General features: G+C 51.6%; 59 protein-coding genes, 1 tRNA gene and 1 riboswitch (1 of these 61 only partly in view). Of the genes, 37 read left to right on the top strand and 23 right to left on the bottom strand.

Going from position 1 to position 56,613, the window contains the following annotated elements:
* Positions 1-60: 60 nt before the first annotated feature.
* Positions 61-696, bottom strand: a complete 636-nt coding sequence (locus tag PGX44_RS06935) for a flavodoxin family protein (RefSeq protein WP_186503814.1) — start codon at positions 694-696, stop codon at positions 61-63.
* A gap of 148 nt (positions 697-844) precedes the next feature.
* Here PGX44_RS06935 and PGX44_RS06940 point away from each other — a divergent pair, with 148 nt between their 5' ends.
* Entirely contained in the window at positions 845-1,567 is a 723-nt protein-coding gene (locus PGX44_RS06940) for a macro domain-containing protein (protein ID WP_498854788.1), read from the top strand.
* A 12-nt stretch (positions 1,568-1,579) separates the two neighbouring features.
* Complete coding sequence (locus PGX44_RS06945) at positions 1,580-2,383, top strand: CpXC domain-containing protein (RefSeq protein ID WP_498854789.1); 804 nt, start codon at positions 1,580-1,582, stop codon at positions 2,381-2,383.
* 59 nt (positions 2,384-2,442) lie between these two features.
* Here the strand turns inward: PGX44_RS06945 and PGX44_RS06950 are convergent, their stop codons facing one another.
* The 8 genes from PGX44_RS06950 to murQ form a co-directional block, all read right to left on the bottom strand.
* The gene (locus tag PGX44_RS06950) at positions 2,443-2,700 is read right to left on the bottom strand and encodes a hypothetical protein (protein ID WP_498854790.1); all 258 of its coding nucleotides are present in this window, start codon (positions 2,698-2,700) and stop codon (positions 2,443-2,445) included.
* Positions 2,669-3,547, bottom strand: coding sequence for a 3'-5' exonuclease family protein (locus PGX44_RS06955; RefSeq protein WP_498854791.1), 879 nt, complete (start codon positions 3,545-3,547; stop codon positions 2,669-2,671). Before PGX44_RS06955 ends, PGX44_RS06950 begins: the two co-directional genes overlap by 32 nt.
* Before the next feature lie 47 nt (positions 3,548-3,594).
* Positions 3,595-4,461, bottom strand: a complete 867-nt coding sequence (locus PGX44_RS06960; RefSeq protein ID WP_498854792.1) for an NYN domain-containing protein — start codon at positions 4,459-4,461, stop codon at positions 3,595-3,597.
* A gap of 176 nt (positions 4,462-4,637) precedes the next feature.
* The gene (locus tag PGX44_RS06965; protein WP_498854793.1) at positions 4,638-5,732 is read right to left on the bottom strand and encodes a M48 family metallopeptidase; all 1,095 of its coding nucleotides are present in this window, start codon (positions 5,730-5,732) and stop codon (positions 4,638-4,640) included.
* Between the two features lie 137 nt (positions 5,733-5,869).
* Positions 5,870-6,823 (bottom strand): 2-hydroxyacid dehydrogenase, encoded by a 954-nt coding sequence (locus PGX44_RS06970; protein WP_498854794.1) that lies wholly within the window; start codon positions 6,821-6,823, stop codon positions 5,870-5,872.
* 100 nt (positions 6,824-6,923) lie between these two features.
* Positions 6,924-8,006: a MupG family TIM beta-alpha barrel fold protein gene (locus PGX44_RS06975; protein ID WP_498854795.1), complete on the bottom strand. Its 1,083-nt coding sequence runs from the start codon at positions 8,004-8,006 to the stop codon at positions 6,924-6,926.
* Positions 8,003-9,388: a PTS transporter subunit EIIC gene (locus tag PGX44_RS06980; protein ID WP_498854796.1), complete on the bottom strand. Its 1,386-nt coding sequence runs from the start codon at positions 9,386-9,388 to the stop codon at positions 8,003-8,005. The genes PGX44_RS06975 and PGX44_RS06980 overlap by 4 nt, the downstream gene beginning before the upstream one ends.
* Entirely contained in the window at positions 9,378-10,301 is a 924-nt protein-coding gene (murQ, locus tag PGX44_RS06985; protein WP_498854797.1) for an N-acetylmuramic acid 6-phosphate etherase, read from the bottom strand. The genes PGX44_RS06980 and murQ overlap by 11 nt, the downstream gene beginning before the upstream one ends.
* A gap of 148 nt (positions 10,302-10,449) precedes the next feature.
* Here murQ and PGX44_RS06990 point away from each other — a divergent pair.
* The 4 genes from PGX44_RS06990 to gmhA all read left to right on the top strand — a co-directional run bounded on the left by PGX44_RS06990 (position 10,450) and on the right by gmhA (position 13,112).
* Positions 10,450-10,526 (top strand) — tRNA-Arg (locus PGX44_RS06990).
* Between the two features lie 64 nt (positions 10,527-10,590).
* A complete protein-coding gene (locus tag PGX44_RS06995; protein WP_498854798.1) occupies positions 10,591-11,952 on the top strand; it encodes an FAD-dependent oxidoreductase in 1,362 nt (453 codons plus the stop codon).
* A 25-nt stretch (positions 11,953-11,977) separates the two neighbouring features.
* The gene (locus PGX44_RS07000) at positions 11,978-12,541 is read left to right on the top strand and encodes a beta-class carbonic anhydrase (protein ID WP_289001615.1); all 564 of its coding nucleotides are present in this window, start codon (positions 11,978-11,980) and stop codon (positions 12,539-12,541) included.
* Between the two features lie 13 nt (positions 12,542-12,554).
* Positions 12,555-13,112, top strand: a complete 558-nt coding sequence (gene gmhA / locus PGX44_RS07005; RefSeq protein ID WP_186503847.1) for a D-sedoheptulose 7-phosphate isomerase — start codon at positions 12,555-12,557, stop codon at positions 13,110-13,112.
* 71 nt (positions 13,113-13,183) lie between these two features.
* Here gmhA and PGX44_RS07010 read toward each other — a convergent pair whose 3' ends face one another.
* The 3 genes from PGX44_RS07010 to PGX44_RS07020 are packed head-to-tail and all read right to left on the bottom strand — an operon-like array spanning position 13,184 to position 15,185.
* Complete coding sequence (locus tag PGX44_RS07010) at positions 13,184-13,828, bottom strand: lactate utilization protein (protein WP_498854799.1); 645 nt, start codon at positions 13,826-13,828, stop codon at positions 13,184-13,186.
* A 43-nt stretch (positions 13,829-13,871) separates the two neighbouring features.
* Positions 13,872-14,516: a lactate utilization protein gene (locus PGX44_RS07015; protein ID WP_498854800.1), complete on the bottom strand. Its 645-nt coding sequence runs from the start codon at positions 14,514-14,516 to the stop codon at positions 13,872-13,874.
* A gap of 12 nt (positions 14,517-14,528) precedes the next feature.
* A complete protein-coding gene (locus tag PGX44_RS07020; RefSeq protein ID WP_498854801.1) occupies positions 14,529-15,185 on the bottom strand; it encodes a tetratricopeptide repeat protein in 657 nt (218 codons plus the stop codon).
* Positions 15,186-15,575: 390 nt separating this feature from the next.
* On the opposite strand from PGX44_RS07020, the gene nifJ reads away from it, so the two are divergent.
* The 4 genes from nifJ (at position 15,576) to PGX44_RS07040 (ending at position 21,547) form a co-directional block, all read left to right on the top strand.
* On the top strand, positions 15,576-19,109 hold the full coding sequence (gene nifJ, locus PGX44_RS07025) for a pyruvate:ferredoxin (flavodoxin) oxidoreductase (RefSeq protein WP_498854802.1): 3,534 nt from the start codon (positions 15,576-15,578) through the stop codon (positions 19,107-19,109).
* A gap of 144 nt (positions 19,110-19,253) precedes the next feature.
* Positions 19,254-19,919, top strand: coding sequence for a 3'-5' exonuclease (locus tag PGX44_RS07030; protein WP_498854803.1), 666 nt, complete (start codon positions 19,254-19,256; stop codon positions 19,917-19,919).
* 46 nt (positions 19,920-19,965) lie between these two features.
* Positions 19,966-20,928, top strand: coding sequence for an AEC family transporter (locus PGX44_RS07035; protein WP_498854804.1), 963 nt, complete (start codon positions 19,966-19,968; stop codon positions 20,926-20,928).
* A 19-nt stretch (positions 20,929-20,947) separates the two neighbouring features.
* Entirely contained in the window at positions 20,948-21,547 is a 600-nt protein-coding gene (locus PGX44_RS07040; protein ID WP_498854805.1) for a hypothetical protein, read from the top strand.
* 30 nt (positions 21,548-21,577) lie between these two features.
* Here the strand turns inward: PGX44_RS07040 and PGX44_RS07045 are convergent, their stop codons facing one another.
* From PGX44_RS07045 to PGX44_RS07055, 3 genes are all read right to left on the bottom strand, one after another.
* The gene (locus PGX44_RS07045; protein ID WP_498854806.1) at positions 21,578-22,099 is read right to left on the bottom strand and encodes a Gx transporter family protein; all 522 of its coding nucleotides are present in this window, start codon (positions 22,097-22,099) and stop codon (positions 21,578-21,580) included.
* An 11-nt stretch (positions 22,100-22,110) separates the two neighbouring features.
* Positions 22,111-22,497, bottom strand: a complete 387-nt coding sequence (locus PGX44_RS07050; protein ID WP_498854807.1) for a NusG domain II-containing protein — start codon at positions 22,495-22,497, stop codon at positions 22,111-22,113.
* 68 nt (positions 22,498-22,565) lie between these two features.
* Positions 22,566-23,606: a PTS sugar transporter subunit IIA gene (locus PGX44_RS07055; protein ID WP_498854808.1), complete on the bottom strand. Its 1,041-nt coding sequence runs from the start codon at positions 23,604-23,606 to the stop codon at positions 22,566-22,568.
* Between the two features lie 92 nt (positions 23,607-23,698).
* On the opposite strand from PGX44_RS07055, the gene PGX44_RS07060 reads away from it, so the two are divergent.
* Positions 23,699-24,103, top strand: coding sequence for a PaaI family thioesterase (locus tag PGX44_RS07060; RefSeq protein ID WP_498854809.1), 405 nt, complete (start codon positions 23,699-23,701; stop codon positions 24,101-24,103).
* Positions 24,104-24,108: 5 nt separating this feature from the next.
* On the opposite strand, the gene PGX44_RS07065 is transcribed toward PGX44_RS07060, so the two are convergent.
* Entirely contained in the window at positions 24,109-24,480 is a 372-nt protein-coding gene (locus PGX44_RS07065) for a helix-turn-helix domain-containing protein (RefSeq protein WP_498854810.1), read from the bottom strand.
* A 103-nt stretch (positions 24,481-24,583) separates the two neighbouring features.
* Between PGX44_RS07065 and PGX44_RS07070 the strand changes: the two genes are divergently transcribed.
* Both PGX44_RS07070 and PGX44_RS07075 read left to right on the top strand, forming a co-directional pair.
* Positions 24,584-25,969, top strand: coding sequence for an aminotransferase-like domain-containing protein (locus PGX44_RS07070; RefSeq protein ID WP_498854811.1), 1,386 nt, complete (start codon positions 24,584-24,586; stop codon positions 25,967-25,969).
* 95 nt (positions 25,970-26,064) lie between these two features.
* A complete protein-coding gene (locus PGX44_RS07075) occupies positions 26,065-26,853 on the top strand; it encodes a PhzF family phenazine biosynthesis protein (protein ID WP_498854812.1) in 789 nt (262 codons plus the stop codon).
* Positions 26,854-26,939: 86 nt separating this feature from the next.
* On the opposite strand, the gene PGX44_RS07080 is transcribed toward PGX44_RS07075, so the two are convergent.
* The 4 genes from PGX44_RS07080 to PGX44_RS07095 all read right to left on the bottom strand — a co-directional run bounded on the left by PGX44_RS07080 (position 26,940) and on the right by PGX44_RS07095 (position 30,232).
* Positions 26,940-27,179, bottom strand: a complete 240-nt coding sequence (locus PGX44_RS07080; RefSeq protein WP_186504408.1) for a TIGR03905 family TSCPD domain-containing protein — start codon at positions 27,177-27,179, stop codon at positions 26,940-26,942.
* Positions 27,180-27,196: 17 nt separating this feature from the next.
* Positions 27,197-27,502, bottom strand: coding sequence for a thioredoxin (gene trxA, locus PGX44_RS07085; RefSeq protein ID WP_186504407.1), 306 nt, complete (start codon positions 27,500-27,502; stop codon positions 27,197-27,199).
* Positions 27,503-27,623: 121 nt separating this feature from the next.
* Positions 27,624-28,442: a MetQ/NlpA family ABC transporter substrate-binding protein gene (locus PGX44_RS07090; protein ID WP_186504406.1), complete on the bottom strand. Its 819-nt coding sequence runs from the start codon at positions 28,440-28,442 to the stop codon at positions 27,624-27,626.
* An 85-nt stretch (positions 28,443-28,527) separates the two neighbouring features.
* Positions 28,528-28,628, bottom strand: a riboswitch (SAM riboswitch).
* Between the two features lie 203 nt (positions 28,629-28,831).
* The gene (locus PGX44_RS07095; RefSeq protein WP_498854813.1) at positions 28,832-30,232 is read right to left on the bottom strand and encodes an FAD-binding oxidoreductase; all 1,401 of its coding nucleotides are present in this window, start codon (positions 30,230-30,232) and stop codon (positions 28,832-28,834) included.
* Positions 30,233-30,440: 208 nt separating this feature from the next.
* Here PGX44_RS07095 and PGX44_RS07100 point away from each other — a divergent pair, with 208 nt between their 5' ends.
* The 9 genes from PGX44_RS07100 to PGX44_RS07140 all read left to right on the top strand — a co-directional run bounded on the left by PGX44_RS07100 (position 30,441) and on the right by PGX44_RS07140 (position 39,263).
* Positions 30,441-31,766 carry an MFS transporter gene (locus PGX44_RS07100; RefSeq protein WP_498854814.1) on the top strand — a complete coding sequence of 442 codons (1,326 nt, stop codon included), beginning with the start codon at positions 30,441-30,443 and terminating at the stop codon, positions 31,764-31,766.
* Between the two features lie 24 nt (positions 31,767-31,790).
* Complete coding sequence (locus PGX44_RS07105) at positions 31,791-32,561, top strand: SDR family NAD(P)-dependent oxidoreductase (RefSeq protein ID WP_498854815.1); 771 nt, start codon at positions 31,791-31,793, stop codon at positions 32,559-32,561.
* Between the two features lie 425 nt (positions 32,562-32,986).
* On the top strand, positions 32,987-33,985 hold the full coding sequence (locus PGX44_RS07110) for a uroporphyrinogen decarboxylase family protein (protein WP_498854816.1): 999 nt from the start codon (positions 32,987-32,989) through the stop codon (positions 33,983-33,985).
* A gap of 29 nt (positions 33,986-34,014) precedes the next feature.
* Positions 34,015-34,875 carry a transporter substrate-binding domain-containing protein gene (locus PGX44_RS07115; protein WP_498854817.1) on the top strand — a complete coding sequence of 287 codons (861 nt, stop codon included), beginning with the start codon at positions 34,015-34,017 and terminating at the stop codon, positions 34,873-34,875.
* Between the two features lie 25 nt (positions 34,876-34,900).
* Entirely contained in the window at positions 34,901-35,686 is a 786-nt protein-coding gene (locus PGX44_RS07120; protein WP_498854818.1) for an amino acid ABC transporter permease, read from the top strand.
* A gap of 18 nt (positions 35,687-35,704) precedes the next feature.
* Positions 35,705-36,409: an amino acid ABC transporter permease gene (locus tag PGX44_RS07125; RefSeq protein WP_186504399.1), complete on the top strand. Its 705-nt coding sequence runs from the start codon at positions 35,705-35,707 to the stop codon at positions 36,407-36,409.
* Between the two features lie 20 nt (positions 36,410-36,429).
* Positions 36,430-37,179, top strand: a complete 750-nt coding sequence (locus tag PGX44_RS07130) for an amino acid ABC transporter ATP-binding protein (RefSeq protein ID WP_498854819.1) — start codon at positions 36,430-36,432, stop codon at positions 37,177-37,179.
* Between the two features lie 87 nt (positions 37,180-37,266).
* On the top strand, positions 37,267-38,598 hold the full coding sequence (locus tag PGX44_RS07135; protein ID WP_498854820.1) for a M20/M25/M40 family metallo-hydrolase: 1,332 nt from the start codon (positions 37,267-37,269) through the stop codon (positions 38,596-38,598).
* A gap of 98 nt (positions 38,599-38,696) precedes the next feature.
* On the top strand, positions 38,697-39,263 hold the full coding sequence (locus PGX44_RS07140; protein WP_498854821.1) for a flavin reductase family protein: 567 nt from the start codon (positions 38,697-38,699) through the stop codon (positions 39,261-39,263).
* Between the two features lie 38 nt (positions 39,264-39,301).
* Here PGX44_RS07140 and PGX44_RS07145 read toward each other — a convergent pair whose 3' ends face one another.
* Positions 39,302-40,219: a metal ABC transporter solute-binding protein, Zn/Mn family gene (locus PGX44_RS07145; RefSeq protein WP_498854822.1), complete on the bottom strand. Its 918-nt coding sequence runs from the start codon at positions 40,217-40,219 to the stop codon at positions 39,302-39,304.
* A gap of 156 nt (positions 40,220-40,375) precedes the next feature.
* On the opposite strand from PGX44_RS07145, the gene PGX44_RS07150 reads away from it, so the two are divergent.
* The 14 genes from PGX44_RS07150 to dnaB all read left to right on the top strand — a co-directional run bounded on the left by PGX44_RS07150 (position 40,376) and on the right by dnaB (position 54,370).
* On the top strand, positions 40,376-41,053 hold the full coding sequence (locus tag PGX44_RS07150; RefSeq protein WP_498854823.1) for a metal ABC transporter ATP-binding protein: 678 nt from the start codon (positions 40,376-40,378) through the stop codon (positions 41,051-41,053).
* Complete coding sequence (locus tag PGX44_RS07155; RefSeq protein WP_498854824.1) at positions 41,046-41,876, top strand: metal ABC transporter permease; 831 nt, start codon at positions 41,046-41,048, stop codon at positions 41,874-41,876. Before PGX44_RS07150 ends, PGX44_RS07155 begins: the two co-directional genes overlap by 8 nt.
* On the top strand, positions 41,873-42,331 hold the full coding sequence (locus tag PGX44_RS07160; protein WP_498854825.1) for a Fur family transcriptional regulator: 459 nt from the start codon (positions 41,873-41,875) through the stop codon (positions 42,329-42,331). Before PGX44_RS07155 ends, PGX44_RS07160 begins: the two co-directional genes overlap by 4 nt.
* Positions 42,324-43,094, top strand: coding sequence for a serine hydrolase (locus tag PGX44_RS07165; protein ID WP_498854826.1), 771 nt, complete (start codon positions 42,324-42,326; stop codon positions 43,092-43,094). The genes PGX44_RS07160 and PGX44_RS07165 overlap by 8 nt, the downstream gene beginning before the upstream one ends.
* A gap of 110 nt (positions 43,095-43,204) precedes the next feature.
* Positions 43,205-43,522, top strand: a complete 318-nt coding sequence (locus tag PGX44_RS07170; protein ID WP_186503209.1) for an ArsR/SmtB family transcription factor — start codon at positions 43,205-43,207, stop codon at positions 43,520-43,522.
* A 33-nt stretch (positions 43,523-43,555) separates the two neighbouring features.
* Positions 43,556-44,044 (top strand): SixA phosphatase family protein, encoded by a 489-nt coding sequence (locus tag PGX44_RS07175; RefSeq protein ID WP_498854827.1) that lies wholly within the window; start codon positions 43,556-43,558, stop codon positions 44,042-44,044.
* A 30-nt stretch (positions 44,045-44,074) separates the two neighbouring features.
* Complete coding sequence (gene thiD, locus PGX44_RS07180; RefSeq protein WP_498854828.1) at positions 44,075-44,875, top strand: bifunctional hydroxymethylpyrimidine kinase/phosphomethylpyrimidine kinase; 801 nt, start codon at positions 44,075-44,077, stop codon at positions 44,873-44,875.
* Between the two features lie 21 nt (positions 44,876-44,896).
* Entirely contained in the window at positions 44,897-45,787 is an 891-nt protein-coding gene (locus PGX44_RS07185; RefSeq protein ID WP_498854829.1) for a hypothetical protein, read from the top strand.
* 135 nt (positions 45,788-45,922) lie between these two features.
* Positions 45,923-47,584 (top strand): ribonuclease J, encoded by a 1,662-nt coding sequence (locus PGX44_RS07190; protein ID WP_186503213.1) that lies wholly within the window; start codon positions 45,923-45,925, stop codon positions 47,582-47,584.
* An 88-nt stretch (positions 47,585-47,672) separates the two neighbouring features.
* The gene (locus PGX44_RS07195) at positions 47,673-48,629 is read left to right on the top strand and encodes a YybS family protein (protein ID WP_498854830.1); all 957 of its coding nucleotides are present in this window, start codon (positions 47,673-47,675) and stop codon (positions 48,627-48,629) included.
* A 17-nt stretch (positions 48,630-48,646) separates the two neighbouring features.
* The gene (locus tag PGX44_RS07200; protein WP_498854831.1) at positions 48,647-50,656 is read left to right on the top strand and encodes a DHH family phosphoesterase; all 2,010 of its coding nucleotides are present in this window, start codon (positions 48,647-48,649) and stop codon (positions 50,654-50,656) included.
* Positions 50,653-51,099 (top strand): 50S ribosomal protein L9, encoded by a 447-nt coding sequence (gene rplI, locus PGX44_RS07205; RefSeq protein WP_186503216.1) that lies wholly within the window; start codon positions 50,653-50,655, stop codon positions 51,097-51,099. The genes PGX44_RS07200 and rplI overlap by 4 nt, the downstream gene beginning before the upstream one ends.
* A 24-nt stretch (positions 51,100-51,123) precedes the next feature.
* On the top strand, positions 51,124-53,031 hold the full coding sequence (gene lonC / locus PGX44_RS07210; RefSeq protein WP_289001083.1) for a Lon family ATP-dependent protease: 1,908 nt from the start codon (positions 51,124-51,126) through the stop codon (positions 53,029-53,031).
* A gap of 10 nt (positions 53,032-53,041) precedes the next feature.
* Positions 53,042-54,370 (top strand): replicative DNA helicase, encoded by a 1,329-nt coding sequence (gene dnaB, locus PGX44_RS07215; RefSeq protein ID WP_498854832.1) that lies wholly within the window; start codon positions 53,042-53,044, stop codon positions 54,368-54,370.
* Positions 54,371-54,406: 36 nt separating this feature from the next.
* Here the strand turns inward: dnaB and PGX44_RS07220 are convergent, their stop codons facing one another.
* Both PGX44_RS07220 and PGX44_RS07225 read right to left on the bottom strand, forming a co-directional pair.
* On the bottom strand, positions 54,407-55,270 hold the full coding sequence (locus tag PGX44_RS07220) for an epoxyqueuosine reductase (RefSeq protein ID WP_302593128.1): 864 nt from the start codon (positions 55,268-55,270) through the stop codon (positions 54,407-54,409).
* On the bottom strand, positions 55,263-55,982 hold the full coding sequence (locus PGX44_RS07225) for a GntR family transcriptional regulator (RefSeq protein WP_498854833.1): 720 nt from the start codon (positions 55,980-55,982) through the stop codon (positions 55,263-55,265). The genes PGX44_RS07220 and PGX44_RS07225 overlap by 8 nt, the downstream gene beginning before the upstream one ends.
* A 147-nt stretch (positions 55,983-56,129) precedes the next feature.
* Here PGX44_RS07225 and PGX44_RS07230 point away from each other — a divergent pair, with 147 nt between their 5' ends.
* Positions 56,130-56,613, top strand: partial view of a hypothetical protein gene (locus PGX44_RS07230; RefSeq protein WP_289001080.1) — the 5' portion only. 17 nt of this gene lie beyond the right edge of the window; the window shows 484 of its 501 coding nt (coding positions 1-484); the start codon lies at positions 56,130-56,132; its stop codon lies beyond the right edge, outside the window.

Raw genomic sequence — 56,613 nt, forward strand, 5'->3', positions numbered from 1 at the left:
GCAAATAAAAAGAGGATGTGGACAAAATGATTTCTCATTTTGTCACATCCCCTTTTTGTATTAGCGGATGAAATTGGTGAATACTTTTTTGGCGGGACCCTTTTCTTCTACGAAGGGCTTGCCTGCAGCCAATACTTTGAGGAGCCAGGCCATGTTTTGTCCGAGAACCTGCATGATCTGCATGCCTTCACCGTCAAGCGTTACTTCGCCGGCTTTGGTGCCATAAGCGACATTCCAGTAGTTCGATGTAGGAATGATCATTTCCGAGTAGGTGAGGAAATTGTTGAGCTGGTCAAAGACGGGAATACCACCGGCACGACGGTCGGCTACGACACTGGCGCCGACTTTATGGCGGAAGAGGCCGTTATTGGAGGAGGCTACGTAGAAGGCCCGGTCCAGGAACGATTTCATAGTGCCGCCAATGGCCGAGAAGTGGGTAGGCGAACCTAACAGAATGCCGTCGGCCTCCTTGATCTTTTGAATCCATTCGTTGACGGGGTCATCGTGCATGACGCAGCGTTCATCCCGATTGCGGGCACAGCCATTACAGGCCATACAGCCGCGGATCACTTTATTGCCTACTGTAATGATTTCTGTTTCAATGCCGGCTGCTTCCAGTTCTGTTGTTACCGTATGCAGGGCTTCATAGGTATTTCCTTTTTCGTGGGGACTACCATTAAATGCTACTACTTTCATTACCTTACCTCCTTAGGGATAATAGGTTTATCATACCGTTTACGAACTATTCTGTAAAGTACTTACTTTTTAGATACTATGCAGGACAGGTACTGTTTTGTGATATAATATTTCTAAAAGTTTGTTCTGCAAAAGGAAGTGTGATACTATGGAATTACGTGTAGTCTGCGGCGATATAACAACCTGGAAATGCGATGCTATTGTAAATTCTGCCAGCGAAAGCCTGCTCGGTGACAGTGCGTTGGATACGCGTATTCATCAAGCCGGGGGCCTTTCCTTCCGTTCTGCCTGTAGCAGCTTAGGCGGCTGCCAGGAGGGAAAAGCCGTTTTGACCTATGGCTATGACCTGCCGGCACGGTACGTCATTCATACGGTACCACCGTACTGGCGCGGTGGTGCGTATCAGGAAGAGGCACTCCTCTTATCGTGCTATCGCTCTTGTCTGGCCTTGGCAACGGCTAAACAGATGCAGTACGTAGCTTTTTCGCCTATCGGCATCGAAGACAAACGCATCCCGCCTAACCGGGCAGCGGCTATTGCCATTCCCGTCCTGGTAGGAGCCGGCGCAGCCCTGCAGCGGATCGATTTGGTTTGTGAAACGGCAAAGACTCTCCGTGCCTACACGAAGGCAGCTGTGTATTTTTGGCTGCAAAAGGTAAGTGATATACAGGCAGCGGGACCGGAAACGATCTGGAAAGAAGTCCTCCTGGCCTTGACAGTCCTGCGCCCGGCAGGTGACAATAGTCCGGACCGGCAGGCAGACCGCCTGGTATCCGTACGGCAGGTCCTGCAAGCCTATAAGGCACGTCCTGCGAGCATCGTTGCGCTCGAAGAAACGGCCGCTAAGATAATGGAAATATACGAGACGTGAAGGAGATATATCATGACAGAACAACGCAGTGGTACCGACCCTGTTACGTTGCAGCTGACCTGTCCTGCCTGTGCCGGACAAGGCTCATTTGCGACGTGGAATTGTATCGACGGTACAAGAACACCGGAGTTGCGGCAGCGGCTGCTGCACGATGAAAATTTATTTTTTTATACCTGTCCTCAGTGCGGAGCCCAAATTCATGTAGAAACGACGTGCCTCTATATCGACAGGGAACGTCACTTTATGGTTTGGCACGTGCCCGATCCGAAGACCGCTGTCAGCCTGGGCGACGTATACCGGTATCTCGGCGAAGCCGATTTTTCTGCCTATCGCTGCCGTTCGGCCCTGACCTGGGGTGAATGGCGGGAAAAAATCCTGGAGCTGGAAAGTGGCTTTGACGACCGTATGTATGAAATTATCAAATACAGCGCCTACCAGCTGTTGAAACCGGATCAGCAAAAGCAGCTGCCGCTGGAAATGTACCATATCGATTACGCCAAAGACGACGGCAACGCTGCAGACCTGGCCCTGGTCTTCATGGAAGAAGAGAAGAAAGGCCAAGGCTATGTGTACGCTGTGACGGAAAAGCTCCTCACGATGACGCAGGAGCTCTACTTGCCACTTCTCCAAAAGGTGACGCCTCACGCCGGTGAAGGGAAATTTGAACGCTTCAGCTACGCTTGGGCCGGCTCCTTCATGAAATATGTCCTGGCGGCTATTCAGCAGCCTAATCAGGCCGAATACCGGCGCCTGGTGACGTATTGGCTGGAAACGTTGGGACAAGAAGTATTCCATGCAGATTTGACGAAAAAGTAAAAAAAGCGCTTGACCGGTCACCTGGGCATAGAGCCTGCAGGGCCTGGTTAAGCGCTTTTCTATTGATTTGGTTTATCAATCATACTGAAGGCAATAAAGCCAGTTTTTCCCGTGTAGACGCCTTCAATGATTTTAATGGGGACAAAGCCGTTTCCCCGGGTACTGCCCGTTACCTCAATATGGGTGACCTGGGAAAACAGTATGACCCGGTGGTTCTGGATCATGGTTTGGATCTTATTGGCGTCGCGGTCTTTGGCGGCGGCAATAAACAGGCTGATGTCTTTATCATCGAGTACGACATACGTACCCTGCTGCACCTATCTTGAAATTAGGCAGTGGTTTCTTTTCCTTCTGTAAGGTTTCCGTCGTAGAGTAGGAAGAAAAATCGACATGGTTTTTCTGGGCCTGTGCATGACGGTAGCCGTAATAGGCAAAGAGGCAGAGGGTAATACAGAGAATGGGGATCAGGCTGATGCGGCTGGCATTGGCCAGTCTGGCACCTAAGGTCAGGGGTTCTGCCTCGTCCTCATCGGAATCCGGTTTCTCCGGCTCTCTGGGGACCGATAAGCGTAAGGCTCCGGCGAGAACCATAGAAAGGGGAACGCCGTAGCCGCTGGCCGGATAAAGCTGCTGCAAGCGGTCTAAGGCACACGTACAGGCGACGGCCCGGCTGGCAGCGTTGTCCAGGTCGGCCGATAAACGCAGGCGGTGAACGATAGAAAGAAAGGAAACGTTGCCTAAGTTGGGCAAGTACGTCAGGGCCAAAAAATGTAGATCGCGGATATACATTTCCGGCAGGAAAAAAGAACCTCCTGACGTTTCATAACTGCTCTTGAGAATTTCCAGCATGGCTTCCGAGTCATAAAAGGCGAGGACGTCGCCTTTTAACAAGGGCAGAATATTTTGGTCCCATACCGTCGCAAAGGGCGGACTGTCTGTCACCATGGCAGCTGTCACCTTGCGGCTCTTGCTGAAGTCCTCTGTCGGTGGTTTTACCAGATAGGAAACACTTTGGGCTTGCGTTTGGCCGATCCAGGCCAGGGCAATGCGGCAAATGCTGTTGTGATTTTCGTTGGCCAGGTCGGCAGTAATGGCAATGGCCGAATTATTACGACGCTCAATAATGGATTGCAGTGCTGCCTGGGTCTTGGTTTCTTCGTTCATAATGAAGATCCTTTCCCACGGTTCCGGCGACTACGGCAACCGGGTGCTCAAGGTTTATTTGTCCGCTTGCGGGGACGTAACGACGGCGCATGATGATGGCGGTGCACCGGTTTTAGTTTGAAATAATTATGCTTTACCGTTTTATTTTTGTCGTCTGTAATGGTATTTACTTCAAAAATATCCAGAGACTCAATAAAAGGAACGAATTTTTTGTAACCGAAGTTACGGACGTCAAAATCAGAAAACTGTTTGGTCAGCAGATTTCCTAAGGTGCCCGAGAAAATCCAGCCATTATCGTCGGAGTTTTCTTCGGTCAGTTTGATCAAGGCCTGGCGGATCGTGCGGAAATTTTTTCCTGACGTTTTTTCTGATTTGACCGGTTCTTCAATGGCCGGGCTGGGGACAACGGTTTCGCCGGCAGTGGCCGGCTTGGCTTCGCTTACTTCCGGTTCCGTATTTTCTGCTTCGTTTTCGGCTTCTTCCAATAATACGTCCAAATACAGAAACTTGTTGCAGGCTGATATGAAAGACCGGGGCGTCTTGCTTTCTCCCATGCCTAATACATATTTCTGCGATTCCCTGAGGCGGGAGGCCAAACGGGTAAAATCACTGTCGGAAGAAACAATACAGAACCCGTCCAGCGTATTTTTGTACAAGAGATCCATGGCGTCAATAATCAAGGCAGAATCGGTGGAATTTTTTCCTGTCGTATTGCTGTATTGCTGAATCGGCTGGATGGCATTGTTCAAAATCGTCGTTTTCCACGAGGCCATCTGCGGGGTCGTCCAGTTTCCATAAATGCGTTTGTATATGACATCACCCAGATTGTTGGCTTCGGACAAAATGACATCTACGTATTTTGTCGAAATGTTTTCGGCGTCGATGAGCACAGCTAATTTCATTTCTTGATTCATAATGATAGTTCCTCCTATGCAATTATTCTATCATGTAATGTAATAAACGTGAAGTTCCGGAACCGGCCAGTTTAGGCAAAATTTTTTCTTTCCCTGTGTCATAGGCAGAAACTGTGTGAACAAGAAAAGCGCCGGCAGAGCGACACGGGGCTGCTCTGCCGACGGCAGGAATACGGCTATAATAGTTTTTTCAGGTTAGTTGTCACGGCAGAAGGATTGGCTACAGGTGCCAGGTCCATAATAGGCTGCTGGCCGATGCAGAGAATGTTGCTGCTGTTGACGTAAACGCTGTTGGCACTCGATTTCTTGTTGTTATGGTAGACGGCAGCGAGGTTCCCGGCAATAAGGTAGGCCTGTTCCTTACCGCTCATGGAGGAAATGTCCTTAGGCTGATAGAAATCCTTGCCGTGGAGGGTGATCATGCCCGTGTCCGTATTGACGGCGACGACCTTGTTGCTCCATTTGGTAATGTCTTCGCTGTACGTATCGCGGCGGCTGACCGTCGTCGGATGATCGTTAAAGAGCTCCATGACGCCGCTCGTTTTGACATTGCTGCCCTGATCGAGGAAACGCTGCCACAGGGCTGCACCGCCACCGATGTTGTAGCCGGCCTGAACGGCATAGTTGAAAGCCAGCGCATCGGCTTCTTTTTCCATGGGCTTAGTGATCAGGTTGGCCGTACCGATCTGGTTCAAAATCGCCGAGCCGAGCTGGGCTGCGCCACCGCCGGAGCCGTAAATAGAGGCTAAGAGGTCGAGAGGCATGCGTTTCTTGACGCCGCTAATGGCATGATTCTTTTGGCCGTGTCCCATTTCGTGGGCCAGGACAAAGGCCACTTCATTTTCATTGTAGTTGAGCGGTGCAAAGAGGCCGATATTGACACTCATATTATGGCCGATCGTGCAGAACGCGTTAAAGCTCGTATCGTTATTGACAAAATAATTGTAGGGCTTTTTCAGGATCGATGGATCGCTCTTGGCGATGGCGGCAGAAAGGCGGTTCATGACCCGGGCCGTCATGGCATTGGCTGCAGGATCCGAATTGACGCCGTATTTTTCCTTGACCTGGTCCATATAGGCGTCACGGCCTTCGTTATCCAAATAGCTAAGCTGCTTGTTCAACTGGACGTAGTAGGCACCGGCTGACGCGATGGTACCAATGGTGCTCAGATCAATAGCCTGGACGGGCATGGTCGCAGGTACTGGCGCAAAGGCAAATCCCAGGGCTGCCAGGGCTGCCAGCGCCGCTTTTTTCGTACGTGTAATGAGCATACTATCCTCCCCCTTTACTAAACAATATATGCTTATTATACCATAATCCGGGCTATAAATGATCTGTTATAAGGGCGGAAGAGAAAAAAATAAGGCCCCGGAAGAGGTCCAGGGCCTGGTAACGGCTGCGTATGAGGTTATTGGCTGACGACATTGATAGGTGTGCCGGCAAAGAAAGAACGGATATCGTCGTGAATGATTCCTAAGAGACGCTGCCGTGTTTCCTGGCCTTTCCAGCCCATGTGCGGTGTCAGGATGACGTTGTCCAGCGTATAGAGCGGATTCGTGCCGGCTGGCGGTTCCGTTTCCTGTACATCCAGGCCGGCGCCGGCAATACGGCGGTGCTGTAAGGCATCAATCAGGGCCGCTTCATCGATGAGGGCCCCGCGGGACGTATTGATGAGGAACGCTGTCGGCTTCATGAGTGCCAGCCGCTCTTTGTTGATCATGTGACGGGTCTGATCGTTTAACGGGCAATGCAGCGTGACGTAATCACTCTGGCGCAGGACGGTTTCCAAATCTGTGTAGGTAATATGGTCTTCGTTTTGCCGTGGTGTACGCGTATAGACGAGAATTTCCATATCCAGAGCCCGGGCTACCTTCATGACTTCCTTGCCGATATGGCCGGCACCGATGACGCCCAGGGTCTTGCCGTTTACTTCGTAATGCGGCACCTGCAGGCATTTTGTGAAATTTGTACGATCACCGCGCTGCAGCATGGCCAGCTGTACCTGCAGTGTCGACGATAAGGCCAGGAGCAGCATAATTGCCGTATGAGCGACACGCTGTGTGCTATAGGCCGGAATGTTGCAGACCGTAATGCCTTTTTCCTTGGCTGCGTCGAGCGGTATATTGTTATAGCCTGTGCCGGCTTCGACGATGAGGCGGACCGATTCCGGAAATTGGCGTACCAAATCGGCCGGTAAGACCATTTCCTTCGTTACGATAGCAGCAGCGCCTGCGATGCGGGGCAGGACGTCAGCTAAGGTACTGTCTTCATAAATGACCGTGTCCTCTGAGAGAATGGAAAAATCGATGCGGCCGTCATAGTTTACTTTGCCGGCATTAAGGACAACTACTTTTGTGTTCATTAGGGTCACTCCCTTCGAAATGTATACGTTATATACGTATAGTATACGTGTGCAGCCAAGGAAACACAAGAATCAAAGCAGCCGGCAGCGGCGGCCTGCCTTAGTCGCGGAGGACCAGGCGGAATTTACTGCCCGGCCGGATATATGACAAGAGAAAACGGTCTTCCTCTAGAATGACGGCGGCTTTATTCGTGCGCCCATCACCGTCCTGGTCAGTAAGACTGATCTGCACTTCGCCTTTGTAGCGGCCATAGCCATCGTTATCGACCGTTACATCGCCGCAGGTAATGGCGATACCGGCCGTTTCATCAGGCCTGATGGCATGGCCCTTGGACAAGGACCGGCTTTCCTGTGCGCGGATGGCGTCAGCAGCCGGATCGAGACGGGATGTAAGGGGGGTACTGAGGAGATCCTGGACGAAGGGATCGCGGCTTATCAGGCGGGCCCGCAAGACGATACAGCCCTTTTCTTCGCGGCCGCTGGCGGCCAAAGCAGCAAGCTCTGCCAGGGAAGGGCCATCGTCACCGATGAAGAGTGAGTCTGTGCCCAAGGCGATGGCGTGACGGGCCGCTTGTTCTACTGTCATGGCGCGATGTTTTTCCAGCGTCGGCAGGCCGGCGTGAAAGGGTGCCCGGCGGCCGCTTTGGCTGGGGATAAAGAGTCCCGTCCGGATTTTTTCTCCCTGCAGCCATTGGTTTTGCCGTTGTACGTAGTCTTCTCCCAGACCTGTGTGAGGCCGGGGATAAAAATTGTGCAGGCTGTCGAGCTGGTGAAAATCGGCGCCGGCGGCACGCAAGGCGGCGAGATCTGACGGCCGCAGGGTAGAGGCGTTTAGCTGTACGCCCATAAAGTGGCTGAAGAAGGCAATCTTACGCACGTCGAACCCGTAGTCGAAACGGACCGTCGTAATGCCCAAATCCAGCAAGGCCTTGGGGGTCAGGGCGGGCAGTTCAAGAAGACGTGCCGCGGCTGGAGAAATGTCGGCAATGACATCGAGGCCATAGTGCCGTGCCGTCTGCAGGAGGCCGGCCATTTCCTCCTGCAGGACAACCGTATTGCTTTCCGGAATATGCAAGGACGTAAAGACACGGTCTATACCGAGCTCTGCGGCTTTTACGAGGAGCGCTTTGTTTTCGGCGGCCGTCCGGTCCAGGCCGGGATAGAGGGAAATACCTGTTTTCATAGGAGTGCATCCTCCTTTGGATCGTCAAAGCCAATAAACCACGTCGCAATAAACCCTGTCAGATAGGCAACGCACAGGCCACACAGGTAAACGGCAATATGATCCGTACTGGCTGCCAGGGGCAGTCCTGAAATACCTAGCGCCGACGCACCGACCATATAGGCAGCCTGGACGGCACCGCCACAGGCACCACCGATACAGGCGCCGATAAAGGGCTTGCCCAAGGGCAGGGTAACGCCGTAAATGAGAGGTTCGCCGACACCCATGAGGCCAATGGGCAGGGCTGAAGCAATGGTGCGCCGCAGAGCCTTGTTTTTGGTCTTTAGATATACGGCCGCAGCAGCTCCTACCTGGCCGCCACCGGCCATGGCCAGGACGGGCAGGAGAATGGTCACGCCGTAGCGCGAGAGAAGCTCGGCGTGAATCGGCGTCAGTCCCTGATGGATACCCAGCATGACCATGGGCAGGAAGGTACCGCCCAGGATAAAGCCTGTCAGGGCACCGCCGCGGCCAATGGATTCGGTTGCCGCGTAGCCAATGCCTTCAGAGAGGAAGCCGCCGACGGGCTGACAAATACAGAGGGCGACAGCCGTGGAAATAACGACGACGAGAAACGGAGTGAGAAAGAGATCGAACGTGTCGGGAATGAGCCGGTGCAGCTTCTTTTCCAGCCACGACGAGAAAAGGACGACGAGGATGACGGCAATAATGCCGCCCCGGCCGGGGACGAGGGGCTCGTGGAAGAGCGTAATATTGGCTAAAGCCGGGTGGGATAGGATAGCCGCCATGACACCGCCCAGCATGGGAGCACCGCCAAAGACGCGAGCTGCATTGATGCCGACAAAGATGTTGAGGCCCCAGAAAGCGGCGTTGCCGGCTACGGCCAAAACTTGAATTACCGGCCACGCGGCCAGCTCCGGAGCGGCCTTTAAGAACACGTTGAGGAGGCCCGTAATGAGACCACAGGCAATAAAGGCGGGAATGATGGGGACGAAGATCTGGGCAATCTTTTTTAAGGCATTTTTGGCCGGCGTGGCATTTTTCTGGCGGATTGCCTCATGCAGGGCCAGGCCATCGCCGACGCTGGCCTGCGCAGCCAGGTCCGATACGGTCGCAGCAGGACCTTTTTTGCGTTCTGCCTCCAAAAGGGCAAGAAATTCCTGCGTCACCTGGGCGGCCTTACCCGGACCGAGGACGATTTGCCATTCATCGCCGGCCTTATTGATGCCCATGACGCCACGCAGGCGGCCCAGGTCGGCCTTGGTGAAATGTTCGTCCACTACCTGCAGGCGCAGGCGGGTCATACAGTGATAGGCCTGCGTAATATTGTCAGCAGGACCGGTAATTTCATAAATCTGCCGGGCCAGTTCTTTATAATCCATGGGCGCCGTCCTTTCCGTCCGGCGGCAGAACCTTGTCGATGTAACCGCCGGCCTTGGCTAACAGCGAAGCAGCTGCCGCTGCCGGTACTTCGAGAAGCACCATGACAATGGCCGTTTTTGCCTGTCCCTGGCTGGCTTTGAGGGCTGTAAGGGCAACGTTTTCCGTGCAGCCTGTTGCTGCCATGACGATGCGGCAGGCCCGGTCTTCCAGCTTCTGGTTAGACGCTTTTACGTCGACCATGAGGTTACCGTATACCTTGCCTAAGCGGATCATCGTGCCTGTAGATAACATATTTAAAATCATTTTTTGGGCCGTGCCGGCCTTGAGGCGCGTCGAACCCGTTATGATTTCCGGCCCCGGCAGGACACAAAGGTCTATGTCGGCACAGCTGCCCAGATGGGAGTGGGGCGAGCAATCGAGGGCAATGGTGGCAGCACCGACACTGCGGGCGTAGTGGAGGCCGCCAATGGCGTAGGGCGTACGGCCTGAGGCACTGAGCGCGACGACGACATCGCAGGCAGCGAGGCGTTTGTTTTCCAGGTCGCGCTGACCCAGATATTCTGAATCTTCAGCTCCTTCCTGGGCGGTAAACATGGCTGCCTGGCCGCCGGCAATCAGCCCCTGTACCAATTCCGGAGCAGTAGAAAAGGTAGGCGGGCATTCGGCTGCATCGAGGACACCCAGACGGCCGGACGTGCCGGAACCCATGTAGAACAGACGTCCTCCCTTTTTGAGACGTGCTGTAATCACGTCGATAGCCCGGGCGATGTCCGGGAGAATCTGTTGGACGGCTATGGCGACATGACTGTCCTCTTCATTCATCATGCGTACCATTTCCAGGGTAGATACATGATCGATGTGTGTGGTACGGTCATTGCGTTGTTCTGTTGCAAGTCGTGATAAATTAAGCATAGGATACCTTCTTTTTTTGTGAATTATGTACATTATACGGCATGACCGGAGTGGTGACAACGGCCGCGAGAAGAGGCGGAAAGAATGATTTACATTTAGCATCTTTTATGGTAGTATGAGAACGTACACCTTTTTGGTGTACTGCTGTGCGCCCATAGCTCAGCTGGATAGAGCAGCAGTTTCCTAAACTGCGTGTCGGATGTTCGAGTCATCTTGGGCGCACCATTTTTTTTATTGTACCTCATATTTTATTGTATAGATACTCCATAAGGAAGGGCGGTCGCTTTGCATGCCAGAAACAGATAAGCCATTAGCTTTTTTTCATGATGAACCTATTCGGGATACGGATTTAACCTTCTCAGAAGCTGTTACAGAAGCACGACGGTGTCTCAATTGCCGTGTACCACAATGCCGTAAGGGTTGTCCCATAGAAAATGAAATTCCTCAGTTTATTCATGAGCTTACGACGGGCAATCTTGGCGCAGCCGCTGCACATATATATCATCGTAGTGATTTGCCGGCCTTGTGCGGCCGTATCTGTCCGCGGGAAGCGCAGTGTGAAGGCACCTGTATCCTGAATAAAAAGGGACAGCCTGTACAAATTGGCAAGTTGGAACGCTTTGTAGCCGATGCAGCCATGGATGCAGGTCTTTTACCCCAAAAGGCAAGCAAAAAGAGCAATGGCCGTATTGCTGTCATCGGCAGCGGCCCTGCCGGCCTGGCGGCAGCCCGCACGCTGGCCCAGAAGGATTACGACGTGACGGTTTTTGAAGCGGCCTCCCAGCCCGGTGGTACGATGACCTATGGTATCCCTACGTTCCGTTTGCATAAAGAACTCATTCTGCGTGAAGTAGCAGCGTTAGAACGTATGGGCGTATCCTTCCAGTACGGCAAAAAACTGGGTGAAAAGGAAGATCTTGCACTCCTGTTCCAGGAAGGCTATGAAGCCGTATTTATTGCCGTAGGGACCATGGAATGCTGGAAGCTCGATATTGAAAATGACCGGCTCGACGGTGTCATCGATGCAGCCCAGTTCCTGCGCCAGGTAGAACAGGTGCAGTTAGGTGAATTTGCGCTGCAGGATCTGCCGGTTCAGGCTGGTGACCGCGTCGTCGTTGTCGGTGCCGGCAATGTTGCCATTGATGCGGCCCGTACGGCGCTGCGTTTACAGGCAGACGTACAGGTTGTCTACCGCCGGGGCCCGAAAAATATGAAATGCCTGCCGTCGGAATATGAAGAAGCCAAGGAAGATGGTGTTACCTTCCGGTTCTATGCGGCACCGCGGGCCGTTGTCGGGACTGACCATGTAGAAGGCCTGCAGTATGAAGAACAGGAAGTCCTTGAAGATGCTACGATGGTACCGACAGGGAAATTTGGCACTGTACAGGCTGATAAAATCATAGCCGCTATTGGCAATAAGCCGGAAACGTCTGTCATCCGTCACTTTGGTATCGATATGGACCGGGACGGGTATATCGTGACGGCAGAAAGACCGTACAGCATGACCAGCATGGCCGGTGTTTTTGCTGCCGGCGACATCGTGCACAAACCGCAGACCGTCGTCTTGGCTATGCGCGAAGGACGCAAGGTGGCTGACAGCATAGACGCATATATTCAGGCAAAACGCTTATTGTCCGGTATTTCACAGTAAGTATTCTCTGAAGGAGGCGAACATCGTGTCAGATTTAGTGTCATACATAAAGGAAGCAAACCATACCTTTGTTACCGACCACGCAGCAAGCGGGATTACGGAGCTCAGTAAATATCCGGCCCGCAAGCTGGCTGTATTAGCCTGCATGGATGCGCGGCTCCTGTATTTGCTGGAACCGGCTCTGGGCCTCAAACGGGGCGATGCCAATATCATTAAAGTAGCAGGCAATACGGCAGGCCGTGGCTTTGACAGTGTCATTGGCAGCCTCATGGTGGCTGTATATGAACTGCACGTAGAGGACATTCTCGTCATAGGACATGACGATTGTGGCATGCTGCATACGACGTCAGCCAGCTTGTGTGAAAAAATGGCTGCAGCAGGTATTCCGGCCGCCGTCATTGAAGAGCTGGAACCGCGGCTCATGGCCTGGGCCGATCCTGTCTGTGATAGCGAAGAAAGCGTCCGGGTAACCGTACGGCAGCTGCAAAAGAATCCCTACTTGCCTGACACGGTGCGCTTTCATGGCGCCGTCATCCGTCCTGATACGGGGGATGTGCGCTTTATTGTCGAAAATGCTGAAAAAAAGTGAGGCTGATTTAGTGATGAGCATAGTGAAAGAACGTATGGCAGACCATGCAGCCGTGCTGGCTGCGACAGAAAGCCTGATTCCGGATATTGAAAAAGCGGGTGCCCTCGTACGGGATGCCCTGGCTCAGGGTCATAAACTGCTCTTTTGTGGCAACGGCGGCAGTGCTGCTGATTCCCAGCATTTGGCAGCCGAAATTGTCGGCCGTTTTCAAAAGGAACGGTGCAGCTTGCCGGCTATTGCGCTTACAGTAGATACGTCGGTACTGACAGCGGTAGCCAACGATTATGGCTACGATACGGTATTCAGCCGTCAAGTAGAAGGCCTGGGCCAGGCTGGTGATATTCTCATCGGCATTTCTACGTCAGGGAACAGCAAAAACGTCGTCGCTGCTATAGAACTGGCCAAGCGCAAGGGCCTGAAAGTAATCGGCCTTACCGGCGCCGGCGGTGGCAAGATGGCAGAGCTGTGTGATATTTGCCTGGCTGTACCGGCGCAGGTTACGGCACGGATTCAGGAAATGCATATTATGATCGGCCATATCCTCTGTGAAATAGCAGAAGAAGCCTATTGATCGGTATATAAAAAGAAGGACTGCGAAACGCTTACGCGTTCACAGTCCTTCTTTTTATATACAGGCAAGCCTTAGAATCCGAGGTTTTCCCCGACGAGGATAATCTTGATCCGGCCTTTGGGGCCGCTGTTGCGGCGCGTGCGGACGAATTGGTTGCAAATGCTCTGCGGGCTCAGGCAGTCAGCGCACATGCCGTTTACCTTGCACGGCGTCTGCATGTCAAAGCGTTGGGCATTGATGGGAGCGGCTGTAGAACGGGCCCGGGCAATGGCTGCCTCGAGGGTCGGTTCTACCTTATTCATACCGGCGATGATGATGACCTGGCGTGGACCGAACATGAGGGCTGCCAGGCGGTTGCCGTTGCCGTCAATGTTGAATAACTGGCCATCTTCTGTGGCGGCATTGGTGCTCATAATGAAGGTGTCACAGGTCAGGCCCTGGCGCATAATTTCAACGCGTTCAGCTGGCGTTTTGGCTGTATCCCGGTCGATGACGGGATTGTGTTTTTTTACATAATCCTGCAAGCCGATTTCGGCAATCGAGACGGAACCGCTCCAGGATACGACATCCGTCGCAGGAATTAAGGAAATAGCCTTTTCCAGTGCTTCTTCCACTGTGGGACAGTAGTAGGCTTCAAAATTGCGCTTTTCAAAATTCTTGACCACAGCCGGGCCTTTTTTGTCATACATCACATGCATCATATCAGAACGATCCATTGGTCATTCCTCCTTTTATAATATACGGTATTATAGAATACCGTTAAAAACCGATATTTTCACCTACTAAAATGACTTTAATGCGGCCGGCAGGATTGCAGGCCCGTGTGCGCAGGATCTGGCGGCACACTGTACTCTGGCTCTTACAGTCGCCACATATGCCGGTGACGTAGCAGGGTGTCTGGGAACCGGCAAAGCGGTTGATATTAATGGCTGACGCCGTAGAGCGGGCCCGGGCAAAGGCCGTTTCCAGCGTCGGTTCCAGCTTGTTCATGCCGACAATAACCAGCACCTGCTTCGGCCCGTAGGCAAGGGCTGCTACGCGGTTGCCGTTGCCATCGATATTGAGCAGTTCCCCTGTTTCCACGGCGGCGTTGGTGCCCATGATGAAGGTGTCGCAGAGAAGGGCCTGGTGCATAATTTCAGCCCGTTTTGCCGGTGTTTTCGCCGTATCCCGGTCGATCACCTGGTAGTGTTCCAATACGTAAGGCCGCAGGCCTATGTCGTTGATAGAGCTGGAGCCGCCCCAAGAGACGACATGTTCCGGCGGGATCAGGGAAAGGGCCAGCTTCAGCGCCTCTTCCACAGTGGGACAGTACCACGCAGCGAAGCCTCGCTTTTCGAAGTTTTTGGCTACAGCCGGTCCCTTTTTGTCATACATGACGTGCATCATATCAGATCTGTCCATGTTACTGTCTCCTTATTGGCTGATTAATTTTTTAAATTCCGGATCTGTACGGATTTTATCAAAGTGTGATTGGTTTTGTGCGGCCTGGCGTACATTTTCAGGGTCTAAAGCTACGGCTTTCTTCAGATAGGAAACGGCTTCCTTGGCTTTTCCCTGGTCACCGTAAATCGTGGCAATTCCGTAATAGCTCCACGTATTATCCGGTTCCTTGGCAATGACTTTTTGGAACCAGGCGATGGATTCGTCATATTGCTTATTAATCTTGAGGGCTAACGCCAGGTCGTAATAGGCAGGTACGTAATCCGGCGCCACCTGCAGCGCCTGGCGGACACAGGCAATGCCTTGTTTGACTTCGTCGTCATTACTGCCGTTACCCTGCATGGCCAAGGCGATGCCCTTACCGGAAAGGGCCTTGTAATTTTTGCTATCGGCAGCCAGTGCTTTATCATACAAGGCAATGGCCTGATCGTAATGAAACTGATTATATTCTTCTAGGCCCTGCTGAAAGAGCATTTCCGAGTCGGCATTAATGGCTGGCGGTGCGGCCGGTGCTGCTGCCGCTGCCGGGGCGGCTTTTTCTGCATCTGCCGGCTGGGACGCAGGGCCGCAGCCGCCGAGAAAAAGACAGAAACAGAGGAGGGCAGAGAAAATCTGTATAGGTTTTACCATAGTACCTCACAATGATACAGAAAAATAATGAACTATACTTCACATAAACCATATTATACTATTTGTTTTATTATTTTTACAGGGGAAGGGCTGGCGAAACAGAATTTTCTACATGCACATTTCATAATGTTTTTAAATACCATATGGTGAACCTATAAAGTATACCGAAAAGGAGTGATTTAGATAGAATTCTTGTATGCATATATCGCAATAGAGTATAATGAAGATTACTATTTACGCAATTGAATTGCAAAAAAAAATAACCTTGCTATAATGAAGATAGAGAGATTAAACGTTTAAATTAAGCTCTAGTTATTTTTTTGTTATGTAGTTTATAAAATTAAATCACTCTCATATTATCCCAACTTATTTTTAAGGAGATGTTTAAAAGTGAGCAAAAAATTGATGAAAACTATGGATGGCAACGAAGCAGCTGCATACGTATCGTATGCGCTTACAGAAGTTGCAACAATTTTCCCAATTACCCCGTCTTCTCCTATGCCGGAACACGTTGATGTTTGGGCTTCTCACGGTATGAAAAACCTCTTTGGCCAGCCTGTCCGGGTTATGGAAATGCAGGCTGAAGCAGGCGCTATTGGCGCGTTGCACGGCGTTGTCGAAGCTGGTTCCTTGGGCACGTCCTATACGGCTTCCCAGGGCCTCATGCTGATGATCCCTGTTATGCACCGTATTGCTGCTACGTGCAAACCGGCTGTCCTTCACGTAGCTGCCCGTTCTGTAGGCTCTCACGCCCTTTCCATTTTTGGTGACCATTCTGACGTCATGGGCTGTCGTAATACCGGCTGGGGCATGCTCTGCAGCGGCAGTGTGCAGGAAGTCATGGATTTGGCCGGCGTAGCTCATTTGTCGGCAATTAAAGCCAGCCTGCCAATGCTTCATTTCTTTGATGGTTTCCGTACATCCCACGAAATTCAAAAAGTCGAAGTCATGCCGCATGAAGAATTAGGCAAACTCCTCGATCGTGATGCTCTCTACAAATTTAAACATGAAGGCCTCAATCCGGACCGTCCGTCCTTACGCGGCGGCGTTAACAACCCGGATATCTTCTTCCAGAACCGTGAAGCTGTTAACTCGTACTATGATAAACTTCCGGATATCGTTCAGGATTACATGGACAAGATCAGCGAATATACGGGCCGTTCGTACAAGCTGTTTAACTATTATGGCGCTCCTGATGCCGAATACGTCATCATCGCCATGGGCTCTGTTACCGGCGCTATTCAGGAATGCATCGATGTCATGACGGCCGAAGGCGCTAAAGTCGGCTATCTCCAGGTACACCTCTATCGTCCGTTCTCGCTGAAACACTTCTTTGCGTCCTTGCCGAAGACGGTAAAACGCATTGCTGTTCTCGACCGCACGAAAGAACCGGGTGCTATTGGCGAACCGCTTTATGAAGATGTCTGCACAGCCTTCCAGAATTCCGACCGCACGGCGATGATCATTGCCGGCCGCTATGGCTTGTCCTCTAAGGACGTTCCGCCGTCCCATATTAAATCTGTATTCGTACACCTCATGAGCGATACGCCGAAGGAACACTTCACAGTTGGTATCGAAGATGACGTTACGAACCTGTCCATTCCTCTCGTACCGATGGACTTCAAGACCGAAGGCATCGTCAGCTGCAAGTTCTGGGGCTTTGGCTCTGACGGTACGGTTGGCGCCAACAAGAACTCCATCAAGATCATCGGCGATAACACGGACCAGTACGTACAGGCTTATTTTGAATACGATACGAAGAAATCCGGTGGCGTAACAAAATCGCATCTGCGTTTTGGTAACGTACCTATCCGGTCTACCTATTATGTAAAATCGGCTGATTTCGTTGCCTGCCACAAAGAAGCCTATATTCAGGATTACGATATTGTCGGCGAAATTAAAGATGGTGGTATCTTCCTCCTCAACTGCAGCTGGAGCGTAGATGACCTGGATAAACACCTGAAAGCCAGCGTCAAACGCCAGATTGCGCAGAAACATATTTCCTTCTACATTATCGATGCCACGAAGATTGCTATGGAAATCGGCTTGGGCAATCGTACCAATACGGTCCTGCAGGCAGCCTTCTTCAAGCTTGCAAACATCATTCCTATTGATGATGCCGTGAAGTACATGAAAGATGCCATCGTCAAGACCTATTCGGCTAAGGGTGAAAAGATCGTCAACATGAACTGCGAAGCCGTAGAACGCGGTGTATCCGGTGTTGTTGAAGTCAAGGTTCCGGCTGCCTGGGCAGATGCCAAGGATGAAGCTGTAGCCGATACGGGCAAAGACCTGCCTGATTTCGTCAAGAAGATCTGCGTTCCTTCGAACCTCCAGAAAGGCGACGATCTGCCGGTCAGCGAATTCCTGCCCTATGCAAATGGCGACTATCCGATTGGCAGTGCAGCCTATGAAAAACGTGGTATTGCTGTCAACGTTCCTGTCTGGAATGTAACGAAGTGCGTACAGTGTAACCAGTGCTCCATGGTATGTCCTCATGCTGCTATCCGTCCGTACCTCTTAGATGAAGCCGAAGTAAAAGCTGTTCCGGAAGGCTTTGTAACGAAGAAAGCCGTCGGCAAAGGCCTGGAAAACTATCAGTTCCGCATTCAGGTTTCCCCGCTCGACTGCTATAGCTGCGGCACCTGCATCAAGACCTGCCCGGTACAGGCTCTTGACTATGAACCGCTCGATACACAGCGTAAAGAAGCTGCTAACTGGGATTATGCACAGACTTTGAGCTTCAAAGACACCGGTCTCGATAAGTTCAGCGTTAAAGGCAGCCAGTTTAATAAACCGTATCTCGAATTCTCCGGCGCTTGCGCAGGCTGCGGTGAAACATCGTACGTCAAGATGCTCACACAGCTCTTCGGCGACCGTATGTTCATTGCTACACCGGCTGGTTGTATGCAGGCTTGGGCAGCCGCTCTGCCGTGCGTACCTTGGTCGAAGGATGCCAATGGTCATGGTACAGCCTGGACGAACTCCCTCTTTGAAGATAATGGCGAATTCGGCTTTGGTCTCTACCTGTCTCTGCATCAGCAGCGCGAAGATATTAAGAACCACCTGGAAACATTGGCAGGCCTGATCGATGAAGGCACATTGAAGGAAGCTGTCAAAGCATGGCTCGATTCCTATGGCTGCCATAACGAAGGCGAAACGACGAAACAGATCAGCGCTAACCTGATTGCTGAACTGGAAAAAGCACAGCTCGCCGGCCAGGCTGGTGAAGAAGTGAAGTATCTCGTAGCTCATAAAGAACACATTGCCAAGAAGACCGTTTGGATCGTCGGCGGCGATGGCTGGGCATATGATATCGGTTATGGCGGTCTCGATCACGTCATGGCTACGACAGAAAACTTCAACGTTCTCGTTATCGATAACGAAGTGTATGCTAATACAGGCGGTCAGTCCTCGAAGGCTACGCCGAAGGGTGCTGTGGCACAGTTCGCAGCAGCCGGCCGCCGGACGAATAAGAAAGACCTGGGCCGCATCATGATCGGCTATGGTCACATCTATGTTGCTTCCGTTTCCATGGGCGCTAACCCGGCACAGATGCTGAAGGCCATGAAAGAAGCCGAAGCCTATGATGGCCCGTCCATCGTCCTGGCTTACAGCCCGTGCATCAACCACGGCCTGGTTAAAGGCATGAGCACAGCCCAGATCGAAGAAAAGAACGCTGTCGAATGTGGCTACTGGCCTCTCTATCGCTACAACCCGGCATTGGAAGCAGAAGGCAAGAACCCGTTCAGCCTCGATTCCAAAGAACCGAATGGCAAATATCGTGAATTCCTTATGGGTGAAACACGCTATGCTGCCCTGACGCGTACCTTCCCTGAAGTAGCAGATCAGCTCTTTACGGATGCAGAAGCTGCTGCCATGCGGAGATATAAATTCTATAAGAGAATGGCTGAAGAATATTAAGTCGTTACAGGCTTCAAAAAAAGGAAAGCTCGCAAGAGCTTTCCTTTTTTTACTAGGCGCCCCTGCGTGACAATAGCCGAAATGGAGGCAGTGTGATATAATCATACCTGTAAACTTCAAATTTTAGAAGATAGGATGACTCTCATGAAAGCGGTTTTTGTGGATTTTGAAATGAATCCCATTGATAAGGAACATCGGCAGCTGCGTAAAATTTGTCCTGGTGAAATTATAGAAATCGGCGCTGTCAAACTAGATGAAAATGACCAGGAAATCAGTAGCTTTAAAGAATACGTCCGCCCTAAGTATGCGACGGAAATGGACGCTACCTGCCAGGAATTGACAGGCATTTCCATGGCTATGCTGCAGCAAGCGGATACCTTCGTCCCCGTATTCCGGCGTTTTCTGGCCTGGTGCAATGAGCCGGAAGAAAACGAATACGAAATGTATGCGTGGAGCGAAAATGATTGGCGCCAGCTCAATAATGAACTGCGCCTGAAAAAAGTAAATACGAAAATAGACGCTGTTGCCTGGATGCTGGATCATTGGCAAAATTTTCAGCAGATTTATTGTAACCTCCTGGGCCTGGATAATGTCATTTCCCTCGATAAGGCAGTTACGGCGACAGGAGAGACCTTTGACGGCCAAATGCACGACGCCCTTTGGGATGCCCGGAATACGGCAAAACTCTATACACTCTCTAAGAAGAAAGATGAGTTCCGCAAGGTAATGGAAGCTATTATTAAGGTAACAACCCCATCAGAACCACTGACCTTTTCCCTTGCTGAAGCGTTTCAAAAAGCAAGACGGTGAGTATACTATTTGATGGAAAGAAGGGAATTCCTTGAGTGCAGTTGGTTTGCGTTTACTTCTCATTTTTATTGATGTTGTGTTGCCTTTGGCCGTAGGGTATGTGTGCAAGCAAAAGCATTTTCTTACGGAAAAACAATGCAATTTGCTGATCCGTATCAACATTACTGTCATTGCGACGCTGCTTACGATACTGACCTTCTGGGCCTTGCCGTTGCGGACAGAATTGATCTTCCTGCCAGTTTCGATGGTCCTGAATGCGGTTATTCCGATTGGCATTATTTATTTGTTTCATTTACAGAAACGGTTTGCCCGTCCGGCTGACAGGGGCAGTTATATTTTAGCTGCCATGCTGACGAATTTAGGGACCTTAGGCGGCTTATGCGGCTATATTATGTACGGCGAACGGGCCTTTGCCTATTCGCAGCTCGTCGTAGTCTTTCAGAATATTATTACCTTTTGCTTTGCCTTCCCGTTGGGAGCCTATTATAAATACAGTGATGAAAGCTGTGCCGTCGGCGGCCTGTCACAAATGAACTGGCGCCATATTTTTATTAACTGGAACCAGCTGCCCGCTGTCGGTATGGTCATCGGGGCTTGTCTCTACGCTTCCGGCGTACCCCGGCCGGCGGTTCTGACACCGGTTCTGGATGCGCTCATTCATATTGCTGCCTGGTCGGGCCTGATTCCCATTGGCTTTATGATTGAATTTTCTTCTTTCAAGCAGTATTATAAGCAGACGCTGGACCTGGTTCCCATAAAGATGCTGATTACGCCGGCAATCATATATGTACTGAGCACGTTTGTCTTTTCGGATCCCGTACTGATCGGTTCCTTGCTAGTTCTCATGTCTATGCCCACGGCGATTAACTCCCTTTTTGCCGTCCGCCTGTACGATCTGAATGTAAATCTGGCCATGTCAGCCTTTATTACGACGACTGTCGTCTACGTCTTTATTTTATATCCGGCCTTTTATTTTCTCGTACATGCCGGTATATTACCGTTTAAATAGTACGTAAAGGAGCGTGCCTATGCTTGCTATCCGACGATTTTGGCCAGCCCTGGTGCTGGGCCTGCTCGTATGCTTTGTTCTCGCTGGTTGTGGCAAGACCGTGAACTTATCAGAAAAACGTATTGATGGTATCGATTCACAGATTACGATCGCATTGCCGAGAAAAGCCCATGAACTGCCTCTTCCTGTAGCCCTCGATCCGCTGACGCAGCGCTATCTGAAAGGCCAGCGCTTTTATGGGGAAATCAATCAGGGCCTCAATATCGGCATTTATACGTCGACTATCGATGCCAATCAAATGTATAGTGACCTGGGCCTTGATAACGGACAGGATATCAGTTACCGCCTGAGCCAGAATATAGAAAATGCGGCTACGGCTATTTTAAATAAGATTGACGCAGAAAATATTTCTGTCAAATCGGAAACGACGAGCGTTTCCGGGGAACATGCCGTGCTGCAAACCTTTACCTTTACAGCCGGTGACAAACGGATGAAGGCCAAGCTGCTCGGCTTTTCCCATAACGGCGCTACGTGGATTATCCTCGTGGCCTGTGACGTCGAGTCAGAAAATGTAAGTGCCATTGATGACATCATTGAATCCGTCCATATTACGAAATGAGCATAAAAAAGACGCCGTCAGGCGTCTTTTTTATGCTTCTTGCAAGCGCTGATAAAGCGGTAACTTTTGTAAATGCTTCAATGTAAAATAGGCTGTCAGGCCAATGAGTATACCTGTACCTGTGCCGGCTACGGTAAGTACTGGCAGGTAGAGGAGTATCTTGATATTCTGCACGACGGCACTGGCTACGAGAACCTGGCCTAAATTGTGGAAAATACCCCCGGCCGTAGAAACGCCGATGAGGCTGAATTTTCCTGTCTTTTGCAGGATGATCATACTGGACAGGCTGAAAGCGGCGCCGGCAGCACTGTAGAAGAAAGCGTTAATACCACCGCCGAAGGCTGTAGAAAGGACGACGCGCAGGAGCAGGATGAGAAAGACATCCCGTTTGTGCGGCAAGGAATACAGGGCGATGACCGTAATCAGGTTGGCCAGGCCTAGCTTGGCCCCAGGGGCAATAAAGGGGACGGGCAGCATGCCTTCAACAATATAAAGGACTAAGGATTGGGCGACAAAGAGGCCCAGGACGATGAGACGAAAGGTTTTATTCATAGAGGGTACCTCTAGCGGGCCCGGATGATGTCCGGATCGGCATCATCGGAACGGACTTCAATCATAACTTTATGGGGCAGGCAGACGCTGGTCTGGCCGGGCTTAGACAAGAAGCCTTCGTGGACACAAATCTGGTCAGGACAATCGGCGTCGACAATACCGATTTCCTGGTCTTTGACGACGATGGTGTTGTAGCCTTGCGGCGTTTGGACCGTAAAGGTATCTGTACCATAGTGTCCCGTCAGGGGAATGGTTTTATATTCTTTGCCATCAACCTGCACGACGGCGTAGGTTGTATTTTTTTCTGTACCACTGCCGGTAGCCAGGAAAATTCCTTCGGGCAGGAAGGATAAGATGAGCAGTGTCACAATGAGGATAATATCCCATTTTTTGATCATACGGATCTCCTTGGGGAAATGAAAAGACTGTCCATCGATTATAACACGAAACGGCGGTGCTGTAAAAATTAGAACCAGGCAACGAGACTGCCGGCTGTCACCCTGCCGGAGGCTGTCAGATGAACCGGGCGGTCTGGCGGTAAATCCGTAAAGAGACAAAGGCAGGCGTCAGAGAACCCTTTGCTTTTTAAAAAAGGCTGGTCGAAGGTGAGCAGCTTGTCGCCTTTTTGTACGACTGCCCCGTCCTGAACGAAGACGGTAAAGCCTTCGCCCTGCAGCCGGGCTGTACCGATGCCGGCGTGGAGAACATATTCTACGCCATCGGTGGTGACCATGCCCAGGGCATGGCCTTCTTCAAAAACAAAGGAAACCGTGCTGTCACACGGTGCGTACAGGCTGTAGTCCTCTGGATATACGAGGAAACCATCGCCAGGAATTTTTTGGGCGACGTCCGGGTCGGGTGCTTCTGTGATGGCCTGCAGGGTTCCCGTGCAGGGCGAATAAAGCCCATAGGCCTTAGGATAGGTCAGCGTCGCGGCCAATGCTCCGGCCTGTACATCCGTTTCTGCAGCGAGGTGTAATTCGTATGATTCCGGCAGATCTGTAAAGACACAGATACAGGCGTCGCATAAGCCGCGGCTGCGAATGAGGCCGGCATCAAAGGTAAGGAGCTTTTCGCCTTTTTTGACGTGTTGCCCGGCCGTGACGAAGACTGTAAAGCCGGCGCCGTCCATGGTGACCGTATCGATACCGATATGGAGCAGGTATTCTACGCCGTTGTCACCAGTGAGGCCTATGGCGTGCCGTGTGTCGAAGACGAAAGTCACTTCGCTGTCACAAGGGGCGTACACCGTATCTTCCCGGGGATAGACAAAGAAGCCATCGCCGGTCATCTTTTGGGCAAAGGCCTCATCCGGTGCTTTTGTAATCGCCTGCAGCGTGCCTGTAAAAGGGGACGCAAAGGGCAGGGACAGGCCGGTGCCAAGGGAACTGTAGTCCGGCTCGGGCGCAGCCGGGGGTGCGGCAGCAGATACGGTATTTTCTACAGCCTCTCCGGGCGGCTCGGTGCCGGGGCTGTGCAGGAAAGACGTAATATGTTTTAGAATCATAAAAACTACCTCGCAGGAAGAGAAAAATTCCCCTCTTCTTGCCCTTGGCAGGATAGCGTATAATAAATACAAAGAAGAGAGGAGAGACAGTTATGGCAGAGAAAGAAGCAAGGGAAACGAACTGGTGCTTTGCCTGTGGCAAAGATAATCCCATGGGCTTACATCTTCATATGGAACAAGGGAGTGATGGCAATTGGGCCTATTTCACACCCCAACGGCAGCATCAAAGCTATGACGACCGCATGCACGGCGGCCTCGTAAGTACCCTCTTAGATGAAGTGATGGGCGATTATATCTTTAAGCTTACGGGCAGGCCGGCGTATACGGCAAAAATAGAAGTGCGCTTCCGCCAGGCCGTGCGGATCGGTGAACGTATCAAAATTTCCGGCCACCTGGCAAAGCAGCGGGGCCGTCTCTACGAAATGACCGGAGTCATTACCAAGGACGACGGTACTGTCGTTGCCGAAGGGCAGGCCAAGATGATGAGCGCCAAATAAGCGGGTCAGGCCTTATCAGCCGGGCGGGCGTGGATGAATTCGGCAAAGGCTGCGACGCTGCGCAGTTGTTCCGGCGGCAGCTCCATGAGCAGGCGGAGCAGCGCGACGAGATCCTTTTCCGGCTGGTATACTTCAGCAACAGCCTTAACTGCCGGTTCGCCTGTTTCTCCAAGGAGTTCTTCCGGTGTGATCTGGAAGTAGGCCGCTACGTCTTTGACGCGGTCTGCACGGGGGCACTTTTCTTCAGCCAGCCAGGCTTTGAGCGTCGACGGCTTTACTTTTAACTCCTGGCAAAATTGTTTTTTAGTCAGGCCATGGTCCTGCAGCAGCTGCTGCAGGTGATGACTGAAATGCTGTTTTTTGATATCATTTTTCATGGTGATCGTCCTTTTCGTTGTTTTTTTGTCTGCTATTAAGTGTAGCACAAACAGGGCCGGCGTGCCACTTTTGACGGCTGGCCGTGCCGGAAGGAGCCTTCTTATGCCCGTTAATTCCTTTGCCGATTATCCCATGTCATGGCAACCTGCTCTGCCACGGGAGGCCGGTCCCCAGCCTCTCTACCGGGTACTGGCTGCGCAGCTTGCCCGGGATATTGCCAGTGGTGTCCTGCGTCCCGGGACGAAGCTGCCACCCCAGCGGGAACTGGCCGATTTTCTCGATATTAGCGTCAGTACGGTTACCAAGGCCTTTCGCATATGCTCGAATAAGGGCCTTTTGACCAGTACTGTCGGGTCGGGAACCTTCGTCGCATATGATGCCCGCACGTGCCTTTCCGTCGCGCCGGAACGGCAACAGACGGTCATTGAAATGGGTTCTATGATGCCGGAAACGCTGCCTCAGGACGGCGTGACAGCCATATTGGAGCAGATGCTGCAGGAAGCATCTGCCAGCCGCCTTTACCAATACAGTAATCCCAAAGAAGTACGCCATCAGGATGCGGCCCGCTCCTTTTTACGCCAGGCCGGAGCGCTTCTGCCGGAGAATAAGGATGTTCTCTTTTCATTGGGTGGTCAGAATGCGCTGGCTGCCATCTTGCCGGCTCTTTTCAAAGCCGGGGACCGTATCGGCGTCGACCCCTTGATCTATCCGGGACTGAAACGTACTGCCAGCCTCTTTGGCATCCGCCTTGTACCCATTAATCAAACTAACGGGGAAATGAGCCGGCACGGTCTGCTCCAGGCTATCAGTGACTATCATATCAAAGGCGTGTACGTGACACCGGATTTTCAGAACCCGACAACTCATATACTCTCCCATGCCGGCCGGCAAATGCTGGCGGAAATAGCCCGTGAGAAGAACCTGGTCATCGTGGAGGATGCTATCGCCAGCTTGCTCCTGCCGCGGCCCGTGCCGCCTGTACAGTCCCTGGCGCCAGAACGGACCGTCTATATCCTCAGCCTTTCCAAGGCCATCCTGCCGGCCCTGCGCCTGGCCTATATTGCAGTCCCGGAACCGTGGCAGGGGCAGATAGAACAGGTTCTGGAAACGTTGGAACTGGCCCAGTCGGCACTCCTTTTGGAATTAGCAGACCGGATTATCGTCTCTGGAGAATACGAGGCCATCCTCAGGGAACGGCAGTCCAGCCTGGTGCGGCGCAATGAACTCACAGAGCGCATCCTGGCCGGCTTTGCCGTCGCTGGCGACAGGTACAGTCTGTGCCGCTGGCTCGTCCTGCCAGCAACCTGGACCGGTGAGCGATTTGAACGGGAAGCTTTACTGCATGGCGTACGCGTTCTCGGGGCGCAGCATTTTGCCGTAGGCCGCAAGCCCTGGCAGGAAGGTGTACGCCTGGCCATCGGTGCGCCACGTAATCTGGACCAGCTGGAGCAGGCACTGACGACGATCAAACGGCTTCTTGAAGACTAATGTGTGCGCCATACAATTATTTTATTGTATGGCGTTTTTCTCTGTGCTAAGATGAAGAAAAGGGAAAAACAAGAAGTCCAAAGGAGGTATACATCATGAAATGCTACATTGTCGATGCCTTTACAAAGGAAGTATTCAAGGGTAACCCGGCTGCCGTGTGTGTCATGAAGGAATGGCTGCCAGATGACGTCATGCAGCGCATTGCCATTGAAAATAACCTGTCCGAAACGGCGTTTACCGTAAAAGAAGGGGACCACTACCGCCTGCGCTGGTTTACGCCGGGGGGCGAAATTGATCTGTGCGGCCATGCCACGCTGGGCACGTCTTATGTCCTGTCCCGTTTCTACGAACCGGACAGGGAAGAATTCGTCTTTGAAACGTTGAGCGGCAAGCTCGTCGTCAGCCGCCACGGTGATCTCCTTTCTATGGATTTCCCGGCCTACGAAATGAAACCTGTCGCCGTGACGGACGCTATGGCTGAGGCCCTGGGCGTGCGTCCTGTAGAAGCCTATATGGCCCGCGACCTGGTGTGTGTCGTCCCTGATGAAACGGATGTCTTCGCGTGCCAGCCTGACCAGGAAAAAATCGCCGCTCTCGATGGTCTCTTATGCCACATTACGGCCCTGGGGAAGACATACGATTGTGTCAGCCGTTCTTTTGCACCGAAGCTGAAAGTGCCGGAGGATCCTGTCTGTGGCTCCGGGCACTGCCATATTATCCCCATCATGGCAGAAAAATTGGGGAAACAGGACCTCAAAGCCTACCAGGCGTCGCAGCGCGGCGGTGAACTCTACTGCCATTTGGAACAAGGACGCCTGGCCATGGCCGGCTATGCAGCCCTCTATTCGGAAGCAGACCTCAAGATACCTGGTGTAAAAGACTAGGCAGGGCTGTCTGTCCTTTTCTGCTTTTTTCCGCATATAACGGTAAAGCCCGTGCGTCGTGTGACGTACGGGCTTTTTTGGCTATATCAGACGTAGGCTTTGAGAGCCTGGGCCAGCTGGTCCGGACAGGATGTGTCCCGTTCACCGCAGCGGATGCCTTCCAGGCGGGTAATGACGTCCCGGACGGGCATGCCTTCGGCCAGGGCGGCGAGGCCCAGATGGTTGCCGGGACAGCCGCGCGTAAAGGAAACGTTGTGGACGCAGCCGTCTTTGATGTCGAAATCAATTTGTGTGGCGCAGATGCCACGCGGTGTGTACGAATACATGAACGAATTGCCTCCTTTTAGGGCAGTAAGGCGAGGATACTTTCTTTGGGCTGCACGCCGACAGATGTCGTGTAGAGCTGGCCGTCTTTAAAGACGACGAGCGTAGGAATGCTCATGACGCCAAACTGTTCGGCCAGGGCAGGCTGTTCGTCTACATTGACCTTGCCTACTTTGATTTCCGGATGTTCTGTGGCGATTTCCGCAATGGTCGGCGCCAGGAGACGGCACGGACCGCACCAAACGGCCCAAAAATCCAATAATACAGGTTTATCAGACTGCAGGACTTCCTGATCGAAGTTGTCTTTCGTAATCGTTATTTCCATAGTGGTCACTCCTTTTAGCGGCTTGATGTTTTTCTGATCGTTTTTATTATAACACATATTTTTGACATATGCGCGAAAAAATGCGCTCCCGAAAAACGGGAGCGCAAGAGCTGTCAGTACCTTAGAAGGCCGGGATAATGGAACCCTGATATTTGTCGTTAATGAATTTCTTGATCGTATCGGAGTGGTAAATATCGAGGATCTTCTTGTACGTTTCGTTGTTTTCGTCACCTGTGCGGACGACCATGACGCAGGCGTACGGCGAATCAGGCGATTCGACGAGAATCGAGTCCTTGAGGGGATTCAAGCCGGCAGGAATGGCGTAGTTCGTGTTGATGCAGGCCAGGTCCGTATCGTCGAGAGACCGCGGTGTCTGGGCGGCGTCGATTTCGATGAACTGCAGGTTTTTCGGATTTTCCGTAATGTCAGCGACAGACGCTTCGATGGAGTTGCCGTTTTTCAATTTGATCAGGCCGGCCTGCTGCAGGAGCAGAAGTGCACGGGCGCCGTTGGACGGGTCGTTCGGAATTGCTACTTTGCTGCCCGGCGCTACGTCGGCAATGTTCTTGTATTTATGCGAGTATACAGCCATAGGCATGAGAATGGTCTTGCCAATGGAAGTCAGCTTTAAACCTTCTTTTTTGATGATATTGTCCAAGTACGGCTGATGCTGATAGGAGTTCATGTTCAGGTCGTTATCGGCCAGGGCTTTATCAGGCTGTACGTAGTCGTTGAATTCGACGACCTTGATCTTGATGCCCTGTTTTTCTGCTTCTTTGGCTACCTGGTCCATGATTTCAGCGTGCGGACCGGCAGTTACGCCTACTTTGATTTCTTTGTCAGCAGCGGCTTTGTCGCTGTTAGAGCCGCAGCCCGCTGCAAAGACGCAAATAGCAGCGATGAGGCCGGCTGTGAGAAGCTTTTTAATAGATGATTTCATAGAGTCATACCCCTCTCAAAAATTATGTAATATGTATTCGTAACAAAAAAGCCGTCATTCAGATGACGGCCTGCAGTTGCATAGCTGTTCATCTGCCGGAATTACCTTCCGTTGGAGTTGGCACCTTCCCGGGTGGGGGTTGCCGCAGTGTCATAGGGCCACTCCCTCGACTGCTCTGGATGAAACGACAGTTTTATTGTTAGGTTGTATCCTATCATGAATTGCGGACGCTGTCAATCTATTTTAGAAACATTCTAGTATTTCCTTCTACAAAACTAATACCGTACGAGAAAATTGCAAAGCCTGTACAGGGAATTGCGCGTTTTGCAGAGAAAAAACACCCCGGCTTGCCGGGGTGTTTAGAATGACATTCTGTTGGACGGTGGCGCTTAGGCGTTGAAGAGCTTGCCCGGGTTGAGGATGTTATTGGGGTCCATGGCCCGTTTGATGGTCTTCATAACCTGGAGTTCGCCTGACGGTGTGAATTCTTCCACGTATTGCAGCTTCTTAGCGCCAATGCCGTGTTCACCGGCCAGGCGGCCGCCGACACTATAGGCGTATTCATAGACCTGGTGATGGAATTTATCGACACTGGCCGCCCACTCTTCGTCGGTCATATTGACCTTACAAAGAACGATGTGCAGGTTGCCGTCGCCAATATGGGCATTGATTTTGACCTGGAAGGGATAGTCTTCGCCGATTTCCATGATCTTTTCAATGGTCGGAGCAATTTTGTGGACTGGTACGACGACGTCGTCTGTGAGAAATACCTTGCTGACCAGTTCGCACGAATTCTGGATGTTGCGGCGCATATTCCAAATGCGGTCGTCAGCTTCGAGGACTTCAACAGCACCGGTTTCTTCGCAAATATTGCAGACCGTTTCCATCTTGGTGTCCAGCTCGTCTTCCCGGAAGGTTTCTACAGTGATGATGACGTAAATTCCATCTTCATAATGGGGCATATCCGAATAATGGCAATAATCGGCTGTATCGCGGACGTACGAGTTGTCCATGTATTCTACACTTGTCGGATCGATGCCGGCTTTCATCAGCTGGGGCACCATATACAGGGCCTGGCGCGGATCCGTATAGATAGCCAGGACATCGAAGTGATACGGCGGCAAGGGAATCAGGCGTACCGTCACTTTGGTAATAATGCCTAAGGTGCCTTCACTGCCGATGATCAGCTGTTCCAGGTCATAGCCGGTAGAGCATTTTTTCAGGATGCCGCCACATTCGACGATTTCACCTGTCGGCGTGACCATTTCCAGGCTGTAAACCTGGTTACGCGTAACGCCGTAACGGACGGCCCGCAGACCACCGGCATTGGTTGCCAGGTTGGCACCGATCATGCAGCTTTCGGCGCTGGACGGGTCGCCGGCGTACATGAGGCCGTGGGCTTTGGCTTCTTTTTGAATATCTAAGGTACGTACGCCTGCTTCGGCCGTGAGGTACATGCCTTCTTCATTCAGTTCAATAATCTTATTGAGCCGTTCCATACAGAGGACAAGGCCGCCGTAAACAGGAATGGCACCGTCAGCCAGGCTGGTGCCGGCACTGCGGACGGTAATGGGGAAGTGGTATTCATTGGCCAGTTTTACAATTTGTGAAATTTCTTCGGCATTGGCCGGCAGTACTGCCGCTTCGGGCATGTGGAATTTCTGCGGGTCGTTTTCGTAGTCTGTCTGGTACTGGACCAGAATATCTTTGTCCGTCTTGACATAAGACGGGCCGGTAATGGCTTTTAATTTATCGACAATTTCTTGCGTAATTGGGTTGTATGTCTGCATGAGGCCTGCCTCCTAGGTGAAGAATAAATAAATTCTGGCTATTATTCTAACACTTTTTTTCTGAAAAGGGAAAGCTATTCGAACGGAATTCGAGAAAATAATCTGACCGGGCACAGGCAATGCCTAAAAACAGGGCGTAATAGATAACTTTTTTTACGGCAAAAAGCATGACAATCTAGTATAATGAAGGGAAAGAAAGGATGATACTATGCAGACGTCGCGACGGCTTTTTTATTCTATTTCCTTCATCAGCTTTATAGGACCTTTCTTGTCGACGGGCCTGACCATTGCCCTGCCACAGGTGGCTGCCGGTTTTGGCGTACCGGCAGAGCAGGTCAGCTGGGTAGTGACGGCCTATCTCATCGGTACGGCCTCGCTTTTATTGCCTTTAGGCAAGTTTGCCGACGTATATGGCAGGCGCCGGGTCTATGCGGCAGCGCTCATGGCCTTTGCCATTTGTACGCTCGCTGCGGCCTTTGCCCCCAGCCTAAGCAGCCTCATTGCCTGCCGGCTGCTCCAAGGGGCAGCCTTGGCTGCTGTCTATGTTACGTACATGCCGCTGCTTCTGACGACGACGGATGAACAGCATCAGGGACTTACGCTGGGAACGGCTGTGGCACTGACCTATTTGGGCCTGACACTGGGGCCCGTGCTGGGCGGCTTTTTGACCGGTCTCTTGGGCTGGCGCAGTATTTTTATCATTTCTGCTCTGGTTACAGGCGGGGCCTGGCTGCTGGTCTGTACGCTTCGTCAGGAATGGTATGGTACAGCAGCGCCCTTCGTCAATGCCGTGAGCAGTGTCCTCTGTATTAGCGGTGTTGGTATTTTTCTTTATGGCCTTTCGGCATATGCCGAACACAGCTGGCCTGTCTGGCTGGGCCTGGCCCTGCTGGTCTGCTTTATTGTTCATGAACGCTACTCCCGTCATCCTCTTTTGCCGCTCTTTTTATTCCGCAACCGGGTCTTTTCCTTTTCCTCCCTGGCGGCGCTCATCCAGTACAGTGCGACCTATGCGATTACTTTTTTGCTGTCCTTGTATTTGCAGCTCGTCCTGGGCCTGACACCGGCCAAGGCCGGCTTTGTGCTCCTGTCCCAGCCCGTCATGATGGCCCTCCTGTCCCGCCGTTCCGGTCACTTAGCCGACCTTTACGGCTCGCGGCTCATCGCGTCTGCAGGCCTTGCTATTACCGCCGTAGGCCTTGCCGGCCTGGCCTGGGCGCCGCAGGTGGAGCTGTCGGGGATCGTCGCCTTCCTGGTCCTTACGGGGATTGGCTCGGCCCTTTTTGGGGCACCCAATAATGCCGCCATCATGGGCTCTGTGAAGGAGCAGTTTCAGGGTACGGCGGCCAGCATTCTGGCTCTCGTCCGCCATGCCGGCCAGTCCATGAGCATGGCGCTGGTAACCTTGGTTTTTGCGCAAATGACCCTGGTCGTTACGCCGTATACGGCAGCAGTGCTGACGGCTGTACATGTATCGTTTTTGCTTTTGGCTGGTTTTTGTGTGTTAGCTATGATTGCGTCCTGGCAGCGCTGAGACGAGGAGAAAGGGGAATGTAGTATGGATTTAGGTTTACGTGATAAAGTAGCCGTCGTTACAGGCGGTACGGAAGGTATTGGTTTTGCTGCAGCCCGGCAGTTTCTGGCAGAAGGGGCGTACGTTGCCGTCTGTGGCCGCCGTCAGGCCGTGCTGGATCAGGCACTGGCACAATTAGGCCCGCGGGCCTTCGGCCAGACCTGTGACATGACGCAGGAAGACGCGGTCTATGCCTTTGCCAAAGCCGTCTACGATCATTTTGGCCGCATGGATGTGTGGGTCAATAATGTAGGCGCGACTATTGCGCGACAAGACGACTGGTATACCGGCGAGGAAATTGACCGGACCTATGCGGTCAATTTTAAGTCCGTCGTCATGGGCAGCCAGGCAGCCATTGCCTACTTGGAAAAACAGGGCGGCGTTATCGTCAATGTCGCGTCCTTAGCAGCCCGCTGCGCTACGTCCGGCAGGGCTACCCTGTACGGGCCTCTCAAGTCGGCTGTCGTCGGCTTTACCAATACCTTTGCCGGTGAAGTTGCCGCCAAGGGCGTACGCGTTACGGCAGTCCTGCCGGGGTTTACCGTGACCCCCCTCGTGAAGGCTACCATCCGGCCAGAGGACCTGATAAAACAAGGACAGACGTGTTTGTTGCACCGGCCGGCAGCGCCTGAAGAAATTGCCGGGCCTATCGTCTTTTTGGCAAGTTCTCAGGCCAGCTACATGACCGGTACGGCCATCGAAGTATCGGGCGGCCGCAGTGTTACCCTGAATCCCGGTTATTCTTATGGAAAATAACACTATCTGTATTAAAGTTGAATTAGATTCTAAAAATTTTTAAAAGTATACTTGACAAGAGTTCATTTAAAGTGTACTATACTCGTAAACATTGGAAACGCCAAGACCGGACCAAGTACACGTAACGGGGTCTTACAGAGAGCGGGAATCGAAGGCTGAGAGTTCCTGCAGTACACTCCTTACGCTGGAATGCCTCCGCGAGCGGGCGGGTCGAATCAAGTAGATCCGCACGAAAAGCCTCCGTTACGGGTATCGAGATACAGTATAGATCAGTGTATGCTGTAAGCAGAGTGGAACCGCGGACCACCGTCTCTGTCATAGGGACGGTGTTTTTTTGTGCGTTTTTCCCGGTATATATCGAGGTCACACCAATGTAACAAATAATAAATAGAGTAGTTTCACGCAAATAATAGGGGGATTTAACGATGACACAAAGCAAAAAAGAATTAGTTTTGGCAGCCATGGACAACAAAGCAACCGACCGTGTACCCGTTGGTTTTTGGTTTCACTTTTTAAAAGATGAAATCCATTCTAATTCCTTCGAGCATCCGGAATTTATAGAAGAACTCTTTCAGGGTCAGACGAAATATATTGATACGGCCAAACCGGATTTTGTCAAAATCATGACCGATGGCTTTTTCCCGTATGAAAACAAGACAGTACAGCATTTGGAAACGGCAGAGGACTTCAAGCACATCCAGCCTCTGGCTGATGATGATCCCTGGTTTACGACGCAGATCGCCTATGCCAAACGCCTGACCGACAAATACGGCGCCGACCTGGCCATGTTCTACAATGTCTTCTGCGCCGGCACGACAATCAAATTCATGCGTGACGATATCAGCACCAGCGAAGAATACCTGGCTCAGCTCGTCCGCGAAGATCCCCAGGCTGTCCGTCAAGGCCTGGATGTCATTTCCGGCGACCTGGCAAAACTTGCCAAACGCCTGATTACAGAAGGCGGTGTGACAGGCATTTACCTGAGCCTCCAGAATCTACTTGGCGAAGGTATTACGAAGGACGTGTACGATCAGGTCTTTGCACCGGGTGAAAAAGAAATCCTCGCCGCTGCCAACAGCGTCAGCGATTACAATATCCTGCACATCTGCGGCTGGCATGGTCATCGCAATGACCTGTCGTGGTATGCCGATTACGACGTGAAGACCATCAACTGGGCTGTCGTCGTCGAAGACGTGCCCCTCTCGGAAGGCCGCAAAATCTTTGGCCAGCGCGCAGCCTTAGGCGGCTTTGGCAATTTGGAAACAGAAGTGCTCTATGCCGGCACGAAGGAAGAAATTCAGGCAGAAACGAAAAAGATCCTTGAGGGCGCAGGCCGTCAGGGCATTATCATTGGCGCCGATTGCACCGTACCGCGCGATACCAACTGGGAACATTTTGAATGGGTCCGCGAAGCAGCGAAATAAGTATTTTACAGAAAACGGGGGAATACACCATGAATATAAAGAAACTCAGCAAAGCTATTTTGACAGCAGCTCTCGTAGGGGTCGTCGCAGCCGCCTTAACCGGTTGCGGTAAGAGCGATAATGCCGCCGCAGATAATGGCAAGAAAAAGACCGTTAACGTAGCCTTTACGAACTATTACGTGCCCTATGATTTCGCCAACGATAAAGGCGAACCCGATGGCTTTGAAGTAGCCGTCATGAAGGAAGTCGCCAAGAAGCTGCCCCAATATGACTGGAAGTTTACACCGACCTCTGATGATGATCTCCTCATCGGTGTAGAATCGGGCAAATACGATATTGGCACGAAGGGCATCTGGAAGACAGCGGCCCGGGAAAAGAAATACATTTTCCCGAAGGAATATCTCGGCGCCAGCGTCATCGGCCTGGTTATCCGCAAGGATGAAGCCAGCCAGGTGACAAACATGGAAAGCTTTGCCAAATACAGCGGCAAGCTCGTACCGATTGCACCGCAGGACGCCCGTTACTCTGTTATCGAACAGTACAACAAGGAACATCCGGATAATCAGATTCAGCTGAAATCGTCGGAAGCCTTCCAAATTGCCGACGCCTATACGTGGGTTATGGAAGGACGCTACGACGGCTACCTGGAAGTCGAACTGAGCTACAAGAACAACGTCGAAAAACCGGACGCACCGTATCATCAGTTTGCCGATCAGCTGACCTATCTCCGTTATAAGGCCATCCCGACGTACGCGCTCTTTAACAAGAAGGACCAGCAGCTGGCCGACGAGTACGACAAGGCTATCAAGGAACTGCGGGATGAAGGCAAAATTGCCGAACTGGAACAGAAATACTTTGGTGAAAGCCTGTCCCAGTATATGAATCAGTAATAAGAAAGAAAAGGAGGAGTGCACAGTGAATACAAGACCTTTTGATCCATCGGTCATTTTTACAACCATGCCGGACCTTTTGTCCTACTTGTCTGTGACCTTGCTGGTGGCCGTAACCAGTATTATTCTCGGTTCGCTTTTCGGCATGATCTTGGCACAGGCAAAAATGGGTACGCACCGGATTCCACGCTGGCTTGCCCATGGCTACACGTATATCATGCGCTGCACGCCTTCCATTGTACTGCTGTTTATCGTCTTCTACGGGCTGCCAAAGCTCGTAGAAGTCTTTACTTCCTACGATATGAACGACGTAAACCGTGCGGTCTTCGCCATCATCACCTTTACGCTCCTCTTTGGCGCGTATATTTCGGAAGTATTCCGGGCAGCCTACCAGGCTGTTCCCAAGGGGCAGTATGAAGCAGCTGTGAGCATCGGCCTGACGCCGTTTCAGGCGTTCTGCCAGGTCATGCTGCCACAGGCGGCAGTGATTGCCCTGCCGAACTTTGGCAACTCTGTCATCAACCTGCTCAAGGAAGGCGCGTTGGCCTATACGATCGGCCTCATCGACCTCATCGGCAAGGCCAATCTGATTATTGCGCAAAACTTCGGTGCCTATGGGATTGAAATCTATCTTTCCTGCATGATTATTTATTGGCTTATGACCACTCTTCTGGCTAAAGGCTTCCTGGCCTTGGAAGCGCACCTCGACAAGGGCCAGACCTTGCAGGCCGGACAGATGAAGCGCAGCCGGATACTGCCACTTTTCAAAACGACGCCGGCGCTGATCAAGAAGTTTCAGCGTCAGGGATAAGGTAAAGGAGAAACTGCTATGGAACTGGATTATACATTTATGGCCGATACGTTCTTCAAAATTTGGAGCGGTATCGGCACCACCCTGAGCCTGACAGTACTGTCCCTGCTCATTGCCGCGCCGGTAGCCTTTTATATGGCTGTCCTGCGGATTCGTGGGAATAGTGTAGGCAGCGGTCTGACGCAGGCCTACATTTCATTCGTCCGGGGCACGCCGATTGTCCTGCAGATTCTGCTGCTGTACAGTCTTTTGCCGAGCTTTTTAAATATGCTCGTCAAAAGCATGGGTTCTAATTTCAACGTCTTTGACAGCATCGATCCATTCTGGTATGCTGTCGTCGTTTTTTCCCTGAATACGATCGCCCTCTTGGCAGAAGTGTTCCGCTCGGCCCTTCTGAGCATCCCTAAGGGACAGCTTGAAGCCGGCGTTTCCATTGGCCTTTCGGAATTCCAGACGTACCGCAAGATCATCATTCCCCAGGCCATGGTCGTGGCCTTGCCGGCCATTTGCAATATTACGGTAAACCTGATCAAAGGGACCTCCCTGGCCTTCCTCATGACCGTAAAGGATGTTTTGGCTATCGGCAAGATTGCCGCCTCTTACGGCTATAATTACATCGAATCGTATCTGGATGTGTTCCTCGTCTACATTATCGTCTGCACGATTGTACAGCTCCTGTATAAATTTGCAGAACAGCACGTCGGCGCATTCCGGGCAGCCTGATACAGGAAGGAGTACCAGCCATGTTAATGTCAATTAAAAACGTACGCAAGCGCTTCGGTGATCTCGAAGTGTTGAAAAACGTACATATGGATATCGATAAAGGCGACGTCGTCGTCATCCTCGGACCCAGCGGTTCCGGTAAGACTACCTTCTTGCGCTGCCTTAATTTTTTGGAACGGGCCGATGCAGGGGAAATGGATTTTGCCGGTATGGAAATCGATCTGAGCCATCCCAGCAAAAAGGAAATTGCCACAGTACGGCAAAAGACGGCCTTTGTCTTTCAGGGCTACAACCTCTTTGCCAATAAGACCGTCCTGGAAAACGTGACCCTGGGCCTTGTGACCGGCCGGGGTATGAAACGGCAGGAAGCTGAAGAGCTGGCGAAAAAAGCGCTGGAAAAGGTCGGCATGGCCGATCGCCTGGATTATTATCCGGCCCAGCTTTCCGGCGGCCAGCAGCAGCGCGTGGGTATTGCCCGGGCCATTGCCGTCCGGCCGGATGTCATTCTCTTTGATGAACCGACGTCGGCTCTTGATCCGGAACTCGTCGGTGAAGTCTTGAAGGTCATGCGGGACCTGGCTAATGACGGGACGACCATGATCGTCGTGACACACGAAATGAAGTTTGCCCGTGATGTAGCGTCTCATGTGATTTTCATGGATGGCGGTGTCATCGTAGAAGAAGGGACGTCAGAAGATATTTTTGAGCACCCGCAGGAAGAACGGACCAAAAAGTTCCTCCATCGCGTGCTGTGCCATACGTATGAATAGTAAAAATCCGGAAGTGAGGGACTTCCGGATTTTTCTTTCACCTATATATGATACAATACGGATAGGAAAAGAAAATGAGGTGATTCCATGCAGATACATGAAGAAGAACAATTAACGACCCATTTGCAGCAGTTTATCCGCTGCAGCACGATTTCCAATGAAGACGTAGAACAATTCGACTGGCCTGAGTTTACGAAACTCCATGGCCTGTTTAAAGCGTTTTATCCTACGCTGTATAAGGAGTTTTCTGTAACTGAGGTAGGCCGGGCAGGCCTCCTTTTTCATTATGCTTCAGGCCACCAGGAGAAGACACCTCTCGTCCTCAGTGCCCATCAGGACGTGGTAGAACCGGGGGTCCTGTCGTTATGGCACCAGGAACCTTTCAGCGGGGCCTATGCCGACGGCTGTGTTTGGGGCCGCGGCACGACAGACTGCAAGCATCTCTTCCTGGCCGAAATGGAAGCCGTAGAAACACTCTTTGCCCAGGGTTTCCGTCCTGACTACGACCTTTATATTGCCTTAGGGTACAGTGAAGAAATATACACGACCAGCGGGGAAGATGGGGGCCGCTTATTAAAGGAGGCCTTTGACGCGCAAGGCGTCAAGGAAATCGCTCTTTTTGACGAAGGCGGCAGTATTACGACTGACGCACAGGGCCATCGCGTAGCCCGCGTCGGCCTGGGGGATAAATCGCAAATAGTATATGAATTATACAAGGAAGGGACAGGCGGCCATTCCAGCGTGCCGGGGCTGCATACAGATATGGGCGCCCTGGCCCGCTCTATCGTAGCCTTGGAGGATCATCCCCGCCCGTATAAGCTGACCGACCTGGCACGGGGCCAGCTGCAGGGACTGGCGAAGCTGGAAACAGGAGAAAGACAGCGTATCTTTGCCGACCCTGACCGCCATTGGGACGAAGTGTGTGCCTTAGCGGCGGCGGATCCGCAGCTCGACGCCCTGTTACATACGACGCTTTGTGTCACCATGGCCCAGGGAGCCCGGCAGGTAAACGTCATTCCTGCCCGGGTCAGTGCCATGATCAGTGCCCGCGTCCTGCCAGGCGAAACGGGAGATGAAATTCTCGCCTATATTCAGCAGTATCTGACCGGTGGCATTCAGGTGCGCCGCGTGTCCGGGATTGATCCGGTTCATGAAGATACGCCGCATAGTGAAGAGTTTGCCTGTGTCGCCAAGACGATTCAGGACGTGTACGGTACGGATGTCATGGTTATGCCGTCCCTCATGCTCTTTGCTACGGATTCCCGCTATTATGCCGACATTGCCAAGCACATCTTTCTCTTTAGCGGCTACGAACAGGATCAGCGCTGGGGACCCATGCATGGTGTAAACGAAAAGATTCCTGCCGATGCCCTGCCGGGCGGCCGTGCTTTCTTCATGCAGCTGTTGCAGAATTACTAAGTATCAAAAAAGATAGTATAGAACAATAAAGTGCGTTCTTCCTAAAAGGTACTATAAATGATAGGATACACTCAGAAGCAAGAAGGAGGCACTTAGCTATGCAAAAAGATGTAGGTTCTGTTATGGCGCTCTATCCGACGCCCGTTACGATTGTCGGTCTGGTCAAGGACGGCCAGGTCAATTTCCTGACTGTAGCCCATGTAGGGGTTGTTGAACATGGCCATTTGCTCATTAGCATCGACAAGGCTCATACCTTTTCTGATGCTGGCATTAAGGAACACGGTGTCGTTTCCGTAAGCCTTGTCAACCGGGAGCTTTTGACCGCTGCCGATTACTGTGGTATGCATAAAGGCGCGCAGGAAGATAAGTCCGGCGTGTTCCGCTATCATTTTGGCGAGCTGGCCTATGCGCCTATCCTCGACGATGCGCCTGTATCCATGGAATGCCGCATTGTGGACTCTGTGGAAGTGGGCAATTTTACCAACTATATCCTAAAACCGGTGCATACCTTCGTCCAGGAAGAATGCCTGAACGAACGGGGCCGCGTAGATTACGAGAAAGTGGCGCCTGTCCTCTTTGAATTCCAGAACGGCCAATACCTGAGTACAGGCAAGGTCATAGGGAAATGCTGGAGCGAAGGCAAAAACTATACACCAAATAAATAAGCAGAAAAAATGCCGGACCGTGAACGGGTCCGGCATTTTTATATCATAGACTGATATAATTTTTCCAGATTTTTCTGCATGGTTTCCAAATAGGTCTCTGTCCCATCCCCCTCTTCAAGGGTTTCAATGACTTCTACGCGGGCACCGATTTCCCGGGCCAGCGTATTGGGAATACGGGGGCTTTCCCCGGCTTCCATAAAGACCGTCGTTAGACCGTCACGGCGGCATTCATCAGCCAGATTCTTCAAATGGTGGATGCTGGGCTCACCGGCAGCGAAGACGTTGCTCAGGCTGAGCTGGGTTAAGTTAAAGTCGCTTGCCATATAAGAAAAGGCAGCGTGGCCTGTGACGAAGGTGTGCCGCTGAGCGGCAGCAAATTTCCGGGTGTATTCGCCTAAGAGACTGTCAGCTTTGCCGGTAAACCGGGCGTAGCGCTCGTTATAATAGGCAGCGTGGGCCGGATCGGCAGCGACGAAGGCATCGCGCATATTGCGGGCTTCCACTTTGGCGTTCTTTAAGCTTAACCAAACGTGAGGGTCGGCGGCCTTTTCTTCCTTTTGGCCGGGCAGGACCTGTTTCATTTCAATGTAGTGGATGTCGGCGCCATCTGAGGCCGTGACGACGCGAAGCTTCGGGTTATGTGCTGTAGCGATGGCTTTGGGTGCCCACTCTTCCAGATCACAGCCGTTGATGATAAACACATCGGCCTGGGAGAGGGCCGAAAGGTCCGACGCTTTTGGCTGGAAATCATGTGGTTCTTCGCCAGACGGGATAACCGTATGGATGGTAATTGCATCACCGCCAATTTCCCGGGCCAGTTCTTCCATGGCATAAAAGGAAACGACGACGGACAGTTTATCCTGTGCGGCCGGCTCCGGTGCTGCCTGGTGTTCACTGGCACAGCCTGAAAGAAAGACGAGAAGAAGAGCGAGAAAACAAAGAAGAAGGCGTTTCATACTAAGTCCTTTCAAAATTCATAATTGCGAATACCTTGCGTTTGCACTTAAAAAGAGGATATAATATAAAGTACTACTTGTCAACGCCTGTACCTGTATTTCTTATGAATCTATTAGCCGGCGCGGACAGGGATTTACAGAAAGAGAGGATTTTCCATGATCCAGTTGTCACACGTCTATTATGCGTACGAGATCGGCACGCCGTATTTACTGCGCGACTTGAATCTGACGATCCATAATGGCGATTATATTTCTATTGTCGGTGAGAATGGATCCGGCAAGAGCACCTTTGTCAAATTGCTCCTGGGCCTTTTAAAGCCATCAGAAGGCAGCCTGGTCAATGATTTCAAGCGCACGAGCTACGTATCCCAGCGCTTTGAAACGCTGAACCAGCAGTTTCCCATTACCGTCCGGGAAGTAATGAATACGTACTGCAAGGTCCTGCACATCAAAGACCGCAGTCTCGTCGACCACTATTTGGAGCTCATGAAAATGAGCGAGTACAGCGACTCCCTCATTGGCAACCTGTCTGGCGGCCAATGCCAAAAAGTCTTTATTGCCAGAGCCCTCTTAGGGCATCCGGATCTGCTGATCCTCGATGAACCGTCGACAGGGATTGACGTCAAATCCCAGGCCGAGCTCTACCCTTTTTTAAAGAAGCTCAACGAAGAGCATAGCCTGACCATCGTTACGGTCGAACATAATCTGCGGGCAGCTATGCGCAATTCGAAGTTCCTTTACCACGTCGCCAATGGCAGCGGTCATTTATGCTCGCCGGAAGAATATATCCGTGAATATGTAAAAGAAAATACAGGAAGTGAATCGTATGTTTGAATATTCCTTTATGCAGAACGCCTGCATTGTGGCTTTGCTCATCTCCCTGGTGTGCCCCATGATCGGCATGTTCCTTGTCCTGCGCCGCTATTCCATGATCGGCGATGCCTTGTCACATGCCTCGTTAGCAGGTGTAGCCGTAGGTCTCCTGATCGATGTAAACCCTATTATCAGCGCCTTTTGTCTGACCAGCTTTTTTGGCGTCCTCATCGAAGCCCTGCGTAATCAGTTCCGCCGCTACGCGGAATTGGTCCTGATCATCGTTTTGTCCTTATCGGTAGGCATTGCCATTACGATTATCAGTGCCGGCCTGGTTCATACCAATGTAGAATCATTCCTCTTTGGCAGTATTTTGACGGTTTCCTCGACAGATGTCTGGTCCGTCGTCATCCTCAGCATTATTTCTCTGACAACCATCCTTTGGCTCTACCCCCAGCTGGTCATGATCACCTTTGACGAAGACGGGGCCCGCGTAGCCGGTGTACGGGTCAAACTGATCAATTATATTTTTTCTATTCTCGTAGCAGCTACGATTTCTGTATCAATCCGCATCGTGGGTATTCTGGTCATCAGTTCCCTCATTGCCCTGCCGGTGGCAACGGCCTTGCAATTGCAAAAGGGCTTTTGCCGGACGCTGCAATTTTCCGTGCTCTTTAGCTTTATCGATATTTTAACGGGTCTTTTTGTCTCCTATTGGATTGATGCGGCACCAGGCGGTGTTACGGCCATTACGTCCGTCGTTCTCCTGCTTTTCGTGCTGCTAGGCAAGCAGCTGCGCCTTTCCCTGGGCCAGCGCCAGAAACGAAAGGAGCTGAAAGCATGACAGAAAGCAAAAATTATGAAGAGTTCCTGCACCAATATGGCCTCAAAAATACACGGCCCCGCAGACGGGTGCTGGAAATTCTCTTCGGCCAGGAAGAACTATTGACGGCAGAAGAAATCTATCAGGAATTATTAGAAGCCGGTGAGACCGTCAACGTATCGACGGTCTACCGCGTCCTCGAGCTCTTTACGGAAAAGAAGCTCGTCGAAAAGACCTTTCTGCCGGAAACGAGAAAGTATGCGTTCTCCCTGCGTATGCCGGGACACGTCCATTATCTCATTTGCATCCGCTGTCATAAAAAGGTGGATCTTTCCGGCTGTCCCTTGTCGGATTATGAAAGGAAGGTAGCCGCTAATACGGGCTTTGACATTATCGGTCACCGTTTGGAATTATATGGCCTCTGCAAGGAATGCCGGGACAAGGACGCGGCAGGAGGGACAGAACAGCATGAATAGTACTTGGCTGGCAGAACACGTACCTGCCTTTGTAACGGGGCCGACGCAGCTTTCCCTGTATTGCCGCCGTTTGTCTGATAGTGAACCCTGGTTATACCAGGACCGGATCATGCCGTCGGCCAGCTTGATTAAGTTACCGATTATGAGTGCCCTGTTCCGGCAGGAAAAGGAGGGCGCCCTGACCCTCGAAGAACGCTGTACCGTAACGGAGAGTGTCGAAGGCGGTTCTTTTTATGGCCGCGACGGCGCTGTCGTAGCCTTGCAGGAGCTGGTCTTTCATATGATCGTCGAAAGTGACAATACCTGTGCTAACCTGCTTATAGAACGCCTGGGACTGGATACCATTCAGGCTGAAATCGACAGGCTGGGGCTGGTACATACGAAAATCTGCCGCAAAATGATGGATTTTGAAGCAGCTGCCGCCGGCCGGGAAAACCTGACCTGCGCTGCCGATATGGGCCGCTTTTTCAGCCTGCTTGCAAACGGCCAGTGTGTCGATCCCCGGCGTGACAAGGCTATGCGGGATATTCTCAGCCGGCAGGAGGATAACTGTATTCTTCCGGCCCAGCTGCCCCATACGGTCCGCGTCGATCATAAGACAGGCGAACTGGATGGAATCTATCATGACTGCGGCCTCATCTATGCGCCAGGCGGAACCTTTATTCTCTGCCTCTTGGCCCGGCATGTGGCAAATGAGCCGAAATTATTTTATGAATTATCTTATTTTACGCGGGCACTGTACGATGAACTGCAAAAAAAGTAAAATTTTAGAATACTTTTCTAGAAACACATACAGAAATGCATGCATGTATGTTATAATTAGATATTCAGGAAAGAGGGCAGCGAGGCTGTCGGTCGTGATGGGGGATTTTCATGTTGGCTGACGAGGGGAAACAAACAGAAGCGCCAGTGCCGCAAGAGTATATTGTGCCACTGGCCGGTATCTTTAAAGTGTTGGGAGACCCGACACGGTTGCGCATTTTGCAAGTACTGATGCAGGGCGAATGCTGTGTAGGCGATGTAGCAGAACGCTTGTCCATGGAACAGTCTGCTGTATCCCATCAACTGCGTATTTTGCGGGACGCCGGCCTGATCCAGTACCGGCGCCAGGGAAAACTGGTCTGGTATTCGCTGGCTGACGACCATGTCTATACGCTGCTCGCCGTTGGCTTGCAGCACGTAGCCGAATAACGGGTGCCCTTAGGGGAAGAAGGATATAATTATATGTATATAGGTTTAATGCGTCATGGAAAAGCAGAACCCTTTGTCACCGGTCAGGATGACGCCTTGCGGCAGCTGACAGAGCGGGGACGACGGGACGTGACGGCTATGGCAGCCTTAGTACGTCGCTGGTGGCCTGCCGGTACTACGCAGATCTGGACCAGCCCGGTACTGCGGGCACGGCAGACGGCAGAAATCATGGGACGGCAGGTCCGCCCCGAGGCGGTACAGCAGCAGGATGCCCTGGCGACAGGCAATCTGGATGGGTTATACAAGAGCCTGGCCAGGTACGACGACAAGGCTTCGTTGCTGCTCATTGGCCATTCACCGTATCTCGAAAGCTGGACAGAGATGCTGACGGGAATGAAATTAGACTATAAGACAGGCAGCCTGGCCTTTTTTTCGTACGATGCCTATGATGGGGCTTACGGCAAAGCCAAGCTACTGCTTTATATACACCCTGCAGCAGCCCAGATGCTGCTGCGTCAATAAGATGCATTACTATACCGGGAGGTTTTATATATGAAACATGTATTATCTATTGCAGGTACGGACCCGTCAGGTGGTGCCGGTGCAGCAGCGGACTGCAAGACCTTTTGTGCTCATGGCTGTTTTGCTCTCAATGTCATTACAGCCGTCGTATCCCAAAATACGCAGGGCGTGCGTGGGTACATGGATGTCACACCGGATTTAATTGCCGATCAGATCGATGCCGTCTTTGAAGATATCGACGTAGATGCCGTAAAAATCGGCATGGTCAGTGTACCGGAAACGATTCGCGTCATTGCCGATAAGCTCAAACAGTATACACCGCGCTTTGTCGTCATCGATCCCGTCATGGTAGCGACGAGCGGCCATCGCCTGCTCGTACCGGAAGCGGAACAAACTTTGCGGGATATTCTCCTGCCTTTGGCAGATGTATTGACGCCGAATATTCCTGAAGCAGAAGTGCTTACGGGCAAAGAAATTCACAGCCTGGCTGATATGGAAGCGGCGGGCCGGGAAATTGCGGCCATGGGAGCCAAAGCAGTGCTCGTCAAGGGCGGTCACCGCGTAGAAGATGCGACGGATTTGCTCTTTGACGGTACGGACGTTCATTATTTTAAAGGCCAGCGTGTAGAAAGCACGAGTACCCATGGTACGGGCTGCTCCTTGTCGAGTGCCATTGCCTCTAACCTGGCTAACGGCATGCAGCTGAGCGATGCTGTAGCAGCGGCCAAGCACTATGTATTTACCGGCATTGCCCATGCCGAACCGATTGGCAAAGGGCACGGGCCGATCCATCATTTTTATGAATTATATAAAAAAGCAGGTCTCATATAAACGCGAAGTTGAGGTGATACTATGTTCAAGACGAAGATGAAAAACGTAATTTTGGCAGCCGCAGCAATCTGTATGGTCAGCGGCCCGGCTTTGGCTTATACACCGGCAGAACAGACGTATCAGGCGGCTCTGGCCTACGCTGCTGCACATCCGGAAGGCAGCTATACCTTACAGGCCGACGCTGCGTTACCCTTTTTGGGCAACGCAGCTGCGACCAGCGTAAGCTATGTAAAAATGACGCCCTTCCAGGTCCGCTCTGACAGCCAGGTGACCCTGGCAGGTAAAAGCAGCGATTGGACGTCGTGTTATGTGGAACAGGATGGGGCCAATCTGATTGCCTATTATCCCGTACAGTCCCAAACAGGACAAAAGCCTGTGTGGCACAAAATGAGTGTACCCCTGCCGAGCGCCCAGCCCTTAGGGCAGACGTTAGTCAAGCAGAATGAAAAGCATAACGTCCTGAGCGGTGTCAAATCCGTTACGGCTGTGGGGAATAATACGTACCAGGTCGTCTATGACATGTCCCGTGTCTATAAAGAAGGGGACGAAGCCGAATGGAAAAAGGAAGGCCTGACGAAGAAAGAGGATATTGCCGCTGTGAAACAGATCCTCGTGGCCTTGCGTGATTCCGGTGATCTGACTGTAACTTTTACGGTCGATCCGGCAACGAAACGGATTCTGAGTGCGACGGCGCCGGTTACACCGCAGCTGCAGGCCGTACTGGGCACTGTCCTCGATGAAGCAGCACAAAAAGCTCCGGACAAAAAGGCGGAAGTGTCCCTCATGAAGAGCTACCTGCAAAACAGCAAGGTGAATCTGCAATACCGCTGGGCCCAGCTGCCGCAGAATATAGAACTGCAGGTACCGCAGACTGTTAAAAAGGATGCTATAGCAGATAAGAATGTTCATTAAAGAAGTCACCTTATCATATAAAAACTTTTCGCGTTAATAAATACTTTTTATTGACATATAGCTCAAAATAAAAGACAATAGAAGCAGGGAGTATTAGCGGAAAAAATATGATAAGTGAAATCAGGAGGTAAGAAATTGGCTAAGAAGGAAAAGCTGCTCGTAATTCCTTTGGGAGGTCTGGGTGAAATCGGCAAAAACATGACGGTCATCCAATATGGCGATGACATTATCGTTGTCGATGCCGGTTTGGCATTTCCGGACGACGACATGTTTGGCATTGACCTGGTCATTCCCGATATGAGTTACCTGATAGAAAACAAAGATAAAGTACGCGGTGTTGTCATTACCCATGGTCACGAAGACCATATTGGCAGCCTTTCGTACTTGCTCAATGAAGTGAACGTCCCCGTATATGCCACTAAGCTCGTCTGTGGCCTGATTGAAGGGAAACTGAAAGAAAATCACATTACAAATTATTCGTTAAATGAAGTACATCATGGCGACGAAGTGCAGATCGGCTGTATTAAGGTCGGGTTCATTCATACGAACCATTCCATTCCCGATGCCAGCGCCTTGTATTTCCGCACACCTGTAGGAACGATTGTCCATACAGGCGACTTCAAGATGGATTTGACACCAGTAGACGGCATGCCCATGGATCTGCATAAGTTTGCCGATCTCGGACGGCGCGGCGTACTGTTGCTCATGTCCGATAGTACTAACGCCGAACGGCCGGGCTACACGGAATCGGAAACGACCGTCAGCTCTGCCTTCCGCAAGGCCTTTGCTGACGCCAAGGGCCGCATTATTCTGGCAACCTTTGCGTCTAATATCTCCCGTATTCAGCAGGCCATCAATACGGCCGTCCTGTTTAAGCGCAAAGTCACTGTCTTGGGCCGCAGTATGGTCAACAATGTCCAGATTGCCATTGAACTGGGCTATTTGGAAGTGCCTGAAGGCGTCCTCATTGAACCGGATGAATTGAACCGCTATCCGGCCGATCAGGTACTGATCCTGACGACGGGCAGCCAGGGTGAACCGATGGCCGGCCTGTCCCGCATGGCTTCGAACAATCACCGCAGCGTGAGCATTATGCCGGGCGATACGGTCATCATTTCCGCAACGCCGATTCCGGGTAATGAAACAGGCGTAGGCCGGACTATCGATAATCTCATGAAGCTCGGCGCTAACGTCATTGCCGGCAGGGATAAAAAAATGCATGTATCCGGTCATGCCAGCCAGGAAGAGCTGAAAATAATGCTCAGCCTGATTAAACCGAAGTATTTCATTCCTGTCCACGGGGAATACCGGATGCTGCGCCGTCACGGCGAACTGGCCGTACAGATGGGTGTAGAAAAGGATCATATACTCATTGGCGACAATGGACAGATTTTCGAATTTTCCAATCGTGCCGGTCATAAGACAGGTCACGTCAATGCCGGCCGGGTCTTTGTCGACGGTCTCGGCGTCGGTGACGTCGGTAATATCGTCATCCGTGACCGCCAGCAGCTGGCCATGGAAGGCATGGTCATCGTCGTCATGACCTTGGCCAAGGGCACGAGCCACATCCTGGCCGGCCCGGATATCGTCTCCCGCGGCTTTGTCTACGTCCGCGATTCGGAAGAACTGATGCGGGAAGCCCACGAAAAGGTGGCTGCCGTTCTGGAACGCTGTGAAGCAGGCAATATCCGTGAATGGGCCGTAATCAAATCGCAGGTACGGGATACGCTTAGCCGTTACTTGTACGAAAAGACGCGGCGCCGTCCTATGATTTTACCGATTATTATGGAAGTGTAAGTACACAAAAAAATTGACAGCGGAGGTAGACACCTCCGCTGTCATGTTTCGTTTTTGCTGTTTCTATTACGGAAAGGAGTGAAGTTGCATGGATCAGAAGCATGCTACTTCTTTGACAGCAGCAGGCTTCTTTGTTGCATTGATGCTGGTGCTGGCGTTTTTTAGCTGGTCTGTGCCGATCTTTTCCTCTATCGGGGCTATGGCACTGGCCTTTGTATTGCCTGTCTTTGCCGTTCGCTACGGCTGGCAGCAGGCACTGGCAGCCGGTGTCTTACCTGTCCTTTTTTTGGCCACCCTGTTTGATCCGTACCTGGCCGTCATGCATTGGGGGCTGGCAGCCCTGCTGGGCTTTGCTGTCGGCGTAGGAATGCAGCGGAAATATGATCCGGTCTATATCCTGCTGGCCGTGGCGGGCACCTTGATCGCCTTGACCGTCCTCACGTGCGTGGCAGCTTATCTTTTCTGGCAGATCAATATCTTTACGGTACTGCAGCAGTGGTTTGGAGAAATCGTAGATATGGCCTTTGCCAGTTATCAGCAAAGTAACCCCGGGTCTGTGCAGCTTATGAGCCTCCACCAGCAGATGGAAATGCTGAAGGAAACCGTTCCGGCCCTGATACCGCTGGAATACTGCCTGGGTCTTGTGGTCATGGTCTATCTGAGCTTGCGCGTGGCCCAGTACCTGCTCACGCGCCAGGGCATTTCCGTACGGCCGTTCATGCCTGTACGCCTTTGGGAAATTCCCCGCTGTATGGTATACTTATATGTACTGGCATTGGTTATGAAATACTGGGGTGTATCGCGCAGTATTGACTGGCTCAGTATGATTGCTGTCAATGTCGATCATTTTTCAGCCTTTTTTATTACCCTGCAAGGGGTAGCTTTTATTTTATATCTCTTGCATCGCCGTACGCCCTTGCGTTCAGCGACGCAGGCGATGCTGATTGTCATCACTCTTGTTATCCCCATATTCCAAATGGTGGCCTTCATTCTTGGCCTGGTTGATATGCTCTTCAACTACCGGAAGAAACGGGAGGCTGCATAACTGCAGGAGGCGGGAATATGTTTAAAAAATTACTGTACAATCGCAATGAGGAGACTTTCCTATGCGTGATTTTCCTCTTATTGCTGATCATCGCCGTGTACAACTGGATCATCGCCCTCTTGGTGGGCATTGTCATTGGCGGCGTATATGTACTGACACATAAAACCAATAACGAACGAAATAAGGAAATCAGTCAGCTTTTTGATGCCATTTCCCAGAGCGTCGATCAGGCTTCGACCTATGCCGTACAAAACCTGCCCATTGGCATTGCCATCGTCGATATGGAATCGAGCCTTTGCTGGGCCAACAGCGTCTTCCGCGATTGGGTAGGCGATATTGACGAAGATCAACGCCTGGATTATATTATGCCGAATCTCAATATTGATAAGTTTTGGGGCAAATTCGGTTATTTTTTCGAGCACATCGGTCAGCGGTATTACCGTGTCGTATATAAGTATTTGCAAACAGAAGCATCGGATGACGAAAACTACTTGATCCTGTACTTTGAAGATATTACGGAAACCGAACGGCAGAAATTAAACTGCCTGGCAGCTATGCCCGTCTTTTGTGATATTGCCATCGATAATATGGAAGAAGTCGGCAAGGGCATGACCGCCGTCCAGCAGGCTACCCTCTGGACGAACGTCAACAACTGCCTCATCGACGAGCTGACGGCCCACAAGGCCTTCGTTCGCTCGTATGACAACGATAATTACATTGCCTGCCTGAGCCGGGAAGCCTTGAATGAACTGAAGGAAGATAATTTTTCCTTCCTCGAACGGATTCGTTCCATTCATACGGTAAACCGTATTCCCGTCACGGTAAGCATGGGGATCGCCGCCTTTCCAGAGGACGTAGTCCTGCAAGGGACGGCTAATTTCAATGAATTGGCTGATAAAGCCCGGGCCGGCTTAGACTTGGCCTTAGGCCGCGGCGGTGACCAGGTCGTGGTCTACGAAGAAGACGGCTCAGCTCATTTCTACGGCGGCAAAACCCGGTCTGTAGAAAAGAATACCCGTGTTCGTGCCCGCGTCGTTGCCCAGGCTATCCGCGAATTGATTGAAACGAGTGATTTTGTCCTCGTCATGGGGCACGAACGGGAAGACTATGACAGCATCGGTTCAGCTATTGGTGTTGCCCACATGGCGCGGCTTCTGGGCAAGCCCGTACACGTCGTCATCAGTCATCAGACAGAAGCCATTGAACGCATCGAAGCGGCTATCCGCGACGTACCGGAATTTAAGGATCTCCTGATTACGGCAGAAATGGCAGAAGCGGCTTGCAACGAGCAGACCCTGCTGTTTATCGTCGATACACACCGGCCGGATATGACGGTGGCGCCGAAACTGCTGGAAAAGACAGAACGCCGCGTCGTCATCGATCATCATCGCCGCAGCAGTGATTTTATTCAAAAGCCGCTCCTTACGTATATGGAACCGTCCAGCTCCTCGACGAGTGAATTGGTGACGGAGCTCCTGCAGTATTTTGATGATGATATTGAATTACAAAAGATTGAAGCGACAGCCTTATATTCAGGTATTATTGTCGATACAAAGAATTTCTCTGTCCAGACTGGCGTGCGGACCTTTGACGCGGCTTCGTACCTGCGCCGCAGTGGCGCAGACCCGGACATCGTACGGTCCCTCTTTAGTTCTGACTTTGATTCTGTTAAACTAAAGGCACGTCTCCTTTCGGAAGCACGCATAAAAAACGGTATTGCCATGGCGAGCTGCCCGAAGGATGTGCCCAATGCCTCTATTATTGCTGCCCAGGTGGCAGATATGCTGGTCAACATTACAGACGTAGAAGCCAGCTTTACCTTTTTTGAATTACCCGATGCCGTCATCGGCGTCAGTGCCCGTTCTAAAGGCGATATAAACGTACAGCTGATCATGGAAGCCATCGGTGGCGGCGGTCATCGTACCGTTGCCGGCGTCCAGCTCAAAGGCCGTACGCTTGCCGAAGCACAGCGGGACGTCATGGATGCTATTCATGAAGTATTAGATAAAGGGAGAGATAAAGGATGAAAGTAATTTTATTACAGGATGTCAAAAAATTAGGCAAAAAAGGCGATATTGTAGAAGTTTCCGAAGGCTACGGCCGTAATTTCCTCCTGCCCCGTAAACTGGCAGCACCGGGAACGTCGGAAAATATTAATGATGCCAAACAGAAAAAGGCAGCTGCTGCCCATAAGGCCCAGGTAGCTTCTGACGAAGCCGTAATCCTGGCGAGCCAGCTTAAAAAGGTGGAACTTACTATCCCCGTTAAAGTAGGCGAAGGCGGTAAAATCTTTGGTACGGTTACCGGTAAAGATGTGAGCGAAGCAGCGCAGAGACAGTACCAGCTGGATCTGGATAAGAAGAAAGTAGAAATCAAGAACCCTATTAAAGCGCTGGGCACGTACGAAGTCATTATCCACGTACACCCGACGATTACGAGTAAAATTACCATTCACGTTGTGGAAGGCTAAGTTACATTTTTTGAGGATACGCGTATGAAAGAATTATTAGATAAACTGCTGCAGCGTCATAAGTACTTGGAACCGACGGCAGAAGAAGAACTGCGCCGTCAGGTCAATGTCTTATACGGTGCGTTTACGGGACTAATTGGCCCGGAAAAAATGGTTCTCCGGGCGAGCAAGTTTTCCGCCCTGGCTTATGTTCATTCTGAAGATCCACGCCATCGTTTGGTGGGCTTGCAGCGACTGATCTATGAAGATGCTTCTTACGATAAAATCCCAACGGACGATGAAGTAGTTGATGTCCTGAATGAACTGGAAGCCGTACTGGCTGAAATGCTGGCCCGTCAGGCTGTAGAAGAACGGCTGGAAAAGAAAATTACCCAGCGTATGGAAGAAAAGCAACAGGAGTACGTTCAGGAAATCAAAATGCAGCTCATTAAGGAAGAACTGCATGATGTAGAAACACCACAAACGAAAGAAAAACTGGAAGAACTGGAAAAACTCGATACGGTCCATTTGACCGAATCGGTTATGCAGCGCGTACGGCCGCAAACGCTGCGCGCTATTGTCGGCCAGGACCGGGCTGTGGAAGCGATGGAAAGCAAACTCGCTTCCGTCTATCCCCAGCATTTACTCCTCTACGGCCCACCGGGTGTAGGCAAGACGACGGCAGCCCGTATTGTGCTCAATGAAGCAAAAAAGCTGCCCTTTACGCCGTTTGGTCCCGATGCGCCCTTTGTAGAAACCGACGGGACTACGCTGCGCTGGGATTCGCGGGACATGACGAACCCTCTCATCGGCTCCGTGCACGACCCGATTTATCAGGGCGCCCGGCACGACCTGGCGGATACGGGAATTCCCGAACCCAAGCCGGGCCTGGTGACGGAAGCGCATGGGGGCATTCTCTTTATCGATGAAATCGGTGAAATGGACCCGATGCTCCTCAACAAGCTCTTGAAGGTATTGGAAGACAAGCGCGTAAAGTTTGAATCTGCCTATTACGACGAATCGGACCCCAATATTCCGGCGTATATCCGCAAGCTCTTTGCCGAAGGGGCGCCGGCTGACTTTGTCCTCATCGGGGCGACTACACGGGATCCGTCGGAAATTAATCCGGCTATCCGTTCGCGCTGTGCAGAAATTTATTTTGAACCTCTCGTACCGGCAGATATCCAGGAAATCGTCCGCAATGCGGCGAAAGAGCTGGGGGCTGTCATGGAAGACGGCGTTGCCGAGCTGATCAGTACCTTTACCATTGAAGGCCGAAAGGCCATCAACATCTTGGCCGATACGTATGGCCTGGCCGTTTTCCGCGCCGGCAGCAAGGATAATCTGGTTCTGACGAAGGATCTGGTAAACCGCGTCGCCCAAATCAGCCGTCTCGTGCCGTACGTAACGGAAAAGGCTTCTTCTGAACCGGCTGTAGGCAAAGTATTCGGCCTGGGCGTTGCCGGCTTTTTGGGCTCGGCCTTAGAAATAGAAGCCGTTGCATTTCCGGCCCGTACACAGGGAAAGGGCTATTTTCGTTTTAACGATACGGCCGGCTCCATGGCCAAGGACTCCATGTTTAATGCGGCCGCTGTGGTGCGCCGTGTAACCGGGCAGGAGCTTTCTGATTATGATATTAATATCAATTTCGTCGGTGGCGGCAATATAGACGGCCCTTCAGCGGGCTGCGCCATTACGACGGCATTGATTTCTGCCGTCACCGGCCAGGCCGTGCGGCAGGATATTGCCCTGACGGGAGAAATTTCCGTACAGGGCCTGGTAAAGCCTGTAGGCGGTGTTTTTGAAAAAGCCTATGGTGCCCGGCAGGCCGGTATGAAAGGGATTATTATACCGGAAGAAAACCGGCGGGATATTCCGGACAATCATTTGAATCTGACCATTCACTGTGCCCGGACCATTGAAGATGTCCTCGCCGTCATGTTAGTGAAGTAGGAGCGAAGTTATGGAACAACGTATTCCACCGCAAAACGTAGAAGCGGAACAGGCCGTTTTAGGCGCTATGATGCTGGAACATAATGCCGTCATTTCGGCTATGGAAATATTAGAAGCCCATGATTTTTACCGGGATGTGCACCGCATCATTTTTGAGGCTATGGAGCATTTGCACCGGGAAAACAAGGAAATTGATCTGATCACCCTTCCGGAAGAGTTGCGGCGTATGAAGAAACTCGATGCAGCCGGTGGCCTGGAATACGTCCTCAGCCTGCCCAATTTGGTGGCAACAGCAGCGAATGTAGAATACCATGCCAATATTGTCAAAGAAAAGGCCATGGTACGGGAACTCATCACGGCCTGCTCCGATTTGAGCGCTGAAGCGTATAACGGCAGCAAGGATGCAGAAGACCTCATTGATGAAGCCGAACGGAAGATATTCCATTTGGCAGAAAATAAGAAAAACAGCGATTTTGCTCTTGTAGCGTCCATCGTCGAAAAGACCATGGATAAGATAACCCTCCTTTCCCAGACGAAGATAGGCTTTACAGGTTTAAGATCGGGATTTACGGATCTGGACAAGCTTACGTCGGGCTTTCAACCGTCTGACTTGATTTTGGTCGCCGCCCGGCCTAGTATGGGCAAGACAGCGTTTACCTTGAATATTGCGAATAACGTAGGCGTTAAACAGCATAAGACAGTAGCCTTCTTCTCTCTCGAAATGAGCAAGGAACAGCTGGTTCAGCGTATGCTTTGCCAGCTATCCAAACTGGATTCCCAGAAGCTTCGTACAGGCCAGCTGCAGCAAGGACCGGAATGGAATGTCTTGACGGATGCCTGCAGCCTCCTTTACGAAGCGCCTATTTACATCGACGATACACCGGGCATTTCCGTTCAGGAAATGCGCTCTAAGGCCCGGCGCCTGAAATCGGAGCACGGCCTGGATTTGATCATCGTCGACTATCTGCAGCTCATGCAGGGGCGTAATCCGGAAAGCCGGCAACAGGAAATTTCAGAGATTTCCCGTTCCCTCAAGGCCTTAGCCCGGGAACTGAACGTGCCTCTCATCGCCTTGTCCCAGCTGAGCCGTAGTGTAGAAAGCCGTCAGGATAAGCGGCCTATGCTCAGTGACTTGCGTGAATCAGGGGCTCTCGAACAGGATGCGGATATCGTATCCTTCCTCTACCGGGAAGCCTATTACAACAAAGAAACAGAAAATCCGAATATTACAGAAGTCATTATTGCCAAGCACCGTAATGGTCCGACCGATACGGTCAAGCTCTTCTTCAAGAGTGAATGTACCCTCTTTGAAGATCTGACTCCTGTAGAAGGTCCATAAACGAATCCCCCTCCGGCCACTGCAGGAGGGGGATTGTTATTTGCCCTGTGTAATATCCAGGTTGCGTAAGAGAATTTTTTTGCCGCGCCAGGCAAAGGGATAGGTCCCATAGGCGCTGCGGAATTGCTTGTTTGTCAGGCCCTCTAGGTCTGCTTCTGTCAAAAAGGGCAGACGGTTTTGGTGAAACTCCGCGATAGGCGTCTCCGGAACCGCTGCATTATGGGGGCACACGCGCTGGCATTCGTCGCAGCCGAAAATCAAGGGCGTCTGGCGGATAATGGCACATTCCTCTGGCGAGAGATCGCCTTTTTTTTGTGTCACATAGGATTTGCAGCGCTCGTATACGTAGCCGTCTTTAGAAAGACAGGCGCCGGGACAATGGCGGTAGCAGGCACCGCAATGGAGACATTCGCCCTGATTGGGTGCATCCGGGTCTAAGGGCAGGGTGGTCAGGACGGCGCCGATAAAGCAGTACGAGCCGTAGACCGGATGAATGAGGCACTGGTTGTCACCGACAAAGCCCAGGCCGGCCTGGACGGCTAACAGCCGTTCTGTCAGGGGCGATGTGTCGGCAATCGCACGCTGTGTACCGCCCAGGCCGGCTAGGCGGGCAGCAATCTTTTCTAAGTACGCCGGTACGATGAGGTGGTAATCGGGCAGCTGGCAGTAGAGAGATAAATTGGCCGGCTTTACTTCAGGCAGAGAATAGGGGAAGAGAACGACGACGGCAGCCTGGCAGCCAGGCAAAAGGCCTGTCAGATCGTATCGTTCCGGACCGTAGCCACTGGCCAGGGGGCAAACGGGCGCCGCTATGGCCGGTTCCGGCAAATGGGCCGGAGCAATACCCGTACAGGTAAGCCCCAGCTGGGCGGCATATTCTTTAATAAAGGTACTATTCATACGTATCTCCCCGGATTTCTTCCTGTTGCTGCAAGGCTGCGGCAGCGTCCTGACGGCGAATGTAATCATAGGCTGTGATATAACAAATATCCAGATGTTTTTCCATAGCCTGACCGGCGGCCTGGGCGTCGTGCCGTTCTAAGGCGGCGAGTATGTGGGCATGCTCTTCTGCCGCTTCTGCACAGCGGCTGCGCCGGCTGTACAGGGAGTTAATGCCGGTACGCTTGATTTTGTCACGCATTTCTTCAATGAGCGTGCGCAGCATGAGATTGCCACTCGATTCGATAATCGTGTTGTGAAATTCTGTATCGTAGCGGATAAATTCCTGATAATCCGGCGCTGCGTGACTGCGCTTGTACTTGTGCAGCTGTTGCTGGACTGTCTGGCGGAGCACGTCCAACTGGTCGGCTGTAATATGCTCACACGCCAGCTGGACGGCCAGCTTTTCCAAGGCTGTGCGGATTTGGAAGATGTTTTTCAGGTCCTTCATTCCCAGGTCTTTGATCAGGATGCCGCGATGGGGCAGGTACTGGACCCAGCCTTCTTTTTGCAGCTCCAGAATGGCCCGCCGGACCGGTGTCCGGCTGATCTGCAGCTCTGCAGCCAGCTTCCGTTCGCTCAGTACCTGGCCGCTGGCATATACCTGATCGAGGAGCCGCTTTTTAATCGTTTTGTACACTTGTATCTGCAAGGACTGATGTTTATACTCCATGGACATAAGGCCTCCTTCCGCGCTGCGTGTTTCTCTCTGTATTATACCATATGCCGTACCGGCCAGGGCAGGCTCCGTCAGGAGCACGCGAATATGGTATAATAGAACTGCACAGGTATGCGAAAAACGGATAAGGAGGCGTAAAGCATGAAAAAAGAAGAAATACCCCAGCGGTTTGGCTGTGGCAGCGTAGAAAAAGCGTATGAAAATTCAAAATGGTTTTCTGTCTTTATGCAACTCGTATTTACCGTTGTGGGCGCCTGGTTTTTCTGGCTCATGCTGGCAGAACCTACATTGATGGCCCGGTTGGATAATATTGCTGTCCTTATCTTTTGCCTTTGGCGCATTGACCGGCAGCGTGATATCATTTGCTATGTCACGGAAAAGGGGCTGATCGTCCGGCGGCAGTTCATGTCGTTACAGGAATTTACAGATGAACAAATACACAGTGACCGCAATCTGGTTTTTGTGCGATATGGCGATATCTTTGAAATTGCTGATAATTGGAAAGAAATACAGCTTGGCGCTGCTGAAGATGGAGGCCTGGCTATCTTGCCCGTGCACTTACAATTCTTATCCCGTCAGAGCAAGCAGGAAATCATGGACCGCATTAAGGAAGAACAGGCTAAGG

Origin of the sequence: Caecibacter sp. AF58-12pH5A, assembly GCF_027681725.1 — a bacterium.
Lineage (GTDB): Bacteria > Bacillota > Negativicutes > Veillonellales > Megasphaeraceae > Megasphaera > Megasphaera hominis.

Coding starts and splice junctions, on each gene's coding strand:
- PGX44_RS07135 (WP_498854820.1), top strand. CDS start 37,267: ATGCAGATACATGAAGAAGAACAATTAACGACCCATTTGCAGCAGTTT.
- gmhA (WP_186503847.1), top strand. CDS start 12,555: ATGAGCATAGTGAAAGAACGTATGGCAGACCATGCAGCCGTGCTGGCT.
- PGX44_RS06940 (WP_498854788.1), top strand. CDS start 845: ATGGAATTACGTGTAGTCTGCGGCGATATAACAACCTGGAAATGCGAT.
- PGX44_RS06975 (WP_498854795.1), bottom strand. CDS start 8,006: ATGAAAACAGGTATTTCCCTCTATCCCGGCCTGGACCGGACGGCCGCC.
- PGX44_RS07075 (WP_498854812.1), top strand. CDS start 26,065: ATGAAATGCTACATTGTCGATGCCTTTACAAAGGAAGTATTCAAGGGT.
- PGX44_RS06980 (WP_498854796.1), bottom strand. CDS start 9,388: ATGGATTATAAAGAACTGGCCCGGCAGATTTATGAAATTACCGGTCCT.
- PGX44_RS06965 (WP_498854793.1), bottom strand. CDS start 5,732: ATGCTCATTACACGTACGAAAAAAGCGGCGCTGGCAGCCCTGGCAGCC.
- PGX44_RS07045 (WP_498854806.1), bottom strand. CDS start 22,099: ATGAATAAAACCTTTCGTCTCATCGTCCTGGGCCTCTTTGTCGCCCAA.
- PGX44_RS07110 (WP_498854816.1), top strand. CDS start 32,987: ATGACACAAAGCAAAAAAGAATTAGTTTTGGCAGCCATGGACAACAAA.
- PGX44_RS07080 (WP_186504408.1), bottom strand. CDS start 27,179: ATGTATTCGTACACACCGCGTGGCATCTGCGCCACACAAATTGATTTC.
- PGX44_RS07140 (WP_498854821.1), top strand. CDS start 38,697: ATGCAAAAAGATGTAGGTTCTGTTATGGCGCTCTATCCGACGCCCGTT.
- PGX44_RS07125 (WP_186504399.1), top strand. CDS start 35,705: ATGGAACTGGATTATACATTTATGGCCGATACGTTCTTCAAAATTTGG.
- PGX44_RS07155 (WP_498854824.1), top strand. CDS start 41,046: ATGTTTGAATATTCCTTTATGCAGAACGCCTGCATTGTGGCTTTGCTC.
- PGX44_RS07160 (WP_498854825.1), top strand. CDS start 41,873: ATGACAGAAAGCAAAAATTATGAAGAGTTCCTGCACCAATATGGCCTC.
- PGX44_RS07055 (WP_498854808.1), bottom strand. CDS start 23,606: ATGATTCTAAAACATATTACGTCTTTCCTGCACAGCCCCGGCACCGAG.
- lonC (WP_289001083.1), top strand. CDS start 51,124: ATGAAAGAATTATTAGATAAACTGCTGCAGCGTCATAAGTACTTGGAA.
- PGX44_RS06935 (WP_186503814.1), bottom strand. CDS start 696: ATGAAAGTAGTAGCATTTAATGGTAGTCCCCACGAAAAAGGAAATACC.
- PGX44_RS07145 (WP_498854822.1), bottom strand. CDS start 40,219: ATGAAACGCCTTCTTCTTTGTTTTCTCGCTCTTCTTCTCGTCTTTCTT.
- PGX44_RS07105 (WP_498854815.1), top strand. CDS start 31,791: ATGGATTTAGGTTTACGTGATAAAGTAGCCGTCGTTACAGGCGGTACG.
- PGX44_RS07015 (WP_498854800.1), bottom strand. CDS start 14,516: ATGGACAGATCTGATATGATGCACGTCATGTATGACAAAAAGGGACCG.
- PGX44_RS07115 (WP_498854817.1), top strand. CDS start 34,015: ATGAATATAAAGAAACTCAGCAAAGCTATTTTGACAGCAGCTCTCGTA.
- murQ (WP_498854797.1), bottom strand. CDS start 10,301: ATGCTTAATTTATCACGACTTGCAACAGAACAACGCAATGACCGTACC.
- PGX44_RS07185 (WP_498854829.1), top strand. CDS start 44,897: ATGTTCAAGACGAAGATGAAAAACGTAATTTTGGCAGCCGCAGCAATC.
- PGX44_RS07040 (WP_498854805.1), top strand. CDS start 20,948: ATGCTTGCTATCCGACGATTTTGGCCAGCCCTGGTGCTGGGCCTGCTC.
- PGX44_RS06970 (WP_498854794.1), bottom strand. CDS start 6,823: ATGAACACAAAAGTAGTTGTCCTTAATGCCGGCAAAGTAAACTATGAC.
- dnaB (WP_498854832.1), top strand. CDS start 53,042: ATGGAACAACGTATTCCACCGCAAAACGTAGAAGCGGAACAGGCCGTT.
- PGX44_RS07100 (WP_498854814.1), top strand. CDS start 30,441: ATGCAGACGTCGCGACGGCTTTTTTATTCTATTTCCTTCATCAGCTTT.
- PGX44_RS07020 (WP_498854801.1), bottom strand. CDS start 15,185: ATGGTAAAACCTATACAGATTTTCTCTGCCCTCCTCTGTTTCTGTCTT.
- PGX44_RS07175 (WP_498854827.1), top strand. CDS start 43,556: ATGTATATAGGTTTAATGCGTCATGGAAAAGCAGAACCCTTTGTCACC.
- PGX44_RS07010 (WP_498854799.1), bottom strand. CDS start 13,828: ATGGATCGTTCTGATATGATGCATGTGATGTATGACAAAAAAGGCCCG.
- rplI (WP_186503216.1), top strand. CDS start 50,653: ATGAAAGTAATTTTATTACAGGATGTCAAAAAATTAGGCAAAAAAGGC.
- PGX44_RS07150 (WP_498854823.1), top strand. CDS start 40,376: ATGATCCAGTTGTCACACGTCTATTATGCGTACGAGATCGGCACGCCG.
- PGX44_RS07090 (WP_186504406.1), bottom strand. CDS start 28,442: ATGAAATCATCTATTAAAAAGCTTCTCACAGCCGGCCTCATCGCTGCT.
- PGX44_RS07050 (WP_498854807.1), bottom strand. CDS start 22,497: ATGATCAAAAAATGGGATATTATCCTCATTGTGACACTGCTCATCTTA.
- PGX44_RS07060 (WP_498854809.1), top strand. CDS start 23,699: ATGGCAGAGAAAGAAGCAAGGGAAACGAACTGGTGCTTTGCCTGTGGC.
- PGX44_RS06945 (WP_498854789.1), top strand. CDS start 1,580: ATGACAGAACAACGCAGTGGTACCGACCCTGTTACGTTGCAGCTGACC.
- PGX44_RS07065 (WP_498854810.1), bottom strand. CDS start 24,480: ATGAAAAATGATATCAAAAAACAGCATTTCAGTCATCACCTGCAGCAG.
- PGX44_RS07225 (WP_498854833.1), bottom strand. CDS start 55,982: ATGGAGTATAAACATCAGTCCTTGCAGATACAAGTGTACAAAACGATT.
- PGX44_RS07220 (WP_302593128.1), bottom strand. CDS start 55,270: ATGAATAGTACCTTTATTAAAGAATATGCCGCCCAGCTGGGGCTTACC.
- PGX44_RS07200 (WP_498854831.1), top strand. CDS start 48,647: ATGTTTAAAAAATTACTGTACAATCGCAATGAGGAGACTTTCCTATGC.
- thiD (WP_498854828.1), top strand. CDS start 44,075: ATGAAACATGTATTATCTATTGCAGGTACGGACCCGTCAGGTGGTGCC.
- PGX44_RS07195 (WP_498854830.1), top strand. CDS start 47,673: ATGGATCAGAAGCATGCTACTTCTTTGACAGCAGCAGGCTTCTTTGTT.
- trxA (WP_186504407.1), bottom strand. CDS start 27,502: ATGGAAATAACGATTACGAAAGACAACTTCGATCAGGAAGTCCTGCAG.
- PGX44_RS07165 (WP_498854826.1), top strand. CDS start 42,324: ATGAATAGTACTTGGCTGGCAGAACACGTACCTGCCTTTGTAACGGGG.
- PGX44_RS06960 (WP_498854792.1), bottom strand. CDS start 4,461: ATGAATCAAGAAATGAAATTAGCTGTGCTCATCGACGCCGAAAACATT.
- PGX44_RS07130 (WP_498854819.1), top strand. CDS start 36,430: ATGTTAATGTCAATTAAAAACGTACGCAAGCGCTTCGGTGATCTCGAA.
- PGX44_RS07170 (WP_186503209.1), top strand. CDS start 43,205: ATGTTGGCTGACGAGGGGAAACAAACAGAAGCGCCAGTGCCGCAAGAG.
- PGX44_RS06995 (WP_498854798.1), top strand. CDS start 10,591: ATGCCAGAAACAGATAAGCCATTAGCTTTTTTTCATGATGAACCTATT.
- PGX44_RS07030 (WP_498854803.1), top strand. CDS start 19,254: ATGAAAGCGGTTTTTGTGGATTTTGAAATGAATCCCATTGATAAGGAA.
- PGX44_RS07095 (WP_498854813.1), bottom strand. CDS start 30,232: ATGCAGACATACAACCCAATTACGCAAGAAATTGTCGATAAATTAAAA.
- PGX44_RS06955 (WP_498854791.1), bottom strand. CDS start 3,547: ATGAACGAAGAAACCAAGACCCAGGCAGCACTGCAATCCATTATTGAG.
- PGX44_RS07070 (WP_498854811.1), top strand. CDS start 24,584: ATGCCCGTTAATTCCTTTGCCGATTATCCCATGTCATGGCAACCTGCT.